Source organism: Leifsonia sp. Y862, from assembly GCF_057669585.1.
The window spans coordinates 1601382-1657546 of record NZ_JBYHFR010000001.1 but is presented as its reverse complement, the minus strand read 5'-3'; the positions used below and the strand labels follow the sequence as shown (position 1 = coordinate 1657546).

General features: G+C 65.2%; 53 protein-coding genes (1 of these 53 only partly in view). 33 read left to right on the top strand and 20 right to left on the bottom strand.

Going from position 1 to position 56165, the window contains the following annotated elements:
- Window positions 1–242: 242 nt before the first annotated feature.
- Complete coding sequence (locus AC25Z0_RS07785; RefSeq protein ID WP_488132800.1) at window positions 243–1727, top strand: HNH endonuclease signature motif containing protein; 1485 nt, start codon at window positions 243–245, stop codon at window positions 1725–1727.
- An 82-nt stretch (window positions 1728–1809) separates the two neighbouring features.
- On the opposite strand, the gene AC25Z0_RS07780 is transcribed toward AC25Z0_RS07785, so the two are convergent.
- Window positions 1810–3225, bottom strand: coding sequence for an MFS transporter (locus AC25Z0_RS07780; protein WP_488132799.1), 1416 nt, complete (start codon window positions 3223–3225; stop codon window positions 1810–1812).
- 199 nt (window positions 3226–3424) lie between these two features.
- Here AC25Z0_RS07780 and AC25Z0_RS07775 point away from each other — a divergent pair, with 199 nt between their 5' ends.
- Complete coding sequence (locus tag AC25Z0_RS07775) at window positions 3425–3766, top strand: hypothetical protein (protein WP_488132798.1); 342 nt, start codon at window positions 3425–3427, stop codon at window positions 3764–3766.
- An 85-nt stretch (window positions 3767–3851) separates the two neighbouring features.
- Here AC25Z0_RS07775 and AC25Z0_RS07770 read toward each other — a convergent pair whose 3' ends face one another.
- From AC25Z0_RS07770 to AC25Z0_RS07755, 4 genes are all read right to left on the bottom strand, one after another.
- The gene (locus AC25Z0_RS07770) at window positions 3852–4394 is read right to left on the bottom strand and encodes a dihydrofolate reductase family protein (RefSeq protein ID WP_488132797.1); all 543 of its coding nucleotides are present in this window, start codon (window positions 4392–4394) and stop codon (window positions 3852–3854) included.
- Window positions 4395–4454: 60 nt separating this feature from the next.
- Window positions 4455–4952 carry an N-acetyltransferase family protein gene (locus AC25Z0_RS07765; protein ID WP_488121348.1) on the bottom strand — a complete coding sequence of 166 codons (498 nt, stop codon included), beginning with the start codon at window positions 4950–4952 and terminating at the stop codon, window positions 4455–4457.
- A 137-nt stretch (window positions 4953–5089) separates the two neighbouring features.
- Window positions 5090–5650, bottom strand: a complete 561-nt coding sequence (locus tag AC25Z0_RS07760) for a dihydrofolate reductase family protein (protein WP_488132796.1) — start codon at window positions 5648–5650, stop codon at window positions 5090–5092.
- Window positions 5651–5718: 68 nt separating this feature from the next.
- Window positions 5719–6489, bottom strand: coding sequence for a potassium channel family protein (locus AC25Z0_RS07755; protein WP_488132795.1), 771 nt, complete (start codon window positions 6487–6489; stop codon window positions 5719–5721).
- A gap of 319 nt (window positions 6490–6808) precedes the next feature.
- Here AC25Z0_RS07755 and AC25Z0_RS07750 point away from each other — a divergent pair, with 319 nt between their 5' ends.
- The 4 genes from AC25Z0_RS07750 (at window position 6809) to AC25Z0_RS07735 (ending at window position 10727) form a co-directional block, all read left to right on the top strand.
- Window positions 6809–7567: a hypothetical protein gene (locus tag AC25Z0_RS07750; RefSeq protein ID WP_488132794.1), complete on the top strand. Its 759-nt coding sequence runs from the start codon at window positions 6809–6811 to the stop codon at window positions 7565–7567.
- Window positions 7491–8351 (top strand): DUF7507 domain-containing protein, encoded by an 861-nt coding sequence (locus tag AC25Z0_RS07745; RefSeq protein WP_488133125.1) that lies wholly within the window; start codon window positions 7491–7493, stop codon window positions 8349–8351. The genes AC25Z0_RS07750 and AC25Z0_RS07745 overlap by 77 nt, the downstream gene beginning before the upstream one ends.
- Before the next feature lie 94 nt (window positions 8352–8445).
- Window positions 8446–8991 (top strand): PadR family transcriptional regulator, encoded by a 546-nt coding sequence (locus AC25Z0_RS07740; RefSeq protein WP_488121352.1) that lies wholly within the window; start codon window positions 8446–8448, stop codon window positions 8989–8991.
- 38 nt (window positions 8992–9029) lie between these two features.
- The gene (locus tag AC25Z0_RS07735; protein WP_488132793.1) at window positions 9030–10727 is read left to right on the top strand and encodes an ABC1 kinase family protein; all 1698 of its coding nucleotides are present in this window, start codon (window positions 9030–9032) and stop codon (window positions 10725–10727) included.
- Between the two features lie 45 nt (window positions 10728–10772).
- Here the strand turns inward: AC25Z0_RS07735 and AC25Z0_RS07730 are convergent, their stop codons facing one another.
- A complete protein-coding gene (locus tag AC25Z0_RS07730) occupies window positions 10773–11732 on the bottom strand; it encodes a LacI family DNA-binding transcriptional regulator (protein WP_488121354.1) in 960 nt (319 codons plus the stop codon).
- A gap of 124 nt (window positions 11733–11856) precedes the next feature.
- Here AC25Z0_RS07730 and AC25Z0_RS07725 point away from each other — a divergent pair, with 124 nt between their 5' ends.
- The 7 genes from AC25Z0_RS07725 to AC25Z0_RS07695 are packed head-to-tail and all read left to right on the top strand — an operon-like array spanning window position 11857 to window position 23404.
- A complete protein-coding gene (locus tag AC25Z0_RS07725) occupies window positions 11857–14301 on the top strand; it encodes a glycoside hydrolase family 2 TIM barrel-domain containing protein (RefSeq protein WP_488121355.1) in 2445 nt (814 codons plus the stop codon).
- 49 nt (window positions 14302–14350) lie between these two features.
- Window positions 14351–15673 (top strand): MFS transporter, encoded by a 1323-nt coding sequence (locus AC25Z0_RS07720; protein WP_488121356.1) that lies wholly within the window; start codon window positions 14351–14353, stop codon window positions 15671–15673.
- Between the two features lie 9 nt (window positions 15674–15682).
- A complete protein-coding gene (locus tag AC25Z0_RS07715; RefSeq protein ID WP_488121357.1) occupies window positions 15683–17959 on the top strand; it encodes a glycoside hydrolase family 3 N-terminal domain-containing protein in 2277 nt (758 codons plus the stop codon).
- A 2-nt stretch (window positions 17960–17961) separates the two neighbouring features.
- The gene (locus AC25Z0_RS07710; RefSeq protein ID WP_488132792.1) at window positions 17962–20487 is read left to right on the top strand and encodes an alpha-L-rhamnosidase; all 2526 of its coding nucleotides are present in this window, start codon (window positions 17962–17964) and stop codon (window positions 20485–20487) included.
- A gap of 3 nt (window positions 20488–20490) precedes the next feature.
- Window positions 20491–21732 (top strand): glycoside hydrolase family 1 protein, encoded by a 1242-nt coding sequence (locus AC25Z0_RS07705; RefSeq protein ID WP_488132791.1) that lies wholly within the window; start codon window positions 20491–20493, stop codon window positions 21730–21732.
- Complete coding sequence (locus AC25Z0_RS07700) at window positions 21729–22808, top strand: family 43 glycosylhydrolase (protein WP_488132790.1); 1080 nt, start codon at window positions 21729–21731, stop codon at window positions 22806–22808. Before AC25Z0_RS07705 ends, AC25Z0_RS07700 begins: the two co-directional genes overlap by 4 nt.
- Window positions 22805–23404 carry a GDSL-type esterase/lipase family protein gene (locus tag AC25Z0_RS07695; RefSeq protein WP_488132789.1) on the top strand — a complete coding sequence of 200 codons (600 nt, stop codon included), beginning with the start codon at window positions 22805–22807 and terminating at the stop codon, window positions 23402–23404. The genes AC25Z0_RS07700 and AC25Z0_RS07695 overlap by 4 nt, the downstream gene beginning before the upstream one ends.
- Before the next feature lie 129 nt (window positions 23405–23533).
- Here the strand turns inward: AC25Z0_RS07695 and AC25Z0_RS07690 are convergent, their stop codons facing one another.
- Together AC25Z0_RS07690 and AC25Z0_RS07685 are read right to left on the bottom strand one after the other, a co-directional pair.
- Window positions 23534–24973, bottom strand: a complete 1440-nt coding sequence (locus AC25Z0_RS07690) for an MATE family efflux transporter (RefSeq protein WP_488132788.1) — start codon at window positions 24971–24973, stop codon at window positions 23534–23536.
- Between the two features lie 100 nt (window positions 24974–25073).
- On the bottom strand, window positions 25074–25517 hold the full coding sequence (locus tag AC25Z0_RS07685) for a MarR family winged helix-turn-helix transcriptional regulator (RefSeq protein WP_488132787.1): 444 nt from the start codon (window positions 25515–25517) through the stop codon (window positions 25074–25076).
- Window positions 25518–25661: 144 nt separating this feature from the next.
- On the opposite strand from AC25Z0_RS07685, the gene AC25Z0_RS07680 reads away from it, so the two are divergent.
- The 4 genes from AC25Z0_RS07680 (at window position 25662) to AC25Z0_RS07665 (ending at window position 29925) form a co-directional block, all read left to right on the top strand.
- Window positions 25662–27353, top strand: coding sequence for an MFS transporter (locus AC25Z0_RS07680; protein ID WP_488132786.1), 1692 nt, complete (start codon window positions 25662–25664; stop codon window positions 27351–27353).
- A gap of 105 nt (window positions 27354–27458) precedes the next feature.
- Entirely contained in the window at window positions 27459–28118 is a 660-nt protein-coding gene (locus tag AC25Z0_RS07675; protein WP_488132785.1) for a DUF2652 domain-containing protein, read from the top strand.
- 113 nt (window positions 28119–28231) lie between these two features.
- On the top strand, window positions 28232–28834 hold the full coding sequence (locus AC25Z0_RS07670) for a DUF1349 domain-containing protein (RefSeq protein WP_488132784.1): 603 nt from the start codon (window positions 28232–28234) through the stop codon (window positions 28832–28834).
- A 95-nt stretch (window positions 28835–28929) separates the two neighbouring features.
- Window positions 28930–29925 carry an NADP-dependent oxidoreductase gene (locus tag AC25Z0_RS07665; protein WP_488132783.1) on the top strand — a complete coding sequence of 332 codons (996 nt, stop codon included), beginning with the start codon at window positions 28930–28932 and terminating at the stop codon, window positions 29923–29925.
- Window positions 29926–29935: 10 nt separating this feature from the next.
- Here the strand turns inward: AC25Z0_RS07665 and AC25Z0_RS07660 are convergent, their stop codons facing one another.
- On the bottom strand, window positions 29936–30433 hold the full coding sequence (locus AC25Z0_RS07660; protein ID WP_488132782.1) for a DUF427 domain-containing protein: 498 nt from the start codon (window positions 30431–30433) through the stop codon (window positions 29936–29938).
- Window positions 30434–30442: 9 nt separating this feature from the next.
- Complete coding sequence (locus AC25Z0_RS07655; RefSeq protein WP_488132781.1) at window positions 30443–30565, bottom strand: hypothetical protein; 123 nt, start codon at window positions 30563–30565, stop codon at window positions 30443–30445.
- A 122-nt stretch (window positions 30566–30687) separates the two neighbouring features.
- Between AC25Z0_RS07655 and AC25Z0_RS07650 the strand changes: the two genes are divergently transcribed.
- On the top strand, window positions 30688–31095 hold the full coding sequence (locus tag AC25Z0_RS07650; RefSeq protein WP_488121370.1) for a (R)-mandelonitrile lyase: 408 nt from the start codon (window positions 30688–30690) through the stop codon (window positions 31093–31095).
- 199 nt (window positions 31096–31294) lie between these two features.
- On the opposite strand, the gene AC25Z0_RS07645 is transcribed toward AC25Z0_RS07650, so the two are convergent.
- The 3 genes from AC25Z0_RS07645 to pdxR are packed head-to-tail and all read right to left on the bottom strand — an operon-like array spanning window position 31295 to window position 34207.
- A complete protein-coding gene (locus AC25Z0_RS07645; protein ID WP_488132780.1) occupies window positions 31295–32230 on the bottom strand; it encodes a haloalkane dehalogenase in 936 nt (311 codons plus the stop codon).
- Complete coding sequence (locus AC25Z0_RS07640) at window positions 32202–32675, bottom strand: MarR family winged helix-turn-helix transcriptional regulator (RefSeq protein WP_488121372.1); 474 nt, start codon at window positions 32673–32675, stop codon at window positions 32202–32204. Before AC25Z0_RS07640 ends, AC25Z0_RS07645 begins: the two co-directional genes overlap by 29 nt.
- 35 nt (window positions 32676–32710) lie before the next feature.
- Entirely contained in the window at window positions 32711–34207 is a 1497-nt protein-coding gene (pdxR, locus tag AC25Z0_RS07635; RefSeq protein WP_488132779.1) for a MocR-like pyridoxine biosynthesis transcription factor PdxR, read from the bottom strand.
- A gap of 48 nt (window positions 34208–34255) precedes the next feature.
- Between pdxR and AC25Z0_RS07630 the strand changes: the two genes are divergently transcribed.
- From AC25Z0_RS07630 to AC25Z0_RS07610, 5 genes are all read left to right on the top strand, one after another.
- A complete protein-coding gene (locus tag AC25Z0_RS07630) occupies window positions 34256–34747 on the top strand; it encodes a carboxymuconolactone decarboxylase family protein (RefSeq protein ID WP_488121374.1) in 492 nt (163 codons plus the stop codon).
- A gap of 65 nt (window positions 34748–34812) precedes the next feature.
- On the top strand, window positions 34813–35727 hold the full coding sequence (locus tag AC25Z0_RS07625; protein ID WP_488132778.1) for a helix-turn-helix domain-containing protein: 915 nt from the start codon (window positions 34813–34815) through the stop codon (window positions 35725–35727).
- A gap of 276 nt (window positions 35728–36003) precedes the next feature.
- On the top strand, window positions 36004–36837 hold the full coding sequence (locus AC25Z0_RS07620; RefSeq protein WP_488133124.1) for an ABC transporter ATP-binding protein: 834 nt from the start codon (window positions 36004–36006) through the stop codon (window positions 36835–36837).
- Window positions 36834–37892 carry an iron-siderophore ABC transporter substrate-binding protein gene (locus AC25Z0_RS07615; RefSeq protein ID WP_488132777.1) on the top strand — a complete coding sequence of 353 codons (1059 nt, stop codon included), beginning with the start codon at window positions 36834–36836 and terminating at the stop codon, window positions 37890–37892. The genes AC25Z0_RS07620 and AC25Z0_RS07615 overlap by 4 nt, the downstream gene beginning before the upstream one ends.
- Window positions 37889–40006 carry an iron ABC transporter permease gene (locus AC25Z0_RS07610; RefSeq protein WP_488132776.1) on the top strand — a complete coding sequence of 706 codons (2118 nt, stop codon included), beginning with the start codon at window positions 37889–37891 and terminating at the stop codon, window positions 40004–40006. The genes AC25Z0_RS07615 and AC25Z0_RS07610 overlap by 4 nt, the downstream gene beginning before the upstream one ends.
- 16 nt (window positions 40007–40022) lie before the next feature.
- On the opposite strand, the gene AC25Z0_RS07605 is transcribed toward AC25Z0_RS07610, so the two are convergent.
- Window positions 40023–40778, bottom strand: coding sequence for an alpha/beta fold hydrolase (locus AC25Z0_RS07605; RefSeq protein WP_488132775.1), 756 nt, complete (start codon window positions 40776–40778; stop codon window positions 40023–40025).
- Window positions 40779–40858: 80 nt separating this feature from the next.
- Window positions 40859–41989 carry an aminopeptidase P family protein gene (locus AC25Z0_RS07600; RefSeq protein ID WP_488132774.1) on the bottom strand — a complete coding sequence of 377 codons (1131 nt, stop codon included), beginning with the start codon at window positions 41987–41989 and terminating at the stop codon, window positions 40859–40861.
- A 113-nt stretch (window positions 41990–42102) separates the two neighbouring features.
- Here AC25Z0_RS07600 and AC25Z0_RS07595 point away from each other — a divergent pair, with 113 nt between their 5' ends.
- A complete protein-coding gene (locus tag AC25Z0_RS07595; RefSeq protein ID WP_488132773.1) occupies window positions 42103–42702 on the top strand; it encodes a dihydrofolate reductase family protein in 600 nt (199 codons plus the stop codon).
- 217 nt (window positions 42703–42919) lie between these two features.
- Here the strand turns inward: AC25Z0_RS07595 and AC25Z0_RS07590 are convergent, their stop codons facing one another.
- Both AC25Z0_RS07590 and AC25Z0_RS07585 read right to left on the bottom strand, forming a co-directional pair.
- On the bottom strand, window positions 42920–43780 hold the full coding sequence (locus tag AC25Z0_RS07590) for a TspO/MBR family protein (protein ID WP_488132772.1): 861 nt from the start codon (window positions 43778–43780) through the stop codon (window positions 42920–42922).
- 45 nt (window positions 43781–43825) lie between these two features.
- A complete protein-coding gene (locus AC25Z0_RS07585) occupies window positions 43826–44524 on the bottom strand; it encodes a DNA alkylation repair protein (protein ID WP_488133123.1) in 699 nt (232 codons plus the stop codon).
- Between the two features lie 113 nt (window positions 44525–44637).
- Here AC25Z0_RS07585 and AC25Z0_RS07580 point away from each other — a divergent pair, with 113 nt between their 5' ends.
- A complete protein-coding gene (locus AC25Z0_RS07580; RefSeq protein WP_488132771.1) occupies window positions 44638–45138 on the top strand; it encodes a nitroreductase/quinone reductase family protein in 501 nt (166 codons plus the stop codon).
- Here AC25Z0_RS07580 and AC25Z0_RS07575 read toward each other — a convergent pair.
- From AC25Z0_RS07575 to AC25Z0_RS07565, 3 genes are read right to left on the bottom strand one after another with little or no spacing between them, the layout of a single operon-like run.
- Window positions 45135–45623 (bottom strand): SRPBCC family protein, encoded by a 489-nt coding sequence (locus tag AC25Z0_RS07575; RefSeq protein WP_488132770.1) that lies wholly within the window; start codon window positions 45621–45623, stop codon window positions 45135–45137. The genes AC25Z0_RS07580 and AC25Z0_RS07575 overlap by 4 nt on opposite strands.
- The gene (locus AC25Z0_RS07570) at window positions 45620–45964 is read right to left on the bottom strand and encodes an ArsR/SmtB family transcription factor (RefSeq protein ID WP_488121384.1); all 345 of its coding nucleotides are present in this window, start codon (window positions 45962–45964) and stop codon (window positions 45620–45622) included. Before AC25Z0_RS07570 ends, AC25Z0_RS07575 begins: the two co-directional genes overlap by 4 nt.
- A 60-nt stretch (window positions 45965–46024) precedes the next feature.
- Complete coding sequence (locus AC25Z0_RS07565; protein ID WP_488132769.1) at window positions 46025–47371, bottom strand: hypothetical protein; 1347 nt, start codon at window positions 47369–47371, stop codon at window positions 46025–46027.
- A 211-nt stretch (window positions 47372–47582) separates the two neighbouring features.
- Here AC25Z0_RS07565 and AC25Z0_RS07560 point away from each other — a divergent pair, with 211 nt between their 5' ends.
- From AC25Z0_RS07560 to AC25Z0_RS07525, 8 genes are all read left to right on the top strand, one after another.
- Window positions 47583–48899 carry an extracellular solute-binding protein gene (locus AC25Z0_RS07560; RefSeq protein WP_488132768.1) on the top strand — a complete coding sequence of 439 codons (1317 nt, stop codon included), beginning with the start codon at window positions 47583–47585 and terminating at the stop codon, window positions 48897–48899.
- Between the two features lie 117 nt (window positions 48900–49016).
- Entirely contained in the window at window positions 49017–49940 is a 924-nt protein-coding gene (locus AC25Z0_RS07555) for a carbohydrate ABC transporter permease (protein WP_488132767.1), read from the top strand.
- Window positions 49940–50815, top strand: a complete 876-nt coding sequence (locus tag AC25Z0_RS07550; RefSeq protein WP_488132766.1) for a carbohydrate ABC transporter permease — start codon at window positions 49940–49942, stop codon at window positions 50813–50815. The genes AC25Z0_RS07555 and AC25Z0_RS07550 overlap by 1 nt, the downstream gene beginning before the upstream one ends.
- Window positions 50816–50817: 2 nt before the next feature.
- Window positions 50818–52503: a beta-N-acetylhexosaminidase gene (locus tag AC25Z0_RS07545; protein ID WP_488132765.1), complete on the top strand. Its 1686-nt coding sequence runs from the start codon at window positions 50818–50820 to the stop codon at window positions 52501–52503.
- Window positions 52504–52562: 59 nt separating this feature from the next.
- Complete coding sequence (locus AC25Z0_RS07540; protein ID WP_488132764.1) at window positions 52563–53729, top strand: ROK family protein; 1167 nt, start codon at window positions 52563–52565, stop codon at window positions 53727–53729.
- A 295-nt stretch (window positions 53730–54024) separates the two neighbouring features.
- The gene (locus AC25Z0_RS07535) at window positions 54025–55134 is read left to right on the top strand and encodes an alcohol dehydrogenase catalytic domain-containing protein (RefSeq protein WP_488132763.1); all 1110 of its coding nucleotides are present in this window, start codon (window positions 54025–54027) and stop codon (window positions 55132–55134) included.
- A gap of 22 nt (window positions 55135–55156) precedes the next feature.
- Window positions 55157–55906 carry an SDR family oxidoreductase gene (locus AC25Z0_RS07530; protein ID WP_488132762.1) on the top strand — a complete coding sequence of 250 codons (750 nt, stop codon included), beginning with the start codon at window positions 55157–55159 and terminating at the stop codon, window positions 55904–55906.
- Window positions 55903–56165 carry the 5' portion of a MaoC family dehydratase gene (locus AC25Z0_RS07525; protein ID WP_488132761.1) on the top strand. It continues 217 nt past the right edge of the window, so the window shows 263 of its 480 coding nt (coding positions 1–263); it begins with the start codon at window positions 55903–55905; its stop codon lies off the right edge, out of view. Before AC25Z0_RS07530 ends, AC25Z0_RS07525 begins: the two co-directional genes overlap by 4 nt.

The following is a 56165-nucleotide window of genomic DNA, read 5'->3' as shown; positions in this document are numbered from 1 at the left end:
GGCGGACCTCGCGATTTCAGCTGGGCGCGCGAAAACGCGCCTGGCGCGCGATTAACCGCGCGCCCAGCGGGAAAACGCGCGCCCAGAATTCGGCGCGGTGGCAGAACGCTTATCTCGCTCGGGTCTCGGGGCGGGTCGCGGCGTCGCCACCTCAGAGCATCACCCGAACATACTTACGATTAATCTCTAGATACGGCTGAGAAAAGCTCGCCTTTCAGTTCTAACGCTGGTAGTATTGAGGCATGCTCACAGTTGAGGAATCCCGCACAGTCAAGGACATGCTGCAGGATTTCACGGCGGAGTTTTCGGAGGCCAAGCCCTGCGCCACGGTGCGCGTCGACAGTGATGATGACCTAGTCGAACGTGCCATCCAGGCCGAGCAGGCCGGGCGACTCATCGACGCGTACCGGGTGTCGTTGGCTGCCGAGATTGAGGAGCGGTCGCGGAAGACGTTGGAGGTCTCGGAGCGGCTGTCGTCCAAGCGCGGATGCCGCAGCGGCACCGAACTGTTGGAGCGGCTCACAGGCGTGTCAGCGAAGACCATCGCCAAGAGAGTCCGACTGGGTGGGCAGGTGCGTACCCAGTACGGGTTGGACGGGGCGGCGTTCCCGGCGAAGTTCCCCGCCGTGGCGGTGGGGTTGGCCAGTGGGCTGCTCGGTCGGGACAGCGCTGAGGCGATCATCACCGTGTTGGGACCGCTGCGCGGCCGGATCCCTGTCGACCAAATTCAGCTTGCCGAGGAAGCTCTGGTCGCTGCGGCGACGGGGCAGCCGATCGGGCCGGGCGACGAGGCCACGATCCCGGTGGCTGCGGATGCGACCTTGTTGCAGGCGCAGGTGTGGAGGGCGTTCATTGACCCGGATGGTCTGGAGCCCGATGAGAAGCGGGCGATGTTGAACCGTGGCTTCCGGCTCGGCACCGAGCGTGATGGTCTCATCCCCGTGTCGGGTGCGTTGATGCCGGAGACGGCCGCGAAGTTCCAACGCCTGATGGACGCCTACATGTCGCCCAGAACCGCGCAGGTCAAGTTTCTGACCGCGGAGGAGCGGGAGCAGCAGATCGACCAGGAGATCCTGGAGCGCGACGATCGCACGAAAGACCAACTACGCCACGACCTCGTCACGATGATTGTCGACACCGCCGCTCGGAGCGCCGAAGCACCCTCGATCGGCGGGGCCGCCCCGACCGTGCTGGTCAGTGTGCGGCAGGAAGACCTCCTCGCAGGCACGGGTGCCGGCCACATCGACGGACAGGTGGTACCGGTTTCAATGCTGACCGTGGAGCAGATGGCGTGTGCCGGGGGAGTGCAACCGGTGACGATCAATGCGAAGGGCAAGATCATCGAACTGGGAGTCACCGACCGGTGCTTCTCCGGCCAGCAGCGCCGGGCGATCACCCTCCGCGACGGCGGCTGCGTCATCCCCGGTTGCCAGAGCCCGGCCGCGTGGGCGGAAATCCACCACGTGATCCCCGCTGCGCTCGGTGGGCCCACCGAGGTGGGTAACGGCGTGACCCTGTGTTGGTTCCATCACCGCACGATTCACCGGTCGGGGTGGCAGATCCGGATGGTCGACGGCGTCCCGCAGGTGAAAGCCCCGATCTGGATGGACGGCCACCAACGCTGGCATGTGGCGACGAAGTCACCGACCCGGATGGCAGACCAACTCGCCGATAGACGCGATCAACGCGATCAACGCGATCAACGCGATCATCCGCGAACCGGCTGAAGCGGCTGAACCGGAGCGGCCAAGCAATACCGGCTGACTTGAACTGGTGCTCCCCGAGGGCTGGGATTGGCTCACCGGTCCTTCAATGCCGGAGCTGTGCCTCCGCTGTCGAATCCGGAGCGCTCTCAACCGGCACTGACTCGCCCTGATCGAGGTACTGCGCCGAGATACGGCGGTACGACTTCGTGAAGAACGCAGCGATAGCCGCGAGAACCATCACGATCCCCGCAATGAGGAACACGAGCGCGATGCCCCGCGCCTCGCCGTCTCCCAGGAGCCAGCCGAGGCTGGATTGTCCGGCATCCGAATTCATGAACGGGATGATGATGAACTCGGCGATCGGCGCGACGAGGAACGCGGTGATCGGCGCCGCCGCCGACTCAAACGCTGCAGCGAACCCGAACACCCGCCCCTGCTCGCGGAACGGCACCACCTTCTGGATGACAGTCTGCTCTGCCGCCTCGACGGCAGGGATAAGCGTCATGTAGAGCCAGATGCCCGCGGCGTACAGCCACCACCACTCGCGGATCGTAAACAGCGCTCCGAGTACGCCCATGAGGATGACGAGCAGCAGCATCGTGCGGATTGGGTTGCGTCCGAGCCCGAACTTCGCGATCAGCAGGCCGCCGATGATGAATCCGGTCGACGTGACACCAAGCACGATTCCCCACACTTCGACGGGGAACAGTTCGAGGCCGTATGGGTCCATGAGCGCCATGTAGACGCCGCCGATGAAGTTGTTGAACGTCGAGAAAATGATGAGTGCGAACAGCCCGGTCGCCGCCCTCACCGCCATGATGCTGCCGCGCAGGTCGATCAGCGGCCTCCGCTCACCATGTTGCTGCGGCTGTTCCTCTGGGATGCGCAGGAACAACAGGTGCACGAGGGCGGCCGCCGAAAGGGCGATGGCGATGAGGAGCGTCCACCCCATGCCCAGCAACCCGATCGCGAGTCCGCTGAAAACGCTCGTCACCATGAAGGCAAGCCCCTGCACCGTGCCAACGAGGCCGTTCGCGTTCGCGTGCCGCTCGGTGGGGATCAGCAGCGTGACGACCGTCGACAGCGCGATGTTGCGCATGTTCTCGATGACCGCCCCGAAGAGGATGATTCCGCTGAACAGCCAGAACAATGGCGCCCCGATGTTGAGCAGCGTGGACTCCGGAAACAGCAAATACACCCCACCGCCGATACTGAACGCGATCAGGGTGACCACGCCGGCGAACACCATCACGAGGTGCTTGCGATGTCGGTCCACGATCGTGCCGAACGCCATCGAGAACACGGCGACGAGCAGCATGTACGCGCCACCGATGATGCCGGTAGCGAGCACCGAGCGCGTCTCCAGGTAGACCCAGAAAGTGAGTGCGAACCAGAGGAAACTCGTCGTGACGTTGGCGACCGCCGTGTTCACAAGCACCTGCGCAAAGGTGCGCGCACCACCGGCTGGCGGTTCAGCGTGAGGCGGGGATGCGGCTGGTGCGTCGTTCGACGTGGCCATGTGATCGTCCTCCGTTGGTGCGCTCGGAATTGCCGTCGCGAGCTCGAACGTCCGCCGCCCGCATCGATAGCCCCAGGCAACCAGAGACCGCTGACATCATTGTATGGAGACACCGCGTATGGAGACACGGCGAACCCTGGCACGGCGTATCGGTGCAGGGCGCCGAGTGTCGAACCAACGGGTCAGATAGCATGGCCGCATGGGGGAGATACAAGACGAGCAGGGTGGCGGTGCCAGTGCAGGCCGCTCGCGTTGGGTGCGCATATTCATGGTCGTTCTCGGCGCCGTGGCGGCTGTCATCGGGCTTGTGCTTCTTCTCCTGCCCAGCGGACAAGCGAGCTTCGGCTGGTTCGCCTACTCGCAGCTCAGCGACACGACCTTCGTTCCGTCGGGCGAGCTGTTGACGCCCCAGCGTCAGATCGGGATCGTGTTGCTCGCTGTCGGGGTGGCATCGCTCTCATTCGGCGCCGGTTGGGCGCTCGGCCGACGCCACACTGCGGGCCAGCAGCAGCTGCCCGAGCAGGGCAGTCCGGACGCCTGAGCATTCCCGGCTTCGCCCGGAAGCAACCACCTCTCGACTGCGTCCACACTCACCTCCCGCGATGGGGCTTCGTCGCGAGCGACGCCTACTCGATGACGTGGTAGTCCAGAATCAGGTAGCCAGACGGTGAGATCACGCTTCGGATCGGCGCGAGACGAATCGGCGGCAGCCCGTCAAGCAGTTTCCGTCCGACGCCGGCGATCGTCGGCGCGATCACGAGCCTGAGTTCGTCGACCAGGCCGGCTGCCAGCAGCGTCTGCGCGACCGAGATACTGCCGTGCACGCCGATATCGCCGCCGGGCTGGCTCTTCAGGTCGCGCACGAAGCCGACCAGCTCACCGTCGATCGGCGTCGCATTGGCCCACTCTGGGTGGAGGGGAGCGGATGTCGCCACGTACTTCGGGACCGCGTTGATGAACGTCGCGAACGGCTCGATCTCGCTGCCAGGCCAGAACCCCACCCATTCGTCATAGCTGTGCCGGCCGAGGATGACGGCATCTTGCGTGGCAATCCAAGCGGCGCCGGCGGCATCCGCTTCGTCGTCCCATTCGGTGAAGAAGACATTGGGGGCCTCGGCGACGCCATCGAGGGACAGCAGCTCGCACACGACGACTTTTCTGGCGCTCATGGCCCCATCGTGCCCGGGGAACGTGCAAAGACAAGGGACAGACTGCGCGGAGAGGTTGCTCTACTCCGTGAGGCGGGTCATGCGGATCTCGCGCACACCGTCGTCAACTTTCACCGTTCCGTCGGGGGAGAAGCCGTTCTTTCGATAGAAGGCCTGCGCCCGAGGATTCGGATCACCGACCCACAGTGCCGCGTCCTCGTCTTCGTGGATGACGGCATCCAACAATTCCCTGCCAGCACCGCTGCCATGGTGCTCGTTGAGCACGTATAACACGTGTAGCTGCTTCGACCAGGGCTCGTGATCGACGGGGCCAGACATCGCGATTCCGATCAGCGATCCGTTGTGCTCGGCCACGGCGATTCGATTCGCCGCCCACCGCTCGTCTGTCAGCGCACCGGTCCAGAATCGGCTGCGATTCGGTTGAATCACCGGGTCGTCCAGAACGGCATCCGTCATCAGATTGTCACGGTAGGTCTCTCGCCACGACTGGACATGAACTTCGGCCATCGCCTTGGCATCTGCTGGCTGCGCAGGACGGACGGAAAACTCGACACTCATGCCACCAAGTTTAGGGAACGCAGGGAACGTGGGCGGCACTGTCGCGAGCTGCCTGCCTGCCTCGAGAGCTGCTGGCTGCGGCTCATGGCAGCGGATATGACGTGGACGTTGGCCTCATTCAGGCGCGGGCGGCGGTATCAGTCCGACTCGTCGCGGGCGCGTTCGTAGCGTTCGAAGATCACGGGCCCGAACGTTCTGGTCTCGACCAGGTCGAGTCGAAGATCTGTGGTGACCGGCGGCAGGAAGGGCATGCCGCCGCCAACGACGATCGGGTGGCGGAACATGCGCAGATCGTCGATGAGCCCGAGCTCGATCGCTTGCGCGGCCAGGTTTGCGCCGCCAACCGAGACGTCCTTGTCGGTCGCATTGAGCGCCGCAGCAACTTCCTCGGCCAGAGGCGCCGTGGCGAGCCGAGCGTTGCCCTGGACGCTGTCGAGCGTGCGGCTGAAGACAACCTTCGGGAGAGCGCACCATGCGTCGGCGAAAGCGGCGTGGAGTTCTGTGTCGCGCAGCGACGGATCCGTTTCCCACACCAGCATGGCCTCGTACAGCCGGCGGCCGCACAGATAACTGCCGAGTTCGCGGGTCTGCTCGAGGTGGAACCGAAACTGCTCCTCGCTCGGTTCTGTCCAGCTGAATGCGCCCTCGCGGTCGGTGATGAAGCCGTCCACAGAGACGTGCATCGAGTAGATCAGCATGGCGTCACGCTACAGCGTCGATCAGGATCGTGACAATGTCCCCAGCTGCACGGACGCTGACTCGGCCATCACGCCTCCCGATCGGGCTCAACCGGTGGATGCGCTGGGCGATTCGACTCTCCAGTGATCGGTTGGTCAGTGTCGGGGGGATCAGCGGCGAGCTGTTCGGTCTCGTACGCGTGTTGCTCGTGCGCGTGCTTGATGCGCTCGTTCAGCAACGACACGATGGTGGCGCTGGCCGTGCCGATGATTGCAACACCGCCGGCCATCAACACGACCGCCAGCATCCTGCCGACCACGGTGACGGGAGCAAAGTCACCGTAACCGACGGTTGCCACGGTGACGAATGCCCACCAGATTGCCTCCCCGAATGTGCGGATTGTCGCGTCGGGGGCACCGCGCTCGGCCGCGAGCACACCGAGCGAGATTACGTAGACGAACAGCGCCGTGTAGGCCAAGGCCGTGACGACCACCCGTGAGCGGATCGAGTCGCCGCTCGCATTACTGAACCAGCGGATGCGCGGCAGATATTGCAGCAGCTGGAACGGCCGCACCCACGGAATCACCACCGAAACAGTGTCCACAGAGTGTTTCCGCATGAACTCGAACCGGTGGCCGTGCGGGGTGAGCCACATCCGTACGACGAAGTCAATGATGTACGCCGCCCACACGACGCCGAGCGCAATGGTCACGATTACGCGCCACACCATACCCAGCTGGGGCGCGAGGATGAGCAGGGAATAGCCGAACAGGAAGAACGCCGAACTGATCAGCAAGGGAGTCTGGGTCTTGTTCTCCCACTGTTGCCGTCGCGACGCATCCTCAGCGTTGGGTGCCACAACATCACCTCCAAACGGTGATCTGCGCTCTCGGCCGCTCGCCGCGAAATCGTCAGTCTGGATCATGCCCGGCATCGGCCGGCACCTCAGCGCAGACAACTCAGCGCAGGCACCTCAGCGCAGACAACTCAGCGCAGAGCCGTGCTGGCCTTCTTCAACGCCATCGTCAGCTTTATCCTGCTGACCTGTGTTGGCAACACGTCTGTGCCGACGCATTCGACATCGTGATCGACGAGTCGTGTCTCGGGCTCTGTCGTGCTGGCGCGGCAATGTAGCCCGCAGGGTGTCCGTTACTCATGCATGCGCATACCATGTGCGCATGACGCGAAGTCATGAGGGTCGGGGTGCTGGGGTGTGGCGCGCGAGCGTCGTGGCCGGGACGCTGCTGCTGTTCGCCGCAATCGCTCTCGGCGGCGCGTCCATCGCCAATGCCCAGGCTACCGGTCCGATACTCGTCGATGAGGACTTCACCGGCTCAACCGTGATTGCCGACTTCGAAGGATACGGCAGCGCCTGTCTGACCGGCGCACCAGCTGTGGCGTCCCTCCCTGTGGGCGCCCACGCACTCACCGGATGCTTCAACACGCCGGTCGGTCCCGTCCCACCGGCCGGGGGAGCACCCGACGGCTTCCTGCAACTTACCGACGCGTCCACCGATCAGTCTGGAGCCGTCCTCTACGCGCAACCATTGCCAGCGACCAGCGGGATGGAGATCAGCTTCGAGCAGTGGCAGTACGGCGGCACCCAGACTCCCGCCCCGGCTGACGGCATATCTTTCTTCCTTGTTGACGGAGCAACAACCCTGGACGCGCCTGGCGCATTCGGTGGCAGCCTTGGGTACGCGCAGAAGCTCCCCGACAACAACCCGGCGAACACCTTGATCCCTGGTGTGAACGGCGGCTACCGCGGCATCCACTGGGGGGTTCACCGACGTGCACCTCATCCGCACTGTCCGCGTCCAGGCTCTCGACCCGCTGCCGCAGCTGGATCTCATCAAGCAGGTGGACGCATCCGCTCTGCCTCCGGAGCCGATCCTTGCGGGGCAGACCATCCCGTACCAGTTTGTCGTCACCAATAGCGGTGGGTCTGCACTGATGGATGTCGCTGTCACCGACCCCTTGGTTCCCGTGATCGCATGCCCGTCTCCCGATCTGATCATTGGGCAGACGATCACGTGCGTTGGCGACTATGTGGTCACCGCAGCCGACGTCGTACGCGGGTACGTCCCGAACACGGCAATCGCGGAAGGCACGGGGCCAGCGGGAGTCATCGCCTCGCCGCCATCGTCGGTTGATGTGCCGCTGGGAGGCACCATCACTCTGGCGTTGCAGAAGAACGTCGACTCCACAGTCACCTACAACGTCGGCGAGAGCGTGGCTTACGAATATGTGGTCACCAACACCGGCTCTACCGCCATTACCGGCATTGACGTACGAGACGACCATCTCACCGGCATCACCTGCGACAGCGATACGCTCCCAGCCTCTGGAACGCCCGGAAACAGCACTGTCTGCCGCGGCAACTACGTGGTGACCGACAGCGACGCGACAGCGGGAACGGTGACGAACATCGCCGTCGCTTCCGGCAACGGTGGCTCCGTCGAATCGCCGCCAGCGGATGCCACGATCATGGTGGCAGCAACGACCCCGACTCCGACTCCGCCGGCAACCCCGACGGCGGCACCCGCCCCGACTTCGTCAGCAGGACCCGCAGCGCCGGCGGGGTCGACCGGGTCAGGCAGGCTGCCCGCCACGGGTGCTGACAGCAGCGGCGCGTTGCGCGTGGGAAGCCTCTTCGTGCTCGCGGGGTTCGGGTTCGTTCTTGCCGCGAGACGGCCACGGAGCGCCCGCAAGCCCGACTAGCAGCGACGCGCGAGAATGTGCGGAGTGCCCCTATCGCACCGTCACATCGCGACATATCGTTAAGTATCGTTCGCGGTTCACGGAGGAGGTCATCATGGGTAATTCGTTCCCGACCGGCGCGTTTGGAGCCGGCAATCCTCGGGAGGGCGTGTGGCAGATGATGGAGCAGCTGCGCTCAACATTCGAGAAGCGCGCGGGCTCCCGCATGGGCCGCGGTGATGTGCGCGCGGCGGTGCTGGCGCTGCTCGCCGAGCAGCCGATGCATGGCTACCAGATCATTCGCGAGATCGAGGAGCGGAGCGGCGGCAGCTGGAAGCCCAGCGCCGGTTCGGTCTATCCGACACTGCAGCTCCTGGCTGACGAGGGGCTCATCAAAGCGGAGGAGTCGAACGGTCGCAAGACGTACGCACTGACCGAGGCAGGCCGCGAAGAGGCCTCTGCGACCGGCGCGTCGGCGCCGTGGGAGACCGCGGGAGCGGATGGCGCCCCCGAGTTCACCGCGCTGCCGAAAGCGGGTATTGAGCTCGCCCAGGCGGCGGCGCAGGTGAATCGAACCGGATCTCCGCAACAGATTCGAGAGGCTGTGACGGTGCTCGACGAAGCGCGTCGTCGGCTCTACTCAATCCTCGCTCAGGAGTGACGCGGGTGGTGTCGGGTCGTCGAGGCCCCGGGGAATCGATGCCCGGCGCTGGAGACACCCGCGCCCGCTACCGCCGCATCCTGCGGTTCGCCGGATGGAATCTGGCGCAGACGTGGTGGTACGAGCTGTTCCTTCCGCGCATCGGACTCGCGAAGATCGCGGAGCGCACCAGAGACAAACGGATGCTGCGCTTCGCCCAGCGCTTCCACCTGCTCGCGGTCGACCTCGGCGGGCTGATGATCAAGGTCGGCCAGTTCCTGTCGTCGCGGCTCGACATCCTGCCGCCCGTGATCACGAGCGAGCTCGAGGGGCTGCAGGACGAGGTGCCGCCGGTGCCGTTCCCGGCCATCCGCGCGCTCGCCGAGGTGGAGTTGGGCGTGCCGTTCGAGCGCGCGTTCACCGCGGTCGACGAGGAACCGGTTGCTGCGGCATCCCTCGGTCAGGCCCACCGCGCACAGCTTGGCCCCGTTGATGCCGCTGAGACTGGCTTGGACGGAGTGGTGATCAAGGTGCAGCGACCAGGTATCGACGAGATCGTGGACGTCGACCTGGCGGCATTGCGCAAAGTGGGCGGATGGCTCAGCCATGTGCGGCTGGTATCCGACCGTGTCGATATGCCAGCCCTCGTTGAGGAGTTCGCGCTGACGAGCCTGGAGGAGATCGACTACCTGCACGAGGCGATAAACTCCGAGCGCTTCGCGGCAGACTTCGCCGGTGACGACCGGGTGGCGGTGCCCGCCGTCGTCTGGGAGCGCACGACTCGACGCGTGCTCACCCTCGAAGACGTGACGGCGATCAAGATCACGGATGGCGCGGCCCTGCGCGCAGCGGGTATCGACCCGACCGAAGTGGCTCCGGTTTTCGCATCCGTGATGTTCGACCAGCTGTTCACCAACGGCTTCTTCCACGCCGACCCACATCCCGGCAATATATTCGTCACCCCGGTGGGCCCTGTCACCCCGGCCGCCGGCGAGTCCGGCGGGCGGCCGTGGAAGCTGACGTTCATCGACTTCGGCATGATGGGCGAAGTGTCCACCGGCACACGCACGGGCCTCCGAAAACTGCTCATTGCGGCTGCCTCGCGCGACGGCAAAGGTCTGGTGGATGCCATCCGTGACGTCGGCGTGTTGCTGCCTTCCGCCGAGACGACAGAGCTCGAACGAGCGATGGTTCAGCTCTTCGCCCGGTTTGGCGGCATGGGCTTCGCCGAGCTGCGCGACGTTGATCCGCGCGAGTTCCGCGACTTCGCCGAGCAGTTCGGCGAGGTGGTTCGCTCGCTCCCGTTCCAGCTGCCCGAGAATTTCCTGCTCATCATCCGGGCGATGTCGCTGACCTCAGGGGTCTGCAGCGCCCTCGATCCCCAGTTCAATCTGTGGGACTCCATCGAGCCGTACGCGGCGCAGCTCCTGCGCGACGAGCGGGGGAACGTGGTGACGGATGTCGCACAGCAGGCGCTTGAGATAGCCGGCGTTGCGTGGCGCCTGCCGAAACGGCTCGACGCGCTCGTCACCCGGATCGAGGACGGCTCCGTTGCGGTAACGAACCCACGCCTTGAGCGCCGCGTCGCACGACTGGAGCGCATCGCGCGACGCTTGGTGGCGGCCGTGCTGTTCGGCGCACTGCTCGTCAGTGGTGCTGTGCTTCGTGCCGACGATGTGGTGCTCGGCACGGTGCTGATGTTCGGGTCGATCCTTCCACTGCTGGTTGTGCTGTTCGCGGGGCGCCGCGACGGCTGAGCACGGTGACGGCTGATCACGGCGACGGTGTATTGGCAGTTAGGGCTAGGTGGTCTTCCGCTGCACGAGCGCGAAATGCGCGTCGGCATGCTGTCGGCCAGGCACGGATTCCCCGATGCCGATCAAGGCCGCAGTTATGAGGTTGTAGGCCGCGGCCTTCAAGTCGTAGCCAACGGTCGAGAGCGGTGGGATCGTCACGGCTGAGAGGGGAGTGTTGTCCATGCCGATGATGCCCAGATCACCGGGGACCGTCCAGCCGCGAGTGGTCGCCGCAGACAGCAGAGTGGTGGCAACGTCGTCGTTGTAGCAGACGACCCCGATGCCGGGCAGGGCCAGGTGGTCAACCGCATCGAGGGCGTCGTTCAGGTCTATGCCGAGACGAATGATCGTGGGCTCCGGGAGGCCGCTATCCGCAGAGGCACGCCGCACGCCCTCTTCCCTGCTCTCGCCGAAGGGGTCTTGCCTGGCATCCTGCAGGTGGGCAAAAGCCAAACGGGTGTATCCGCGGTCGATGAGGTGATGCGCCTGCAGGGCGCCGATCTGAACGTTGGGGTCGTCACGTTGGCCAGACGATGTAGGGTCAAACGCTTTCACGCCGCGGCTGATGAGCAGGTCACGTTCCGCGGGGGAGAAAGGGGTGAGTGAGATCACTGCCCTGGGCTTCATGCCGGTGATCACGCGATCCAGGGGCGCGGTCGTATCCGTTGACAGGTGCAACAGCAGAGTGAGCCCGCGCGACGCGAGTTCTTCGGTGGCGGCCTGGAAGATGTCCTGCAGATTGCCGCCGAATGTGGTGTTCGGGATCACCGCGATCACGATGTCGCTTGAGCCCTTGGCCAGCGTCCGGGCTGCGGCCGACGGCTGGTACTCGAGCTGGGCGGCGGCCTGCGTGACGCGTTCCCTGGTCTCGCTGGCGAAGCGCTCGCCGCGGCCATTGAGAATCTGGCTCACGGTGGCGCGCGAGACGCCGGCAAGCCTGGCCACATCTTCGCTGGTCGCGATCATTGGTCCAGCATATAGCGATCGTTGACGAACAGTTGACGCGCGTTACTAAATGTGGTTACCTACCCAAGTAACGCGCGATACCAGCTCGCGGAATCCTCACAATGACGTACAGGAGCTCGACCGAATGACCCGCGATATCTTCAACACCGGCTGGAGCTTCCGGCCCAAGGTGACCGCTTTCATGGAACTGGCTGGCTCGACCGCGTCGGCCTGGCGCGATGTGGTTCTGCCGCACGATGCCCTGATCGGGACCGAACGTCGAGCGGATGTCGCCAGAGGCGAGACCAGCGGGTACTTCGTGGGCGGAGCATTCGAGTACAAGAAGACATTCCATGCAGGCGAGGAGCTGCGCGGCAGGCAGGTGCTGCTTGAGTTCGATGGCGTCTACCGCGATGCGGCCATCTTCGTGAACGGCAACCTGGCCGGGCAGCGTGCATTCGGATACTCACGCTTCTTCGTTCAGATCGACCCCTATCTGCAGTTCGGTGCCGACAACGAGATCCGCGTTGAGTGCCGCACGCACCTCGACAGCCGTTGGTATGCCGGTGCCGGCATCTACCGTGACGTGCACCTCATCGTGAAGAACCCCATACACATCGCGACTGACGGCGTGATGGTGACAACCCCCGACATTGAGACGGACCGCGCCGTCGTCGAGGTCGCCGTCGAGGTCGAGAACTCAAGTGCCGAGACCTCAACGCTCGTGCTCGCCGCGACGGTGCGCGGAGCGGATGCCACAGCAGTGGCCAGCGCGACCTCGCCCATCACACTCCTCCCGCACACCCGCGGCACCGTTCGCTTGCGCAGCTACGTCGAAGGCCCCGTCCTCTGGAGCGTCGAGACCCCGTACCTGTACTCGGTAGACCTGGAACTCCGGGCCGGCGACGCGGTGGTCGACGAGCAGTCGGTCGCGTTCGGCATCCGCTCACTGCAATTGGATCCGCAGAAGGGCCTCCGTATCAACGGTGAGGTCGTCAAACTGCGGGGAGCGTGCATCCACTCCGACAACGGTCCGCTGGGCGCTGTCTCGATGCGTGCGGCAGAGGAGCGCAGAGTCGCCATTCTCAAAGAGGCGGGCTTCAATGCGATCCGCAGCGCGCACAACCCGATGAGCGCGGCGCTGCTTGACGCCTGCGACAGGCTCGGGATGCTCGTGATGGACGAGACCTTCGACATGTGGACGTCGAGCAAGAGCGACTTCGACTACGCCTTCGATTTTCCAGAGTGGTGGGAACGCGACGTTGAGGCGATGGTCGCCCGCGACATCAACCACCCGAGCGTGATCTTCTACTCGATCGGCAACGAGATCCCGGAGACGGGCAGCCCGATCGGCTCGACCTGGGGCCGCAAGCTTGCCGAGAAGGTGCGTTCCCTTGACCCGACTCGCTACGTCACGAACGGCATCAACGGGTTCGTCTCGATGCTCGACACGATCATCCCGCAGATGCAGGCGAGGCGGGATACCGCGGCCGCTGCCCCCGAGGGTGGGGTCAACACGATGATGGCCGGCTTCGGCCAGATGATGAGCCACATCCAGACCTCGCAGGCGGCCAGCGAGCGCACCGAGGAATCGTACGCCGTGCTCGACGTCGCCGGAATGAACTACGCGGACGCGCGCTACGAGCTCGACCGCGACCTCTTCCCAGAGCGCATCATCGTGGGCACAGAGACCTGGCCGACGTCGATCGTGGGCAACTGGGCGCTGGTCGAGGCCAACGGACACGTCATCGGTGACTTCACCTGGACCGGCTGGGACTACCTCGGCGAGACCGGCATCGGGGCCACCCGCTACGTCGATCAGGCGACCGACGGAGCTTCATCGTTCTCCGGGGGATTCCCTGAGCTCACCGCGTGGTGTGGCGACATCGACATCATCGGTCATCGCCGTCCCGTCTCCTACTTTCGGGAGATCGTCTTCGGCCTACGTTCGGACCCGTACATTGCGGTGAACCCGCCGGCCAACCACGGTCGGCAGATCGCCGTCTCCACGCCGTGGGCCTGGGGCGACGCGACGCCGAGCTGGAGTTGGACCGGCTTCGAGGGCCACCCGGTCACGGTCGACGTCTACAGCGACGCCGACGAAGTCGAGCTGCTGCAGGGCGGCGTCTCGCTGGGTCGCAAGGCCATCGAGGGTTTCCGAGTGGCATTCGACACGGTCTATGCGCCGGGCGAGCTGACGGCCGTCGGCTATGTAGCGGATGCCGAGACGGGACGCATCCGTATTCAGAGCGCCGCGGCATCCGTTGCACTGCAGGCGTCTGTCGCGCGCACCCAGCTTCGCCTCGATGGCACCGACCTCGGCTTCATCGAGCTCTGCCTCACCGACGGAGCGGATGTGGTGCGAAGCGATGTCGATCGGCTCGTCACCATCACGGTCGAAGGGCCAGCCACGCTGGCTGCGTTCGGCAGTGGAAACCCGGTCACCACCGAGAGCTTCACCGCCGCATCGCACACCACATTCAACGGTCGGGTGCTCGCCATTGTGCGCCCGACCGGAGCAGGTGACATCACGGTGACGGCAGTCGCCGACGGATGCCCGCCCGCAATCACCACCCTCAGCGCCCGCTGAGGCAGCACACACCAGCACACACCTGCATCACTGACAAAGGAGTCACGACATGACAAACAATGAAACACCCGCCACCAACGTGGCGGGCCTGATCACCGACGATGCCCTGAGCCGTTCAGACGTGGTGCGCACTCCGGTGAGCGCCGGCTACATCTGGTTGCTCATCCTGGCGACCGTCGGTGGATTCGCGGCGCTGGTTGCCCCCATCGGCCTCTCCCTTTCGCTCCGGGTGCAGGAGCTCGCGCCAGACAATGTAGAGGTCCTCGGATACGTCATCGGAATCGCGGCGGCGGTGACGGCTGTCCTCGGCCCCTTGACGGGGATGTGGAGCGACCGCACTCGGAGTCGATTCGGCCGTCGACGTCCTTTTGCATTCTTCGGCGCGATCATCGGAGTGCTGGGCCTGGCCTTTATCGCGGGTGCGCCCACTATCCCGCTCCTGCTCGTCGGCTGGATCATCACAGCGATCGGCTGGAATACAGCACTGAACGTCCTGCTGCTTTCGCAGGCCGACCGGTTGCCAGAAGAGCAGCGCGGTAAGGTCGCCGGACTCAGTGGTGTCGCTCAGATGATCGCATCCGTGCTGGGCGTCGGACTCGCCAGCGCCTTCATCGGCAATAACTTTCTCGTGTTTCTGGTGCCCGGAGCACTCGGCCTGATTCTCTTCCTCCTGTTCGTGCTCTTGGTAAAGGAGCCGAGCAGCCTCGACCGAGTTATTGAGCAGAAACTCGGCTTCCGCAAGATCCTCGGCAACATGGTTTTCAACCCGCGGAAGCACCCGGACTTTGCCTGGAATTGGCTCGGCCGACTCCTCTTCAACTTCGGTGTGACGTTTGCCACGACCTTCACGACGCTGTTCTTCGCCTCGCGCTTGTCGGCAGGCGGACAGGTGGCAGACATCGGTGGTCTCATCACGATTCTTGCGCTGCTGGGCGTAGTTGCGACAGCTGGCGGCGCGGTCCTCGGGGGTTTTCTATCCGACAAGCTCAAGCGCCGCCGCATCTTCGTTCTTCTTGCCGGGATCGCCTTCACCGTGGGCGCCATCATTATGGCGACCGGTGGATCGGTCACCGTGGTGCTGATCACTGGTTCGCTTGTCACGAGCCTGGGGCTGGGAGTCTTCTCGGCAGTCGACCAGGCAATCGTGCTGGACGTGCTTCCCGATCGGGATGTTGAAGCAGGTCGGTTCATTGGCATCAACCAATATGCGACCTCGATTGCGCAGGCGGTGGCCCCCATCATTGCGGTTCCACTTCTCCTGATCGGGGTGGCAGGCAGCGACAAGAACTACGCACTGGTGCTCCTGGTGGCAGCAGCGTGCACCCTCGTCGGTGGCACTCTGGTGATGGTCTTCGTCCGCGGCTCCAAGTAGGGAATCAACATGACTAACCTCCCCTATCGTGATGCCTCTCTCCCCGTTGAGGCCCGAGTAAGCGATCTTCTCTCACGGCTCTCACTGCAGGAAAAGGCCGGCCAGTTGAGCCAGTACTTCTACTTCGGTGGGTTGGGCGAGGTTCCGGCCGATCTCGACGTTGCCTCGCTGCCGCCGGAGCAGCAGGCATTCGTCCGGCAGCCACAGATGGTCGAAGCCGCCATCAGTGCGGGGGGAGCGGGCTCGGTGCTGTTCGTCATGAAAGCAGCGCAGGCCAACCGTCTTCAGAAAATGGCGGTCGATGGCACGGCCCACGGCATCCCGCTGATTTTCGGGTTCGACGTTATCCATGGGCTTCGCACCATCTTCCCTGTGCCTATTGCGCAGGCGGCGTCCTGGGACCCGGCGGCGATCGAGGCAGCACAGTCGGTCGCCGCCAGGGAAGCACGAGCGGTGGGAATCCACTGGACGTTCGCGCCCATGGTCGACATTGCTCGCGATCCCCGCTGGGGCCGCATCATTGAGGGCGCAGGCGAGGACCCGTATCTGGGTTCCGTCGTCGCAGCGGCACATGTTCGAGGTTTCCAGGGCGACCTTGGTGCCGAGCGGGTGTTTGCAGGACCAAAGCACTTCGCCGGCTACGGGGCAGCACGGGGCGGTCGTGATTATGACGACGCGGAAGTGTCTGACTCGGAGTTGCGCAATGTGTACTTGCCGCCATTCCAAGCGGCAATCGACGCAGGGGCAGCCAACATCATGAGTGCCTATATGGACCTCAACGGGGTGCCGGCGAGCGGCAACTCCTGGCTGCTGGGCGATGTGCTTCGAGATGAACTCGGTTTCGAGGGCTTTGTCGTGTCCGATGCCAACGCTGTGAAATCTCTCGAGACCCAGCACTTCGCTGCCTCGCCGATGGATGCGGCAGCTCGTGCGGTGTCCTCAGGCCTCGACATGGAGATGTGCATGTTCGATCCGGCATACGCAACCATCCCCGATGCTGTCCGAGAGGGCATGGTCGACGAGGAGACCATCGACACGGCGGTGCGTCGCGTGCTGACTGCGAAATTCGAGCTCGGCCTGTTTGAAAACCCCTATGTGAGCGAGGATGCGTCGGCTCCCGTGCTCGACGACCCCGCGCACCGTGATCTGGCGCGGGTGACCGCCGAGCGCACGGCAGTGCTGTTGAAGAACGATGGCACGCTGCCCCTCAGTCCGGTCGGGCTCGGCTCGATCGCGGTGATCGGTCAGTTGGCGGACAGTAAGCGAGACACCCTCGGGCCCTGGGTATTCGGCCACAACACGGAGGAGACCGTCAGCATCACGGAGGGCATTCGCGCTCGAGTCGGTGAGGGCATTCGGATCGACCACGCGCCGGGGGCCGGGATTCCGGCGCGACTCTTCGCGTCGATGTTTGACCGTCAGGATCCGACCGTCGTGAACACTCCCGCTGACTATGACGACGACGCCGAGATTGCCGCGGCCGTGACGCTCGCGGCATCCGCTGACGTGGCTGTGGTGGTCGTGGGCGAGCGGCAGAACCAGATCGGGGAGAACGCGTCACGCTCCAGCCTCGAGCTGCCTGGCCGGCAACTCGAGCAGCTGCAGCGCATCGTCGCGACCGGCACACCGGTCGTGGTGCTCGTGATGTCAGGGCGCCCGCTCGACCTGCGCTGGCCAGACGGGCACGTCCCGTCGATCCTGCAGGTCTGGTACCCGGGCACCCGCGGCGGCGACGCGGTTGCGGCGCTGCTCTTCGGCGACGTGTCGCCGGCCGGTCGGCTGCCCTTCACCTGGCCGCGCCACGTCGGCCAGGTGCCGATGATCTATTCGCACCTGCGTACCTTCCAACCCGAGCAGCAGGGCGAGCGCTACTGGGACGAGGAGTCGACCCCGCTCTACCCGTTCGGTCATGGCCTCAGCTACGCATCGTTCGAGTACGACAACCTTCGCCTTGCATCAGACGCCATCATGGTGGGCGAATCAACAACGGTATCCGTCGACGTCACCAATGCCTCCGACCGTGAGGCAGATGAGGTCGTGCAGCTCTACATCCACCAGCGGTTCGGCACGTCGTCACGCCCCGTGCGTGAGCTGAAGGGGTTCGAACGCATCACCCTGTCAGCCGGCGAGACCCGCACGGTCACCTTCAAGCTGGGGCCAGATCAACTCCGCTACTGGAGTGCGGCGACGCGATCCTGGCTGCAGGATCCGACGACCATCGACCTGTGGATCGGCGGCACGTCGGCTGCCGATCTTGCCGGCGCACTCACCATTCAGAAGGGTTGAAAATGCGGCCCGAGAACACCATCGGTTCGTCGAAAGGAATCATCGTGTCACCGTGGCTCGGATCGTTCATCAGTGCCAGCCAGCCGAGCAACGACGGCGATCCGGCCGCGTACTTCCGTCGTGAGTTCGACGTCGCTGCGACGGTGCGGCGTGCGACCCTCCACGTCACGGCGCTCGGTATCGTCGAGCCATACCTGAACGGGAGGCGTGTCGGCGACGAGGTGCTGGCCCCTGGGTGGACGTCGTACACGCACCGCGTGATGGTCTCAACGTATGACGTGACCGACGACATTGCGATCGGCCAGAACACTTTCGACGCGGTCGTCGGTGAGGGCTGGGCCGCGGGTGCTCTCACGTGGGAGAACCGGCGCCACAACTACACCGACCGCCCGGCGCTGTTCATGCAGCTTGAGCTTGAGTACGACGATCGCACCGACGTCATTGGCACGGGCGTGATTGGCGCGGACGAGCAGTTCCTGGTGGGATCGGGGCCCGTTCGCGCAAACGGCATCTACCCGGGTGAGACGTATGACGCGCGCATCGAGCCAGGGGAGTGGGCGCCCGCGCATCCGTTCGCGTGGGATCTCGACACACTCGAGGTGAACCCTGCACCATCGATCCGGCGGATCGAAGAACTGTCACCGGCCGCGATCACAACGAGCCCGTCCGGTGCGACCATCGTTGACTTCGGCCAGGTGCTCACGGGCTGGGTGCGGCTCACCGTCTCGGGAGAAGCCGGCCAGACGGTGACGCTGCGCCACGCAGAGATACTCACTCCCGGCGGCGAGCTGGAACGCGAGTCGAACCGCTCCGCTGAGGCGACCGACCGGTACACGCTGCGAGGCTGCGGCCCGGCGGGTGAGGCAACGGAGACCTGGGAGCCGGGATTCACCTTCCACGGCTTCCGCTACGTGCAGGTCGACGGCTGGCCAGGCGAACTTGCGCCCGATGCCCTGCGTGCGATCGTCGTGCACAGCGACATGGAGCGCACCGGGTGGTTCGAGACGTCCAATGACCTCGTGAACAAATTGCACGAGAACACGCTCTGGTCGATGCGCGGCAACTTCGTTGGGCTGCCCACCGACTGCGCCCAGCGCGACGAGCGCCTCGGCTGGACCGGCGACCTCAACGCATTCACCCCGACGGCAACGTACCTCTACGACGTGCGCGGCATGCTGGGCTCCTGGTTGAAGGATCTCGCTGCCGAACAGCTGGCGTCCGGCACGGTGCCCTGGTCGGTTCCCGACGTGCTGCCCACCCCGTCGTCGCCGACGGCGGTCTGGAGTGACGCTGCGATCAGCGTGCCGTTTGCTCTCTACGAGGAGTACGGCGATCTCGACATCCTGCGCGCCAGCTATGTCTCGATGACGTTGTTCATGCGGCAGGTCGAAGGGCTCCTCGACGCGGATGGGCTGTGGAGCAGCGGCTTTCAGTTCGGCGACTGGCTTGATCCGGATGCCCCCGCAGACAACCCTGCTGGGGGCAAGACCGATCGCTACCTCGTTGCCAGCGCCTACCTCTGCAAGACCACGAACGAGCTCGCGCAGGCAGCTGGATTGCTGGGTGAGCTCGATGACGCGGCACATTTCGCCCTGCTTCACGAGCGGGTTCGCGCCGCCTTCCGGCGCGAGTTCGTCAGTGAGTCTGGCCGCGTCGTGAACGAATCGGCGACGGCCTATGCCCTCACGATCATGTTCGACATCCTCGACGACGCCCAGCGTGCCAAGGCCGGCCAGCGCCTTGCCGAGATCGTCGAAGCGGCGCACTTCACGATCTCGACGGGTTTTGCCGGAACGCCGCTTGTCACCGACGCCCTCAGCTCGACAGGCCACCTCGACGTCGCGTACAAGCTGCTGCTGGAAGAGGGATGCCCGTCATTCCTGTATCCCGTGACGATGGGGGCAACCACCGTCTGGGAGCGCTGGGACTCAGTGCTGCCCGACGGCACCCTCAACGCGACGGGCATGACCTCGCTCAACCACTACGCCCTGGGCGCGGTCGCGAGCTGGCTGCACCGCGTCGTCGGTGGCCTGTCTCGCGCCGAGGCCGGCTGGCGACGGATGCTCGTTGCACCGCAACCGGGCGGCGGCCTGACCTCCGCTCGAACGGCACACATCACGCCGTTCGGCCGCGCCGCGGTGTCGTGGCGCGTCGACGCCGGCCAGATGCACCTCGACGTGACGGTGCCAGACGGCGCGGAAGCCACGGTCGTGCTGCCGCTGCACCCAGACGGGGCGCGCGAAGACGTGGGGGCTGGCACGCATTCCTGGAGTTATCCAGCGCCGGCCGGTTACGGCGAAGTGATCGTCTTCACGATGGACACCCTGATGAAAGACATCTCAGGGGATCCGGACGTCTGGCCTGCAGTTCTTACCGTCTTCAGGACATATTTCCCGGGGGTGCCGCTCGAAGCCGCCGGCTCTCACCTGGCCGCATTGCCACTCAGCGCCGTCGTCGGACGGCTGCCGGGGGCGGGGGCGGAACTCGACCGTGATCTGCGCGCGGCGCTCGCGATCCGAAAGGACTAACACATGGCCGTATTTCCGGATGGCTTCCTCTGGGGTGCGTCCTGCGCGCCGCACCAGAACGAGGGCAATAACGTCAACAGCGATATGTGGGCACTCGAACAGCTGCCCGGCTCGTCGTTTGTCGAGCGCAGCGGCGACGCGGTCGATTTCTACCACCGTTGGAAAGACGACATCGACCTGCTGAAGTCGCTCGGCCTCAACTCGTTCCGGTTTGGCATCGAGTGGGCGAGGATCGAGCCCACCCGCGGCAACTTCTCCGCCGCAGAGCTGGCACACTACCGGCGCATCATTGAGTACTGCCTCGCGCAGGGCATCGAGCCCGTCGTCACCCTTCATCACTTCTCCAGCCCGCTGTGGTTCGTGAAAGAGGGCGGCTGGAGCTCGCCAGAGGCCGTCGATCGCTTCGGTGAGTATGTCGATGCGGTGACCGCAATCCTCGACGGGGTGACGTGGGTGGCCACGATCAACGAGCCCAACATGTTCGCCGTGATGTATCAGATGTCGACACCGCTGCAGTATCCCGATCCGGCTGCCGTGCTTGAGCGGATGCGCGAAGCGATGTCGCCGGTGAACGGCGACGCCGGTATCAACTCGTTCTCGATGCCGGAGCCTAAGGACGACGCGGCCCGCACGATGGTGCTCGCGCACGAGCGCGCCCGCAGCATCCTGCGCTCGAAGACCTCTGTCAAGGTGGGCTGGACCATCGCCATTCAGAGCCTCGTCGCCCGCGACGGGTACGAAGACAAGCTGGAGTACTACGAACGAGTGTGGGAAGACACCTATCTTGAGGCATCCCGCGACGACGACTGGGTCGGGGTGCAGTCCTACACGAGCCAGCTCGTCGGCCCCAATGGGCTCGAAGGAGCCCCAGAGGGCGCTGAGCTGACGCAGACCGGCTGGGCATATCGCCCCGACGCTCTCGAGATTGCCGTTCGCCGGGCGGCAGCCGTCACGAGTGGCATCCCGATCATCGTGACGGAGAACGGCATCGCCACCGCCGACGACCAGCGCCGCATCGACCACACGGCCGTGGCACTCGCGGGCCTGGCGCACGCGATCGCTGACGGGATCGACGTGCGCGGCTACCTGCACTGGACCTTCATCGACAACTTCGAGTGGGTGCACGGCTTCGATGTCACGTTCGGGCTCGTCGCCGTGGATCGCACCACGTTCGCCCGAACCCCCAAGCCCAGCGCCTACTGGCTGGGCGACATCGCACAGAGCAATGGAGCAGACATCCTGTGAATGACTCGATTAGGCCAGGGCAGCCCTGGCTCGACACCGACGGCAACCGCATCCACGCCCACGGCGGCTCGCTGCATGCCGAAAACGGTACGTACTACTGGTACGGCGAGAACAAGGAAAACACGACGCCCGGCAGCGGCAACTGGCACTGGGGCGTGCGCGCTTACTCGTCGACCGACCTGTACAACTGGCAGGACCTCGGGCTGATCATCCCGCCGGTGCTTGACGACCCGTCATCGCCGCTGCACCCAGCCCAGAAGATGGACCGCCCGCACATCATCTTCAACGACGCGACCGGAAAGTACGTCTGCTGGCTCAAGGTGATGGGGGAGGGCTCGCACGACACTCAGGCCTCGACCGTGCTCGTCGCAGATTCGCTGCTCGGCCCCTATGAGATTGTGCGCACGGGTCTGACCCCGCTGGGCATGAGTGCTGGCGACTTCGACCTCGTCGTCGACCCGCAGACGAAGAAGGCGTACTACTACTTCGAGAAAGTGCACACCGACCTCATCGTCGCCGACCTCACCGATGACTACACCGACGTCACGGGCATCTACTCCAGCCACTTCCCGCACCCCTGCCCGCCGTTCACCCGGGAGGCGCCGGCCCACTTCGAGCGGGGCGGCACGCACTACCTGGTGACCTCAGGGTCGACCGGCTATTTCCCGAATTTCTCCGAATTCGCGAGTGCGCCCGACTACCACGGTCCATGGACGGTGCTCGGCGACGCGCATCCTGATGACTCCACCCGCACCTCGTTCCGCTCGCAGATCAGCAGTGTGTTCAAGCATCCGCTCAAGCAGGACCTGTACATCGCGCTCGCTGACCGCTGGTTGCCGCAGCTGCCGGATTCGATGCCGAACGTGTACGAGAGCGTCGCGGCGAGGGCGCGGGGAGAAGCGCTTCCCGACCGGGTTTCATCAGCGGATGACGCAGTGGACATGGCCGCGGTGATGGCGGCGGGCTCTGGGGAGAACACGGCTATCGCCGACTACGTCTGGCTTCCCATCAGCTTCGACGGCGACGTTCCGCGGATCGACTGGCTCGACGAGTGGCGGATCGAGGACTACGCGTGAGCTTCATCGAGCGCCGGTTCATGGACCCGCAGCGACGGATGAAAGCATCGCTCTTCGACGAGCTGTCACTGAGCGGCGGGGAGATTGTCTTCCTCGGTGACAGCATCACAGAGGGCGGTGCGTGGCACGAGTGGTTTCCCGGTCTACCGGTCGTCAACCGGGGAATCGGTGGCGACACCACCGATGGCGTGCTGGAGAGACTGGACTCCGCGATTGCGCGGCCGTCTCAGGTCTTCCTCCTGATCGGAACCAACGATCTCGCCTTCCGCCGACCGATGGACACCGTGCTCGCTAACCAGCGGGCCATCGTCGCAGCGATCGCCGCAAGCGGCGCCCAGCTGTACATCCAGAGCGTGTTGCCGCGCAAGAACGTCAAGAAGTATGGCCAGCGCATCGCGCAACTCAACCAGAACGCCGAGTCGTTGGCGAACGAATATGGAGCGAGCTACCTCGACCTCACTCCCACTTTTGAGGATGTCAAAGGTGAACTCCGGCAGGACTTCACCCGTGACGGCCTGCATCTCAATGGTGCTGGCTATCGAGCGTGGGTTGAGGTCTTGAGGCCCCTCGTCGCAAACGGTGGAGAGAACTCATGACAAACGCCCCCACCATTGGCTCCGCAGAAAGCTGGAGCGCCTCCTTCGTCAGGGCGAGTCACGCATAATCCAGCGGATGCCGTCGGCGAGCTTGTATCTGATCGACTGAGGTGCTCGCCGCGGCCGGAATCAGGCCGCGGTGAGCACCACTTCGGCGCGCTCCTGGCTGCCCTCGGCGAGACCGCGGTCGATCGCGCGACGGGACGCGAGCCACATCACGATTCCGGCGACGAGCACGGCGCCTTCGGTGATGGTCAGCGACCAGATGATGCCGGGCAGCCCGAACCACAGGTTGCCGAGGAGCACGACCGGGATGAACAGCACACCATGCGTCACCGACATCACGGTGGCAGCAAGCGCACGCCCCGTGGCCTGGAACAGCGACGTGATGATGCCCGTGAATCCGTTCGCGATCATGGCCACGAGTTGCGCCGTGAGGATCGTGACCCCGATCGCGAGAACCAACCGATCGGCCACGAAAGCCGAGAACAACTGCTCGCGGAAGACGAATGCCGTGGTCGAAAAGATCAGGACGATGCCGCCCACTGTGAAGACGGATGCGCGCAGCGCCGACCTGAGACGACTCCGGTCTCCTTTGCCGTACGAGTAGGCGAGCAGCGGCAGGATCCCGATCGTGACGCCCATCACGAGAAACTCCGGCACCTGAGCGATGCGGACCGCGATGCCCATTGCAGCGAGTGGACCATCGCCGTACGCGACAGCGAGGTTGTTGAGCACCAGTGTGGTGAGGATCATGAAGGCGGACTGGAGCAACTCGCTGATGCCGACGCCGAAAACGGGCTTCAGCACGGTGGGCGAGAGCGTGAACCAGCGTGGCGCGAGGCTCACGTGCTCGCTGTGCCGATGCAACCAGATGGCGAAGTAGACAATGACGACGAGGTTCGACAGGCCCATTGCCAGCGCAGCACCGGCAACTCCCCACCGCAACACGAGGATGAAGAGAATGTCGAAGACGATATTCGCGATAGTGGATGCGATGAGCCCAATCATCACCTGGCGCGCGGCGCCCTCTGCGCGCACGATCTGCTCGAGACAGAATGCTGCTGCGAGCACGGGAACGAAGGCGAGCATGACGGCCACGTAGGCGCTCGTTGCCGGCACGGCAGCGGCATCCGCTCCGAGCAACGACACGAGCGGGTGCAGTGCGAGCAATCCAACGCCGCTGAACACAGCTCCGGTGATAACCGCGCCCCAGACAGCGAATGACGAGACGTGCTTGATCTCGTTCGCCTTCGCGGGATCATGCTCCGCTGCGCCAAGTATTCGCGAGATGAGGGTGCCGCCGCCGACTCCGAATACGCCACCCACCGCCATAACGAGGGCGAGCACAGGCGTACCGAACATGATGGCGGCGAGCAGTGCGGTGTCGTGGAGCGAGCCGATGAAGCCACCATTGATGACGTTATAGACGGCGCCGACTATCATTGCGGCGGCCATCGGCACACAGAGGTGTACGAGAGCGCGGGCGATCGGCGCGGTGGAGAGATACCAGCGGTTGGTGCCGACCGCGTCGGCAACCACCGGGGATTCTGAATTCGTGATGCTCATGACTGCTCCCTTTTTAGGCAGGCTCGAGCGCGCGCCGACGGACGCCGGCACGGCGAGAGAAATGATGTTCTGGATGCGGGGAGTGCCCGCGCGTTCCCGGCTAGCGGGTCGGTTGCGGCAGTTCCGCGGTGATCTTCGTGAGGAGAGCGTGGAGGGTGTCCCGCTCGGTCTGGTTCAACGGGGCGAGGAGGGTTTGTTCGATGCCGGCCATCGCAGCGTCGAACCCAGAGATGAGCTCAATGCCGGCCGGTGTCGCATAGACACGTTTGCTGCGCACGTCGCTGCCATCCGTTCGGCGCTCGACGAGGCCGCGGCGCTCAAGCCCCTGCAGGAGGCTCGAGACGCTCGCCGCGCTGGTTCGGGTCATCTGCGCGATGTCGCGCTGGATCGCACCCGGGTTCTGGGCAAGATAGCCGAGCACGAAGCCCTGCTCATGGGTGAGTTCGCGCTCGCGGATCCAGTCTTCGCCAACCTTCCGCTGCGCCCACCCGATCCAGCGGAGCTGGTCGAGGGTGCTCGTGAGGGGTGTCTCCTGTGCGTCCATGGTTAGAACTCTAACCATTAGATATCTAACTGTCAACACATCTCGCAGAACAGCGGTACCTCATCCACCGCAACGCGTCTCTCAGCGCAGCTGGAAGTCGACGCGGCTCTCGCGGGAACCTCCTTTTTAGAGTTGAATCACCCCATGGGAGTTGACGGGCACCGGAGCAGGCTCAGCCAGGCCGCCGCTGCCTTCACGAGCAACGCACGCAACCCCAACCTTCGCCGGGCCCAGCTCAGTTTTCTCGGCGCCTGGACCGCAGAGTGGGCATTCACCGTGGCGCTCGGAATTGTTGCATACCGAGACGGCGGCGCGACAGCTCTCGGCCTGGTGGGCCTTCTCCGGATGCTGCCCTCCGCACTCCTCGCCCCACTGCTGTCGGCCATCGCCGACAGGGGACGCCGAGAGCGCGTGCTCATCCTGGTGTCCACCGTGCGTGGAGTCGCGACAGCTGCCGCTGCTGTGGTCGCGTTGATGGCGGGGCCAGCGATGGTGATCTACGCGCTCGCCGTGTTGTCAACGATCGCAGCCACGCTCTACCGCCCTGCGCACTCCGCGCTCCTTCCGTCGCTGTGCCGTACCGGGTATGAGCTCGCCAGCGCCAATGTGGTGCGGGGGCTGCTCGACTCCGCAGCCACACTCGTTGGCCCGCTGCTGGCCGCGGTGCTGCTCCAGTTCACCGGCGTTGGGGTCGTGTTCGCGGTCGCAGCAGCCGCCTCGTTCTGGTCTGCCGCCCTCTTGATGCGACTCACATACGACGCTCCACCGCGCCCGCCAGCACCGCGTCGCCCCAACTTGATGAGGGAGGCAGCGGATGGCGTGCGTGCGGTCACGCACAATCGTGGACTGACGCTCATCCTCAGTCTCGCCGCAGTGCAGTCCCTCACCAGGGGCGCGCTCACCGTGCTCTCCGTGGTGGTTGCAATCGAGCTGCTCGGCACCGGTGAGCCCGGCGTCGGCGCCCTGATGGCCGCGGTCGGGGTGGGCGCGGTTCTGGGGTCGCTCGCGGCATCACTCCTGGTGGGAACTGGTCGACTGGGCGCGTGGTTTGCCGTGGGGGTCGGCCTGTGGGGATTGCCGATCGCCCTGATCGGCGTCGTTCCGCAGCAGTCGGCGGCGCTGGCACTGCTGGCATTCGTCGGAGTCGGCAACGCGCTGATCGACGTCGCGGGGTTCACGCTGATCGGCAGGATGGCTCCTGACGAGGTGCTGGCACGCGTCTTCGGAGTGCTGGAGAGTCTGGTCACAGTGTGCATCGGACTCGGCGCTATCGCGGCGTCAGCGCTGGTGGAGTGGTTCGGGATTCAGGCTGCTCTCGTGATGATCGGGCTGGTGTGCCCGGTCTTCGCAGTGGCATCGTGGCGGCGGTTGCGAAGTCTCGACAGATCGGTGGGTGTCCGTGACCTGGAGGCTGGCCTGCTCCAACGGATCCCCATGTTCCGCACCTTGCCGCTACCCGCGGTCGAGCGGCTTGCCCGCGGCCTCGAACCCGTCACTCTGCCCGCAGGCCACGTGGTGTTCACGCAGGGCGACCTCGGCGACCGGTACTACCTGATCGAGTCTGGCGAGGTCGAGGTGGTGGGCGACGGACGGGTCGTTGCAACGCTTGGCCCCGGCGAAGGATTCGGCGAAATCGCCTTACTTCGCCGCACGCGCCGAACGGCCACCGTGGTGGCCAGAAGCGATCTCCGGCTGCAGGCGCTGGACTCTGACCGGTTCATCCCTGTCGTCCTCGGGTACACGCCAAGCGCTCAGCACGCCGCGGCATCCGTCACCGACATGCTGGATCGCTACGAACCCACAGACCCGACTGGAGAATTGCCGTCGTCACCGTGAGCAACCTCCACGCTTGAGCAACCCGGGTTCTAGTGGTATGCCTAGGGAATGGAGTCTGGGCGGGCTGTTCTGCTAATCGCAGATATCGGTGGTTACACCGACTACATGAGTTCCCATCGGCTGAGTCTCGCGCACGCCCAGGTCAACACCGCACGGATGCTCGACAAGATGATCGACGCGGCGCCCGGCTTCGACCTCATCGAGATCGAAGGCGACGCAGCCTTCCTCTCGCATCGGGCTGATCATCGAGAGCCGAACACCACCGTCACGGAGATCCTGCAGGTTGCCGTCGCCATGCACCGGGCGTTCCACCGTGAACGCCAGAACGTGGCGACGAACCTCTGCCCGTGCGGAGGCTGCAAAGAAGCGGGCAACCTGACGTTGAAGTTCGTGGCACACGTCGGCGATGTGGCCAGACAGACCATTCGGCAGCGGCACAAGCTCGTCGGGATCGACGTCATCCATGTGCATCGAATGCTGAAGAACCCGGTGACGATACCCGAGTACGTGCTGCTGTCCGATGAGCTCTACAACGCCGGTGAGCGTGTGCTGCCCGAATCCGTGCACGAGATCTCGCCGGAGCTCGAGGGAATCGGAACCGTGCGCGCGTACTTCGTCGACGTGGTGGACCTCGAGGGGTTGCTCCCTCCGCTGCCTGCGCCGTCCTGGCGTGGACGCCTCGGTCGAACGTTCGCGACAGCGGGACTTGGCATGCCGTACATGCTCGGCCTGCGACGTTCTCGTCGCGTTGCGTCCCCGCAGTAGCCCGCACACGGCAGCGATTCCGCACACGGCAGCGATTCCGCACACGGCAGCGACCGCACACACGCCAGCGCGGTTGCCGAGGCCAAACGGCTAGGTCCCGGTACTATCGCGCGGTGAACACTTTTCATCCCGCGCTGCCGCCCCTGCACTGGACGGGCGAAACTGGAATTGCCGCTGTCGATGCCGAACGAGGTGCACTCGAGCTCACGGCCGCCGCGGGCGTTGACTGGTCGAATGACGCCTTGGGTGGCGAAGGACAGCATCGGGCAACAGCGCTCGCGTTCGATGCGCCAGCCCAGTTCGCCCTCTCCGCACGCGTGACCATCGATCACGAACGGACGACGTTCGATGCCGGTGCCCTCGCCATCTGGGCGGACGCCGACCACTGGGCCAAGCTGTGCTTCGAATACTCCCCACAGGGCGAGCGGATGATCGTCAGCGTCGTCACCAACGGATACTCCGACGACTGCAACTCATCCGTTGTGTCAGCCAATTCCGCCTACCTGCGGGTGACTCGGACGGGAAGCGGATGGGCGTTCCACGACTCAGCCGACGGGAACACCTGGCGCTTCGTTCGGCTGTTCAGACTCGACACCGACACGCCCTTCTCAGTGGGATTCCTCTCCCAGGCGCCGTTCGGCGATCGATGTGTTGCCACGTTTGACCACATCACCCTGTCAGAGGAGATCGCGGCGGACTTCCGCGACGGTAGTTAGCTCCCGGGCGGTACGGGGCGACTCCTGCGCGGCGCAGGCCCACGTGGTCGACGTAGTGTGGATGCAGGGGAACGGGTACCGGAGAAGGAAAAGCTATGAGAGCCTTTGTCGTCACACGCTACAAAGGGCCGCTGCAGGAAGTTGACGTCCCAGAGCCCACGGTGGGGGAGCGGGACGTGCTCGTGCAGGTGCACGCCGCCGGCCTCAACCAGCTCGACGAGAAGATCCGGGCGGGCGAATTCAAGCAGATCCTGCCGTACACGTTGCCACTGATCCTTGGCCACGACGTCGCCGGAACCGTCATCCGCGTCGGCGCTCTCGTGCGCGGGTTCACACCCGGCGACGAGGTTTACGCCCGGCCCAACAAGGACCGCATCGGCACGCTTGCGGAGCGCATCGCCATCGCTGAAGCCGACGCGGCGCTCAAACCCCGGTCGCTCAGCATGGAGGAGGCCGGCGCGTTGCCTCTGGTGGCGCTCACCGCGTGGCAAGCCTTCGTCGTACGCGGCAAGGTGCAGGCCGGGCAGAAGGTACTCATCCACGCTGGCGCCGGCGGTGTGGGATCGATCGCCATCCAGCTCGCCAAGCACCTCGGCGCGACCGTGGCCACAACGGTGAGTTCTGCCAACGCGGACTTCGTGCGCGAGCTCGGCGCCGACATCGTCATCGACTACCGCAGCCAGGACTTCGAACAGCTGCTGAGCGGATATGACCTGGTGCTGGACAGTCTCGGCGGCGAGAACCTGGAGAAGTCTCTGCGGGTACTGCGGCCCGGCGGCAAGGTGATCGGGATTTCCGGACCTCCCGACCCGGCCTTCGCCCGTGAGCTCGGGCTGAACCCGATGCTTCGTCTGGCGATCACTGGCTTGAGCGCTGGCGTCCGTCGCCGAGCCAGGAAGCTGGGCGTGGTCTACGAGTTCATGTTCATGCACGCCAGTGGCGAGCAGTTGCGCCAGATCACTTCCCTCGTCGACAGCGGCGCACTGCGCCCCATCCTCGGGCGGGTTCTCCCGTTCGAACAGACGATCCAGGCATTTCAGGAACTGGACAAGGGCGGCATCCGCGGCAAGGTCGTTGTCAGCAATCCTTGAGCGTGGCGATTCACCAGCCCCACGTTCCGGATCCACCTTTGAACGGGCCAACGATCCGTGAGGTGATCCAGCCACCGTAGAAGTCACCCTCCTGGGCCGTGACTGTTTCCCCGTCCACCGTGCAGCGTTCCATAGCGCCCGGGTACACCGCGACTCGGTCGATGAGCTGCTCGTACCCCGGTGTCGGCTTCGGATAGAACCACGCCGCGCCGACGGCGCTTCCCACAGAGAGATAGTGCGCCTCGCCCTTGAACTCGCAGAAGGTTCGCCCCGGTGCCGGCTGCAGCACGCCCGGCGCGAACGCGCTCCGCGGCAGGTAATAGACCGGCGGATGGCTCGTCTCGAGCACGCGCACAACGTCGCTGGTGTCGACAATGCGCTGCCCATCGACATCGATCGTGACCCGCTGGTTCACCCGTTCGACGCGCGGCGGTCTTGGGTAGTCCCAAACTGATTCCTCGCCAGGTCCTGGCTCGATCCGACGATGCTGCTGACGCGTGGGATTCATGACATCAGGCTAAGTCGCGCGGCTGGATTTCAGCCTGATCTTGATCCAGTCTGGTTCAGCTCGCCGAGCCGCCGGTACAGCGGATGCCCCGGCCGCAACCCAGATGACCGAGTAGATGTCAGCTGCGCTCACCGCGGGTAGCGTGCTTCTTGGTCTCGGTCTTGCGGTGTCGATTGTCTGAATCGTTCCCGCTGAGCGCGCCCGCACTCGGCAGTCCAACCCAACCCGGCGCTCGCCGGAGAAGGAGCATCAACATGAGCACGCAGAAGCAACCCGTAACGCCCACGGTCAAGGGACCAGAGGACTGGTTCACCGGCGACGTCTACTTCAACTCCTACTACGCCGGCCAGGAACCGTCTCACGCCCGGCTCAACCTGGTGCGATTCACTCCCGGCGCGCATACGGCCTGGCACAAGCACGCGGTCGGCCAGACGCTGCACGTCACCGAAGGGTTGGGCTACGTGCAATCACGCGGCGAGGAGCTGATCGAACTGCACCCGGGGGACACCGTCTTCACGCCCGCCGGGGAGTGGCACTGGCACGGCGCGACCGCCGACAACTTCATGTGCCATCTCGCCCTCTGGGAAGCACCACTCGACAGCAGTGAGCCGGAAACCGTGTGGGGCGCCAAGCTCAGCGACACCGAGTACCCGACGAAGTAGGAGCGCGAGCCCCCGTTGATTGAGGAGCGAGCGCCAGCGAGTGTCTATTAGGTGGCGGTCGCTATTTAGCCCAGACTCGGCTGCGGGCCGAAATGGGCACTTGTGCATTTCACCATGTCGCGCAGCGGCGCCACTGCTATTGCCTGTCAGCCCGGTTGTATTGCCTGTCGATCCTGTTGCGAGTGGCCGAGTCGGGCCGTTATCGGTGTGCTGCGAACGCAGCGGCACGCAGTTCGTTGCGGTCCATCCAGGCTGAGACAGCCGCTGCGATCTCGCGGGCACGGTCTTCGCCCGCATGGTGGCCGGCAGTGCCGCAGTGCTCCGTCTCCAGATGCGAGATCGTTGCCTCGCACCATTCGGCAACACGTGGAGTGATGAGCAGGGTTGGTGAACCCTCGAAGGTGATCAAGAGCTTCGGAACGGAGGCGCTGGACGCCAGCCACTCGTCGTACGCCCGGATTCGCTCCACAACGTCGCTCGGTTCACCATCGATGGGCAGCAGTCGTGCCCACGCGAGCAGTGGACGTCGGCTCTCTCGGGTGCGGTAGGGCATGAGATATCGCTGCAGCACGTCGTCAGCGACCGGGGTGAGCACCCCGCCCGTGAACGCCTGGCGCACAAAGGTGTCGTGGTCGAGTATCAGGTCTTCGCCGGCTCCTGGTGTGCGGATCAGGGCGGTGCGCGCCCGCGACTGCTCCGAGACGTCGCTTCCGTCGATTGGCTTGATCACGCTCTCAAAGAACGCGATGCCGAGCACGCGATCCGGATGCCGGCGAGCCCAGTCCATGGCGAGGGCGCCTCCCCAGTCATGTCCGACGAGCACGACTCTGTCCAGCTCGAGAGCATCGAACCACGCATCCAGATAACGTGCCTGATCGTCGAAGCGGTATGAGATATTCGGCTTGCCGGAACGACCCATACCGATCAGGTCGGGTGCGAGGAGCCGGCCCGCACCGACATGGGGAAGGATGTCGCGCCACATGTACGACGAACTCGGGTTGCCGTGGAGGAAGACCACAGGCACTCCCTCGCCAGATTCCTGATAGTGGATGGTGGAGTCGAGTATGGATATCTCTGGCATCGTCAGGTCCTTCGCGTGAGTTCGGTCAGTGCGGATCGCTGAGTGGGGTGTCAAGCAGGGCAATGAGGTCGTTCGTGAATGCGAGGGACCGATCGCTCTTTCGTCCGCCGAGTGGCGCCATCAGCTGGTCAACGAGTTCTTCAACGGCCGCCATCGCCGGGCGCGCGACAGCACGACCGCTGTCGGTGAGTGCAATACGAACAGTGCGCGCGTCTTCGTGATCGCGGGTGCGTTCGACCAGGGCGTTGGCCTCAAGCGACCGCACGAGCCTGGAGAGGTAGAGCGCCTCGAGCCCAGCGCGATCGGCCAACTCGCGCTGGTTGGGACGAGGATCGTCGCTGCTGGTGCCGCCCTGCATCCCGTAGAGGGTCGAGAGCACGATGTACTGGGCGTGAGTGAGCCCTTGTGGCTCAAGCGCACGGTCAACGGCGACTCGCCACTTTCCCGCCACTTTCCAGAGCAGGTAGCCGGGAGTCGGCGCATAGTGTCGGTCATCCATGGAGATAGTGTACATAGACATAAAGTCTTTGGATACTAAATTCTCGGATTGTGCGACTCACCAGGTTGTGAGGACGAACCGGATGCTGAACCGGATGCTGAACCGGATGCTGAACCGGATGACGAAACGGATGCCGATGCGGCTCGAATCGCCTCGGCCGCCGTCGTGAGCGCGTCGTGATACCGGTGCTGTCGCGGTGCGCCGTATCCGATGACCATGGCGGGACGTCGAGTGTTGTGCCGTTCCGCCGGCAGGTACGTTGCCAGGCCCTCCAGGCGGAGGCCCCTGGCCGAGGCTTCTGCGGAGACCTGTTCTTCGTTGATCCCACTCGGGAGTTCAACGAGGCAGTGCAGTCCGGCGGACAGGCCCGTGACGTGTGCACCTGGGGCGAGCATCCCGATCGCCTCATCCACTGCCTCGCGACGCGCCTTGTACAGCGCACGCAGGCGTCTCAGATGCCTGTCGTAGTGGTGGCTGGTCATGAATTCGGCCAGTGCGAACTGGGTGACTGCGTCGGCGCCGCCGCCGAGGAGCCGGCGTTGCTCGATGAGTCGCGGCAGCAGCCAGTTGGGTGCCACGCCCCAGGCGAGGCCGAGGGCCGGCGCGAGACTCTTACTCGCTGTTCCGGCATAGAGCACGTGTTCGGGCGCTAAAGCCTGAAGCGCGCCGATGCTGCGTCTGTCATAGCGGAACTCGCCGTCATAATCGTCCTCGATGATGAGGCGATGTCCCGTTTCGGCCCAGCGCACGACCTCGACTCTCCGCTGCGGCGAGAGGGGGACGCCGGTCGGAAACTGGTGGGCAGCGGTCAGCAGCACGGCGTCAACCCCGAGAGCCTCGAGGTCGGACACGACAAGTCCGTGCTCGTCGACGGAAACGGGGACGACCTGCAGGCCGGCGGCGGCCAGGATCGCACGGTGCGTTTCGTGGCCATACTCCTCAACGGCGATCGAGTGTGCTCCGCGTGCCACGAGCGCGCGGCCGGTGAGGGCGAGAAGGTCCCCAAATCCACGGGTCACGACAACCGTCTCCGGGCTCACGATGGCTCCCCGCGTCCTGGCGAGGTAGTCGGCCAGAGGGTCGCGAAAAGAGCGCACTCCCTGCACCGGGGGATATCCGAGCTCGTCGGCGGCGACGGAGTTCAGCGCGCGGCGAGAGGCCGTCGCCCATTCCGCGCGCGGGAAGGACGATGCGTCGGGGATGCCGCCGCGCAGATCCAGTTCAGGCACTTTCGCCATGGCAGGCGGCTCAGGCGCGTCAGCGGATGTCGGGCGGGACGTTACCCAGGTGCCAGCACCCACTCGAGACTCCAGCCACCCCTCGGCAACCAGCTGCGCATACACACCGGCGACGCTGTTGCGCGCGATGCCCAGGTCGAGTGCGAGCGTGCGCGTTGCCGGCAGCCGAGTTCCTGCCATGAGTCGCCCGTCGTGGATTGCCGCCCGCAACTCCGTTTCCAATGATCGGACTCTGCCGGTCGATGCGACAGCGATATGGAGGTCCGTGCCCGAAATGGCCCACAATTCGCTCATAGAATCGGACCTTATCACCTGGCCAATCAACTCGTAGTGTCGGGTGCTATGACCACATCAGCAATGTTCGTTCCCATCCTTCAACGCCTGGACTTTGACGCGCTCGCGCCCGCGTTCTCACGCGCCGTCAGTGATCTCGACGATGCCTGCGTGACCGAATTGGATCGCGCAGGCATCGAGCCGTCGCTGCGCGAGCTGGTACGCCTGCGCGCTTCGCAAATCAACGGGTGCGCATACTGCGTCGACATGCACAGCAAGGCAGCAGCGAAGGAAGGCGTGACCCAGCAGCGTCTCCACGCCGTCGTGATCTGGCCTGATTCGGCGCTGTTCACCGCCAGGGAGCGCGCCGCCCTGCAGCTCACCGAGTCGGTCACCCGGCTCTCAGAGACCCACGTTCCCGAACACATTGTTGCCGACGCGCGTGACGTGTTCAGCGCAGAGGAGACCGCCGCTCTCGTGGCCCTCATCCTCACGATCAACCTCTGGAACGGCATCGGCGTCACGACGCGGTGCTGGACTCCCGCTCGCGACGGCGACTGAGCGGCGACTGAGCAGCGACTGAGCACCAGGGTCGGCCGCGCGCACGGCTCCCGTACACTCGTGGCATGGCCCTGTCAGTGCGTGATGATGTCGGTATCGGTATCGGTGTCGGCATCGGAGCCTGGCGGCGCGAGCCGAGCACGGTGATGCGTCAGGCCGCGATGCTGCCGGGGAACACGCCGGAGTCGTTCGTCATCATCGCCGAGTCCGAAGTGCCAGGGGCGCCGATGGAGTGGGAGCCTCACTCGCATCCGATGCACGAGTTGGTGTGGGTGCGCGGCGGTACGCTGACGGCGCGCGTGGATGATCGCATCTTCACCGTCTCTGAGGGGCACGGTCTGTGGTTGCCAGCTGGGCAGGTGCACGCCGGCCGGCTGACGGCGATGGTCGAGTTCTCCGATGCCTTCTTTGCCCCTGATCGCACTCCACTCGCGTTCGACGGTCCGACAGCCATTGCGATGACTCCGCTGCTGGAGTCGTTGCTGACGCATCTGGCCCGCACCGATCTCGACGCGAAGGCGAGAGCGCGAGCCGAATTGGTGGTGTTCGACGTGCTGGAGCCGTCTGAGCGACAGCTCGCACTCCAACTGCCCGGCGACGCCAGGATCGACGCGATTGCTGAGGCACTGCTGGCGGACCCAGCTAACAATCGCACCCTGGAGGAGTGGGCAGAGCTTCTGGGGCAGAGCGACCGCACGATCACGCGTGCGTTCCGCCGCTCCACCGGGCTGTCGTTCGTGCAGTGGCGGCGGGTGCTGCGCGTTCACCAGGCGCTGACACTGCTCGCGAGCGGATGCGATGTGCACGACACCTCCGAAATGCTCGGCTACGCGCAGCCCAGCACGTTCATCGCCGCATTTCGGAGAGTCATGGGCACTACGCCCGGCAATTTCACGGGAGCGCAGGCCCAGCAGCCGGCTCGGCAGCACACGCAGCAGCAGGCGCCCGAGGTGTCCGAAATGCCGTATCACGAGTCCTAAAATCGTGATTGCTGGCCTTGTGACGCGGCCAATATACTAACTAAGGCAAGGCAGTCCTAACTTCGCGCGTGTCGCGTGCGGCCGGGCTCGGATTCAGAGAATCTGGCGGTGTGGCTTGCCCGCTCGGCGTGTGCCACGCCCGTTTCCACTTCCTCACTGTCACCCAGGTTCCCCATGCTCACGACACACGCCCCGGACGCTGATCCGCGCGAATCGCACAGACCTCTGTCGCGGAACGTAGTGCCGGCGACCGCGCTGCGAGGCGAGAAGCTCGTGATGCGGTACGGCAAGGCCGCGGTCGTTCACGGCGTCTCGATAGCGCTCGAGCCCGGACGTGTGACCGCGCTGGTGGGACCGAACGGCAGCGGTAAGTCCACGTTGCTGCGTTCGCTTGCCCGGCTGCATCCGCTTGACACAGGGCACGTGACGCTCGGGGGGAGCCACGGGCAAGACGAGCGTTCGACGTCGTTGCTCACTGCGCGTCAGTTCGCCAGGGAGGTCACCCTGTTCTCGCAGTCACGGCCTGCACCGCAGGGCCTGACGGTGAGCGAGGTCGTTGCACTCGGACGCCATCCGCACCGGCGTGGATTCGCGGGGCTCTCCGCCCACGATCGCCGGGCGATCGACCACGCGATGAGCGCCACCGGGGTGCTGGACATGGCCAGCCGTTCCGTCGGCGAGCTCTCTGGCGGAGAAGTGCAGCGAGTGTGGCTCGCCGCCTGCGTTGCGCAAGAAACCGGCGTCGTGCTGCTGGATGAACCCACGAATCACCTGGATCTGCGGTACCAGATCGAGACGCTCGACCTGGTGCGCGATCTCGCCGAAGAGCACGGCGTCGCGGTCGGGATCGTGCTGCACGACCTCGATCAAGCCGCTCGTGTCGCGGACAGCCTGCTCATGATGGCCTCCGGTCGCATTCACGCCGCGGGGGACCCCATCGACGTCCTCACCGCGAAGAACATCCACGAGGTTTACGACATCCGTGTCGAGGTCAGCGTTGACCACCGCACCAATCGCCTCCGTATCGACCCCGTCGGGCGGCATCCTGCCCGGCGTTCACACGGAGTTTCTGCTCCGTCTCCCAGCACCACTCGAGAGGACCTTTCATGATCCGCGTCCGTACTTTCGCGCCTATCGCTGCGACGCTCGCTATTGCGTCGCTCGCCCTCACGGGCTGCGGCACCACGACCGTTGACGCGGCAAGCGATGGTGTGGCCTCGCCGACGTCGGAGAGCTGCGCCGCAGACACGACGACGACCTCGACGGGCCCGGTCTCCTTCACGGATGGCGTCGGTCGCCAGGTGGAGCTCGACAAGCCAGCGGAGCGCATCGCGGTTCTTGAGTGGCAGCAGATCGAGGATGCACTCACGCTGTGTGTCAGCCCCGTCGCCGTCTCGGACTCTGAGGGGTACAGCACGTATGTGAGCGCGGAGACGATTCCCGACGGCGTGACCGACATTGGCACGCGAGGCGAGCCCGACCTCGACACGCTCTACGCCACGAACCCCGACCTCATCATCGTGGAGGCGTTCAGCGCAGACGATGAGCTCATCACCCAGCTGGAGAAGCGCGGCGTACCCGTGCTCGCCACCCTCGGCGCCGATGGCGCAGACCCCATCGGAAACATGAAGACCGTCTTCCAGATGATCGGCGAGGCGACCGGTCGCACTGAGCGCGCCGACCAGGTGCTGCAGGAGTTCGACGCGTACCTCGCGGACGCGAAGGAACAGGTCGTGGCCGCAGCTCTGCCGACCTCCGAGTTCCTCTTCTTTGACGGCTGGATCGAGGGCGGCAACGTCACCATCCGCCCGTACGGCAAGGGCGCCTTGTTCACCGCGCTCGGCGAAGAGCTCGGGATGATGACGGCCTGGACCGACGAGATTGATGCGGCGTACGGCAGCGGCGGAGTTGACCCGGCATACGGGCTCGGACAGACCGACATTGAAGGACTCACGGCCGTCGGCACTGCGAACCTGTTCTACTCCAACGACGAAGAAGAAGGCAGCTACGTCACCGAACTGGAGAAGAGCCCCATCTGGACGGCACTTCCTGCCGTGCAGGAGGAACGCGCCTATGCATTCCCTGCAGGCGTCTGGGGTGCCGGCGGACCGCTCTCGTGCCAGCAGGCGATCGACGCATACGTCGATGCCCTTCTGAAGGGTTGATCACGCCTGAAGGGTTGAACACGGGGAGTCGCGTCGCATCCGCTGGGCAACCGGTAGATGACATCAGCTTCCGAAAAGGTGCGAGCGGGGCTGCCGTGCTGGCCGTCCTGCTCGTCGCCATCGCCCTGGTCGGGATCTGGCACCTGACGCAGGGCACCTCCGGTGTAGGGCTGGGGGAGCTGCGGCGTCTCTTCGCCGGGGCGACGGAAAACGTGAATGGTGTACCGGTCAGCGACGTGGTGACCGGCTCTCGCCTGCCGCGCCTGCTGGCCGGAATTGGAGTGGGCTTTGCGCTCGGCGTTGCCGGAGCACTGCTGCAGTCCATTACGAGGAACGTCCTCTCCTCGCCTGACACCCTCGCCGTCACGGCAGGGTCGTACTTCGCGCTCACGCTCGTCGCCGCGCTGGGACTCGCTGTGCCGCTGTGGGCATCGAGCGGTGTCGCCTTCGTGGGTGGCGTGGTTGCGGCAGCGCTCGTGCTGGGTCTCGTCGGGCGCGGAGCGGGGAGCGGAACGACGCGGCTGATCTTGGCCGGTTCGGCCACGGCGATGGCGTTGGACGCCGCGACCGCGATGCTGCTCATCCTGTTCAAGGAGAACACGACTGGCCTGTTCGCCTGGGGGAGCGGTTCGCTTGCCCAGCTGAACATTGACGCGTCTGTGCGTGCGGCTCCGGTCATCATCGTCGTACTGTGTGGGGCGCTGCTGCTCTGCCGGCGGCTCGATGTGCTCGGTCTCGGCGACGACGCCGCGTCATCCCTTGGCGTGCCGATCCGCTCGACTCGCATCCTGGCGGTGATCTGCGCCGTCGTGCTCACCAGCATCTCGGTGACACTGGCCGGGCCGATCGCCTTCGTCGGGCTCGGCGCGCCCGTGCTGGCCCGCCTGATCGCCACTCGGGTTCGTGCGCTTCACCGGCACTTGTTGTTCGTCCCCGTTTCCGGGTTGCTTGGCGCGCTGCTGATTTTGCTCGCAGACGCCACACTGCGTGCGATCCTCGGCGCGGAGGGAGCCGCCTCGATTCCCACGGGTGTGCCAACCGCCTTGCTTGGGGCGGTGGTGATCGTCATCCTGGCGCGACGCATCCGTGATTCTGGACCGATCAAACAGCCGCCGCAGGCGCGGGTCGGCATCCATTCGCGTCGCCGGTTCCTCATTGCCCTGGCCCTCGCTGCCGCACTGCTGCTCGTCGCGATCGTGGTCGGCTTGCTGGCGGGGAGCCTCTGGCTGCGCACAGGCGACATCGGGCTCTGGTTGCAGGGCGCCGCTCCCGACCTGATCGGTAGGGCGCTTGACGAGCGCACCCCGCGTGTCGCCGCAGCCGTGCTCGCCGGTGCTGCACTTGCGCTGGCTGGATGCGTCGTGCAGGGCACTGTGCGGAACCCTTTGGCCGAACCGGGAGTGCTCGGAATCTCAGCCGGCGCCGGTCTCGGGGCGGTGAGCGTCGTGACGTCCATGGGCGGCGGGCGCCCACTGCTCATCATCATGGCGGTTGTGATGGGCCTGGCCACCTTCGCACTGATCGCCCTGCTCGCGTGGCGGGGTGGTCTCCTACCCGACCGGTTCGTGCTCATCGGCATCGGCTGCGGATACGGCCTGAGCGCCCTCACGACCTTCCTGTTGCTCCGCGCCGACCCGTGGAACACGCCGCGCATTCTGACGTGGCTCTCCGGCACGACCTATGGGCGCACCCTTCCCGATGTGCTGCCGGTGGCAGTGGCCATGGTCATCGCTGTTCCGCTGCTGCTCGGGATGCGCCGCCAGCTGGACCTGCTCGCCATCGACGAGGACACCCCACGCATCCTCGGCGTGCGCCTTGAACGGACGCGTCTCACCCTGCTCGGGATCGCAGCGGTGCTCGCGGCGCTCAGCGTTGTCGCGATCGGTGCTGTCGGTTTCGTCGGCCTCGTCGCCCCGCACCTGGCCCGTGCCATGGTTGGCGCCAGACACGGCCGGCTCATCCCACTCTCGATGCTGCTCGGCGCGCTCCTGGTGTGCGTCGCGGACACGCTCGGCCGCACGCTCATCGCGCCGGCCCAGATTCCGGCCGGGCTGATGATCGCCCTGATTGGCGCGCCGTACTTCGTCTGGTTGCTTCGCCGGGCTCGCGAATAGGCGCACGAGACGAGCGTTACGCCAGGAACTCCCTGATGAGGGTGCTGACCAGTTCTGGTCGCTCTGCGATCAGGTTGTGCGTCGTTCCCGGCACGATGCACAACTGCGCGCCGGGAATGGATGCGGCGATGAGCAGGCTGTGGTCTGGCCGGATCGTGTCGCGGTCTCCCGACATCACGAGGGTGCGCGCCGTGATTTTCGCGAGGTCGGCCGGGTCGATGCTGGGTTCTGTCGTCCAGAGCCTGAACAGCTTGTCGAGCACGACGTCGGCGTGCTCAGGGCCGTCGGGAGACAGAGCCTCGTAGTGCATCCGCTCGACATCCGGCTTCGGTTCAGCGGATGCCGCGGCCGGCGCGATCGCGTCGAGGACAGGACCGTGGTCGCCCTCGGACTGCGTGAATGCCGACGGATCGAGATTCGCGCTGATGGCGACCAACGAACGGACGCGGTGCGGGTGTTCCAGCGCGAGCAGCAGGCCGATGATGGCGCCGTCGCTGTAGCCGATCACGTTGGCTGATTCGATGCCGTTGGCGTCGAGGTAGGCGAGGGTGTCTGCGACGCCGCGTTCGTAGTTGAACTCGGCATCGACATCCGCTGATCGGCCGTGGCCTGGGCGCTCGAAGGCGAACACCTCGTAGTGGGGGACGAGGACATCTGACTGCGCCCGCAAGTGCTCCACAGAGCAGAAGCCACCGTGCAGCAGGACGACGGGATCGCCTGTGCCATCGACCTCTGAGTACAGGTCAACGTCGTTGATCCGCAGGTATGTCATCCGCTCCACCCATTCCGTGGGGCCGCCCACAGCAGCCGCAACGGGAACACAGCTTATCGTCGTGCGTCCTGCGGGGCCGACTACTCGACGATGCGGAGGGCGTGGTCGGTGTTGTTGAGTCGCACACCACCGTTGTCGGTGACCGTTACGATGTCCTCGATGCGAACTCCGAAGCGCCCGGCGAGGTAGATTCCCGGTTCAATCGAGAAGCACATCCCCGGTCGGAGCAGCTGCTCCTCACCCTCGACCATGTATGGCGGCTCGTGGGTCGTCATACCGATTCCGTGGCCGGTGCGATGGATGAACTTCTCGCCGTACCCCGCCTCGGTGATCACAGCTCTGGCCACCCGGTCGATCTCCTGGCACTGCACTCCCGGAGCGACAGCCTCGAATGCCGCCTGCTGTGCACGTCTGACGACCTCATGGACCTCCTGCGCCTCGGCCGACGGCTCGCCGACGCACACTGTGCGGGTCGTGTCAGACCCGTAGCCATTCATCAGGCCGCCGAAGTCCAGCACGACCACGTCTCCTTGCTCAATCACCCGATCGCCCGCTTCGTGATGCGGGCTGGCACCGTTGGGGCCAGAGCCAACGATGGTGAAATCGACCTGCTCATGCCCGAACTCCCGCAAGAGCCTGGCCAGGTCTGCCGCCACCTCCGTCTCGCGCCGACCGGCGAACCGCACGTGTACGATCTCGCCGTATGTCGCGTCCGCAGCGGCGCCCGCCATGGCGAGGCGTTCGAGCTCGTTGGAGTCCTTGACCGCTCGCATCATCGGGAGGCTGTGCCCCAAAGCCTCGAAGAGGGTGCCGGGCAGCGCCGTCTGCAGGCCGAGCAGATGCATCGCCCACGCAGAGTCGGAGATCCCGAATCGCCCGTCCGGCTGCAGCAAGCGACGAGCCGCCTCATAGGGGTCTGTCCCATCGACCCAGTCGATGACCTGCACGCCGGTTGCTCCTTCGGCGGCTTCGGCATCGGGTCTCTCCAACACGGGCACAAGCAGCGTCGGGCGCGCGTTGGGAGCGAGGGCCAACATGGTCAGCCTCTCGGTGATGGCTGGGGGTTGGTAGCCGGTGAGCCACAACAGGTCGGGCCCAGGCGTCACGATGACGCCGTCAAGTCCCGCTTCACGCGCATCATCAACCAGCCGAGCCATCCGGTTTGCGTAATCGTCGCTGGTGAACGGGATGGGTTCCCATCGTGGCTTCATCGCGTGCCTCCTTGTGCTTATGACCTCTGTGCTGTTTACCTCTGTGCCGTTGACCTTTGTGCTGTTATCCCTCACGATCACACTGAGCCCGAGTTCAGGGAAGGAGAACAGATATGAGCTCCATTGTGGTGCAAATGTTCATGACACTCGACGGCGTCGCTCAGGCACCTGGCGGTTCGGAGGAAGACTTCGAACACGGCGGCTGGCAGGACAGGTACGTCGATGCAGGTGCCGAAGGCGACAACATCATCGCGGAATGGGAGAGCAAGACAGAGGCGTTGCTGCTCGGTCGTAAGACCTACGAGATCTGGGCCGGCGCCTGGGGAGTGTGGCCTGAGGACGCCGATGGCCTGACTGGGGAGTTGACCAGGAGATATAACCGCATCCCCAAATACGTCGCGTCACGCACGCTCACCGAGGTGGGCTGGCAGAACACGCACCTTCTCGGTCCCGACGTTCCGGCCGCCGTGGCGAAGTTGCGTGCCGAACCTGGCGGCGAGATCCGGGTGTGGGGGAGCACAGAGCTGATCAAAACGCTGGCCGAGCACGACCTGATCGACGAGTACCGTCTCGTCATCTACCCGATCGTGCTTGGCACCGGAAAGAAGCTGTTCTCCGACGGGTTCCCGCTCACCACGCTCGCCCTCGTCGAGAGCCGTGCGCTGGCCGCTGGCGTACTGGTCAATACCTATCGGCGTGTGGCAGCCAGCTGACACGGGGACGCCATCCCCAGTCAGTGAGGGCGACGCGTCAGTGAGGGTTGCGCAAGCCGCGGCCACCAGCGATTGCACAGGGAACAGCAGCGGCGAAGAGAAGTACTCCCACAAAACGGAGAGCTAGCACTTCTGCAAACATAAACAGCGAGAATCCCGCGACCCACAACACGACGGCGACGACCAGAAGCAGGATAGGTCGCAGACGTTTGGGCACCTAGCTGACCCTGCTCGCACCCAGCGGCATGGCATTGTCTGCGGGTCGGTAACCTGACCGCTGGGCAACGACGCGCGTGACAACCGCCGCGGCGAGCACGACAACGGCCGCCAATGCCGCGCTGATGCCGACGAGTTGTGATTCCGGCTCTCCGCTGAGTCGGGCGACGGCGAGCCAGCCCAGCCCCCAGGCCAACGCGATTGCCGGGGTGAGTCGCCCACGGCTCGCGATTGCCGTTGCAATACCGATGGCCGCGGCAACGATGACGACGATCACGCCCCATGCGTCTGGCTGGATGCCCCATCCGGTAAAGTCGAGCTCTGTCAGCCACGCCGTCACGTTCGCGGCGGTGGCGATCGTCACCCAGCCCAAGTACAAGCCGACGGTTCCATCGAGGATGATGGCCTCCGCGATGCCAGCTGCTCTGGACGTGACGCCCCGCGGTGTTCCCTGCAGCAGGGCGAATGTGGTTCCGAGGACCGCAAGCAAAACGATGATCGTCAGGACAGATAGCCCAACCCGGCCGAGTTGCACGCTCCCGATCCACGCCGCATTGAGCAGCATGGACAGGGCGATGAGGTACCCGACCTTGCGATGAACCTCGCGTGCTGCCTGGCCGGGGAACAGCTGCCACACGGCATAGGCAAGCAGCCCGAGATAGATCACCGACCAGATACTGAACGCTGGGCCAGCCGGTGCTATCAGGGTGGCGTCGGCCGCGAGTGCGCCACCCGCGGCATCCTGAATCGGTGTGCCTCCGAAGGCCCCAGAGCCGAACGTTGCGCCCGCGATCGCCAGCAACGCGAGAACGAAGACGATGGCTTGCCTGACTCGGTCAGTGGTCTGGGGCGAGGTAGTCATGGTGTCACGATACGGGAGCTGCGCTCGCGAGAACAGGCTCGCTTCCTACGCCCGCTGTCGCTTCACCATTTCGGTGATCCAGATGGGCGCGAACGGCGAGGTGCAGTTCGGGGGAGTCGGATAGTCCTTGAGCACCTCAAGGCGCTCGCCGATGTCGATGGCACGAGCGCGGCACTCTGCGTGCTCGATGCCGATCTGAGCCAGGCAATGGTTCATTGCCCACTGCAGGCGATCAGGGGCATCCGTCATCTCTGCTTCGATGGTGTCGAGCAGGCCTGGGAGATCGAGGCCTTCTGGCCGTTTCGCCACTCGTTCGGTGGTCAGCGCCCAGCCGGCGCTCGCGACCACGGGGTCTGGGTCGGCTAACCAGGCAAGGCGCAGCTCTTCAGCATGCGGATTCTTCTTCACCACGTAATTCACGAGCCAGTCCTGCACCTTGGGAGTGCGCGCCTGACGCAACATGGCGTCCAACTCACCCTGCTCGAATGCCTGCGGGCGGCAGATGAGAATCGCCAGCAGCCGCGCCGCGGTGTCGCCGGTGTCCCACAGCTCGCGCGCAAGCTCCTGCTGGGTCTTCAGCCGCTTGGCCACCGCGCGGAGCTTGCTGAGGTTCACTCCGTGGTCGTCACCGTGATTCGCGTTCACCTCGCGGGAGCGCGGGTCTTCAAGCGCGGCCAGTTCGGCCATCACCTCGGCCACCGTCAGCTGGGCCGCTGTCGTTCCATTCACCGTTGTCTCGTTCATCGTCGTCTGGGTCACCTCAGTCTCCGGCTCGTCGCGTGTCGGTTTCAGCCTAAGACGTGAGGTCTGCGCGCGCGGCTAAAGACGGGCAATGCAATAGATGGCAGCATGGCTTCATGCCGAGCATTCTTCACATCGTTCGATCTGTCGTAGCGCCGATCACCCACACGCGACTGTTTCGCCGGATCGCTCCGACGGTGCTGCCGATGCTGGAGCGTGTGGTCACCCGTCTCAGCGGGGGTCGGGTCCAGCTGAGCGGGCTGCTCGTGCCGTCGCTGGTGCTGCATTCGACCGGGGCGAAGTCGGGCGTCGTGCGCGATACCGAACTGATGTACACCCCGGACGGGCACGGCAGCGCGATAGTGGCTGGCAGCAGCTTCGGCCGCGAGCGGCATCCGTCGTGGACCTACAACCTGATCGCGCACCCGGATGCCGTCATCAGTGTTCGAGGTCGCCGCCTCAGCGTGCGCGCGACCCTCATCCCCGATGCCGAGCGTGATGACGTCTGGCGACGGATTGAACAGCAGTGGCCGGGGTATCGCTCGTACGAACGGCAGTCGGGGCGTAACGTTCGGCTGTTCCGATTGCGACCGGTGGCAGAGTTGCGGTCTGCCTAGGCACCCGGCTCGACGAGTTCGGCGAGCTGCCGAGTGACGGTGCCCCAGCCATCGTGGAAGCCAAGCTGTTCGTGCTTGTCGCGGTCGGCGACGTCGCGGTGCATTGCGGTGGCGGTGTATTCGGTGCCGTCCGGGTGAACCCGCATGGCAATGACGGCGGTGATGAATGACGCCTCGGCGGGCCGCCAGCCGGCGACAAGCGCGTCGGTGAAGACGATGCGCTCGAGATCGTCGACCGCGAGGAAGCATCCCGTGATGTGCGGGGCGAACCCGGTACCGTCCTGGCTGATCTCTGTGCGGAATGACCCGCCGGGGCGCAGGTCCATGTCCAGAACGCGGCAGACCTCTGGGGCCGGGACCCACCATTGTTCGAAGAGCGTCGGATCGGTCCACGCGTTCCACACGGCAGAGCGCGGAGCCCTGATGACGCGGGAAACGGTGAGGTCGAGTTCAGGATGAAGGGAAGTCAGATCGAGGGTGGTCATTCGAGTGTCTCCTTGTCGTGAATGGTGGTGACTAAATGTTCGAGTCGATCAGTGCGGCCCGACCAGATGCTCCGCTGTTCGCTGAGCCAGGTCTCGATCGCGCCGAATGACTCCGGTTCGAGTGTGCACATGCGCACGCGACCGGTCTTGCGAGTTCGTATCCAGCCCGCGGTCTCGAGGTAGCGGATGTGCTTCATGAATGAGGGCAACGCCATGTCGAACGGCTCCGCGAGTTCGCCGATACTCGCAGAGCCCCTGCCCAACCTGCCCAGCACGGCGCGCCGAGTGGGGTCAGCGAGGGCTTGGAACACGGCGTCAAGCTGCCCTGAATACTGAGCCATGCAGCTAAGTTATGCCGCGACGACACTGAGGTCAAGGGCTAAGTGTTGGGCGGATGTCGACTAGCTAGCCCGCGCGACGGTGACCGTGCGTCGGTGGTAGACGACGAAGGAGCCGGCGATGAGGAGCAGGATGCCGGCGCCAAGCGGGAGTGCCGGGTCGATTCCCGTCTCGGCCAGGGCGGCCGACACGGCGACGGGCGACGCGGCCGCTGCGGGGGCCGACACGACGATATCCAGACGCACGGTGCGTGGCGAACCGTCGGTTCCGGTGCCGACCGCCACGAGGCTGTGGTCGCCGGCGAACGAGTCAGGAATTCTGAACAGGGTGGCCGCTAGTCCGCTGGCGTCAGCGGTGATCGGCGCGATCGCAAGGGGGTCGGAATGGATGCCGATTGCGACATCCGTTCCTGGCGCGAAACCGGAGGCGATCAGCAGTAGGGCTCGGCCGGCGTCGGTCGCCACTGGCGCGGTGACAGCTGCGGAATCGCGGGCCGGGAGCGTCGCGGGTACAGCCGGCGGCGTTGCGGCGTCCGCGGCGCTATACGCCGCCTTGGCCTGTGTCACAGCGGCCAGGGCGGATGCCGCAGCCGCGGCCAGATCGGAGGCATTCTGCTGGGCCACGGAGGCTGCTGTCGCGGCGGCGGTTGCGATGGCGGCGGCGGTGGCCTCGGCATCACGTGCGGCGGTGGCTGCGATTTCTGCGACCAGCGCGGCCGCGGCCAGTCGGTCGGCAGTCGCTTGGAGTTCGGGGGACGGATTGGGATTTGCGGCGGCGTCCGTAGCGGCGGTCTGGGCTGCGTCGGCTGCAGCGCGAGCAGCACTGGCCTCGCCGGTCGCCGTCGTCGCCGCCTGCGTGGCCGTGGCCAGGGCGGCCTGGCTGCTGGACAATGCTGCACTCGCCGTAGTGGCATCGACCGCGGCGGCCTGTGCGAGTGCGCTGGCCGCATCAGCCTTCGCCTGCTCGGCCCTCACGCCTTCCCAACGCTTCATCTCTTCATCTGCGGCGGTTTGGACCGCCAACAGCGCGGACCATGACAGGAACGACGGGGTGCGACCGAACAGACTTTGGTAAATCTCCGTCCCGGCGTAGGTGGCATCGGTGCCCGCGTAGGTGGCCTCAAACGCCTGCTCGATGTCGACGATCCCGATCCCGGCCCCTGACAGAGCCAGTTGCCAGGTTGCGAGGGTGGCCGCATCCGCTGGCCTGTTGAAGTAAGCGACATACAAGGCTTGGACATGGTCCAGGTAGTCGGCGGCAACACCGGTGCGGAGTCCCGTGCTGGTGGCACTCGCGCGTTCCGCTGGGGCAGCCGAAGCCGGCGCCGTCACGAAGAGGCCGGTGGCGGCGGTGAGCGTGATCGTGGCGATGGCGGCAGCGAGCGTGCGGCGAGAGCGGCGTGAAGGCATCCGCTCAGTCTGGCAGCGAGGTAATTGTGCGCGCGGCCCCCCTTCGGGGAAGAGGGCGCTCAACTTGCAATCTCTTTAATAAGCCTGCATTCTTTATTAATTATCGTCTTCGCTATGAGAGAGAAGCCAGGCACGGTCGCCAACGATCGGGTGGTGCTGTCCTCCCACAGCTGAGAGCGTCACACGCATCACAGACAATGAGGAGTACACCATGCACTCGACAACTCGAGTGGTACCAGCAGTCGCGGTATCTGCCGCTCTCATGCTCGCGCTCGCCGGTTGCGGCAGCTCGACGGCAAGCAGCAGCGCTCCGGCATCCATCCCGGACACCGTGGACGCCGCAGGCGACAAAGTCACCGTTTGGGTGATGCAGGATGACTACAGCCAGGACACCCTGGATGCCATCAACAAGACTTTCACTGAGCGGACCGGCGCAGAAGCCGACGTCCAGATTCAGCAGTGGGACGGCATCACGACGAAGTTGTCGACGGCCCTCAGTACCAATAACCCGCCCGACGTCGTCGACATCGGAAACACCCAGGTCTCCAGCTACGCCGAGAACGGCGCGCTGATGGATGTCACGAAGTACCGCGACCAGCTCGAGCAGGGTCAGACCTGGCTTTACGGTCTGGTTGACCCGGCGACCGTTGACGGTTCGCTGTACGCGATCCCCGGCTTCGCTGGCGCACGCTCGGTGATCTACAACAAGGCGACGTGGGCCGCAGCCGGTATCACGACCCCTCCGACCACCTGGGACGAACTGACCGCGGACCTCGATGCGGTCAAGGCCGTGAACCCCGCCGCTGACTTCTCGTCGCTGTACCTTCCCGGTCAGCACTGGTACGTGGGCATGCAGTTCGTCTGGGATCAGGGTGGAGAGATCGCCGTCGACACCGACGGAACCTGGACCGGCGCGCTTGACAGTGCGAAGGCGCAGGATGCCCTGGCTGCCTGGAAGGAATTCCAGAACACCTACTCGGCCGCATCATCTCGCACGGTGAGCACCGACAGCCCCGAGCAGGAGCAGATCTTCGCCGACGGCAAGGCATCCGCCATCGTGGGTAGCAACGGCGCCGTCGATGTCATCCTGGGGGCCAACCCCAGCCTGACCGCCGACGACATCGGAACCTTCGCTCTGCCCGGCCAGTCCGGTAAGACCCAGCCCGTCATGCTCGGTGGCTCTGACTGGGGAATCGCAGCGAAGAGCTCCAACCAGGAACTCGCGCTCATCTGGACGCAGATCGCTGCGAGCCCTGACATCCAGAACGACTACGTCTTCGGCGTCAGCGGCTGGATCCCGAACAGCGCAGAGGGAATCGAAGCCGCGCAGTCGACGCTCAGCGATTCGAAGGTCGGATTCTTCCAGGCCGCACTGAATTCACGCGCAACGCCGGCCTCATCGGGCTGGTCAGCGATTGAAGGCAGCAACTCCCTGCAGGAGCTGTTCTCCTCGGTTGCCAGCGGCAGTGCCACGACGAAGGCCGCTGCCGCGACCTTCAACACCGCGGTCAACGCAGCACTCAAGTAACGCAGCACTCACGTAACGCAGCACGGAACTGAAGCACTGACGCAATACCTGTGGCCCGTCCGGCGCCCCCGCGCCTGACGGGCCACGCTCAATCAGCAAGACAGAAAGAGAGCACCGATGTCCGGCTCCAAACGCTCGGCGCGCGCATTCGCCGACCGGCGAAGTGTGGCGGCGCTGCTGCTCACTCCCGCTGGGATCGTGATCCTCGCGGTCACCATCGTTCCCATCGTGGTGATGGTCTTCACCTCCTTCACGAACTTCAACCAGCGCTCGCTCTTCACGGGCGCCTACGACATGGTCGGGCTCGACCAGTTCGAAGCGGTGCTCAGCAATCCTGAGTTCTGGGCGTCATTCGTGCGTACGATCCTCTTCACCGCCGCGCTCGTGCTCGGTTCTGTGCTGATCGGCGTCGGCATGTCGCACGTCCTTACCCGCATCAACGCAGCGCTGCGCACCATCGTCACGATCGTGCTGATCTTCGCCTGGGCAATGCCCAACGTCGCCGCCTCCCTGGTCTGGAACTGGTTGTTCCAGCCCGGCTATGGCGTCGTGAATTGGCTGCTCACCCAGGTGGGCATCTTTGGCGATATGACCGACACCGACTGGTCGGCTGACCCCTTCCACGCCTTCATCGCCATCTGGCTGCTCATCGTCTGGCAGGCCGTTCCCTTCATCGCCTTGACCGTCTACGCCGCAGAGACGCAGGTCTCGGCCGAATACATCGAAGCTGCAAAGCTCGATGGCGCCACCGACTCCCGGATCTACCGCTCGGTCACGTTGCCGTTCCTTCGCCCCACGATCATGCTCGTCACGATCCTGTCGACCATCTGGAACTTCAACATCTTCAACCAGATCTGGCTCGTCTCCCATGGCGGACCCAATGGCGCGACCGCCACGCTCGGGGTGTTCACCTACATCACCGCCTTCGTCAGCTTCGATATCGGTGGTGGATCGGCGATCGCCGTCATCACGACGATCCTGCTCGCTGTCGTGACCTCCTTCTACATCCGCAGCCTCGTGCGTTCCGGAGAGGACCTGTGATGACTAAACGCGCCACAAGCACACCAATGCCCACCCCCCGCACCCGCCGGTTCAAGAACATCAACTGGGGGTCGTCAACGATTGCCGTTGTCTTCTCCATCGTGTGGTTCTTCCCGACCTATTGGATGGTCAAGACCGCGTTCACGCCGCGCGCCGATGCGCTCAGCACGACGCCGTCGTTCCTGCCGGTGAACTTCACCTTGGACAACTTCGCCAACGCGATGCTGCAGTCGGGCTTCTTCACGAACCTGCGCAACTCGGTGATCGTCGTCCTGGCCGCCGTGCTCGTCGCGATCGTCGTCGGAATGCTCGCCGCCGCTGCGCTCTCTCGGTTCCGCTTCGGTGGTCGCCGCACGATCCTGGTCGCCATCCTCATCCTGCAGATGATCCCGCCGACGGCCCTGCTGGTGCCGCAGTTCCTCGTTTTCAACGCGACGGGCATGCTTGGCAACTACATCGGCCTCATCCTGGCGTACGTGTCACTCACGTTGCCCTTCGCCATCTGGGTGATGCGCGGCTTCTTCCTCGCGCTGCCCGCCGAGCTTGAAGAAGCGGCTCAGCTGGACGGTGCGTCGAGCTGGCAGGTGCTCACCCGCATCCTCTTCCCGCTCGTGCTTCCCGGTGTCATCGCGACGAGCGTGTTCACCTTCATCACGGCCTGGAACGACTACCTCATCGCCTACACGTTCATGCGTGACCAGACGATGTACACCCTGCCGGTCTGGCTGGCGTCCTTCAGCTCACCTGTGACCGGAACCGACATCAGCGGCCAGATGGCCGGATCGGTGCTGTTCTCACTGCCGGTCGTCGTGTTCTTCGTGCTGATGCAGCGCAAGCTCGTCTCCGGCATGTCAGCAGGGGCGGTGAAGGGATAGTCATGGCAATCACTCTGATTCCCCGTCCGCTTTTCGTCGAAGCCGGCTCCGGCGTCTGGCGCCCCACTGGCCAGGGTTCGGTGTCCGTCCATGCAGCGGATGCCGCGCTCCCGGCGTCTGTTCTGCTGCGCTCTCGGCTCTGGTCTGGACTGCGTCTTCACGCGAGCGACGGATCGGCGGACACCGCCGACATCCGCTTCACTCTCGACGAGTCGCTTGCGGAGGAGGCCTATCAGGTCACCGTCGACGACTCGGGTGTAGCCGTCGCTGCATCGAGCGCCGCCGGCTTCGTCGCCGCGACGCACACACTGCTGCAGCTCTCTAGTGACGACGTGTGGCGTTCCGGCGCCGCCGTGCCCCGTGCGCTGGAGATTGCGCACGTACGTATTGAAGACGCGCCTCGGTATGCCTGGCGCGGTCTGATGATCGACGTCGCCCGGCACTTCCTGCCGGTTCGCGAGCTGCGTCGCATCGTCGAGCTGATGGCGATGCACAAGCTCAACACGCTGCACCTGCACCTGACGGATGACCAGGGATGGCGCCTTGAAGTGCTGGCGTTCCCGCGGCTGACCGAGATTGCGTCGTGGCGCGCCTCGACACAAATTGGCGCCGACGATGCCACGGCGGGGGAGCTCGACCGGCCGCACGGCGGCTTCTATACGCAGGACGAACTGCGCGACCTGGTGGCGTTCGCCGCCGACCTCGGCGTGACGATCGTGCCGGAGATCGACGTTCCCGGGCATTCCCAGGCAGCTATCGCGGCCTACCCAGAACTCGGAATCAGTACATCGCCGGGCTTCCCGCCCGCGGTCTGGCCGCGATTCGGGGTGTCTGACTTCCCGCTGAACATGGAGCAGGCCACGGTCGACTTCTTCTGCACGGTGATTGACGAGTTGGTTGACATCTTCCCGTCGCGCGTCATCGGTCTCGGCGGTGACGAGTGCCCGTCTGCGCCGTGGGAAGCGGATGCCCGCTCAGTTGAGTTGGCCGCTGAGCGCGAGTTGTCGCATCCGCGTGAATTGCAGGCCTGGTTCCTCATGCAGCTCGACGCACGCCTGCAGTCACACAATCGTGAGCTGCTGGCCTGGGATGACCTGCTTGAGCACACTGCCAGACCGGATGCCGTTGTGCTGGGTTGGCGAGGCGAGGCCGGCGTTCGCGCCGCGTTGCGCGCCGGCCTTGAGGTCGTTGCCTGCCCCGACCACCTGGTCTATTTCGACTACCGCCAATCGGATGATCCCCGTGAGCCGGTTCCGGTGGGGGTCGTCGTGACGGCTACCGATGTCGCCCGGTTCGACCCGATGCCCGCTGGCGTCGAGGAAAGCGCTCGCGCGCTCATTCGGGGCGGACAGGGAAACCTGTGGGCGGAGCACCTTGATGGTCCGCGCAATCGTGACTACATGCTGTGGCCGCGGGCCTGCGGCCTCAGTGAAGCGCTGTGGGCTGGACCGGTCACCGACGACACCGAGTTCGAGGTGCGCTTGAACGCCCACCTCGGCCGGCTTGACGCGTTCGGTGTGGAGTACCGGCACGCGGACGGTCCGAAGCCGTGGCAGCAGCGTCCTGGCGTTCGTGGGCGGGAGCAGACCCTGGCCGAGCGCGAGGCTGTAGTCGCCGAGCTGACCCGTGCGTTTGACGCCGACGTTGACGCCGACGTTCAGGCTGACGCCGACGAGCCGGTGGCATGACGCATGAGCAGGTACCTCCCGTCCCGCACGCTACAGTGAGCGGGAGGGGAGGCCGGGGAGTGCGAGGAAACGACACACTGTCGCTGACGTCAGCAGAGCTGCGGGCAGTGCGGCGTACGCCGTCGCCGTTGCGGGCCGCCGTCGCTCAGGACGCCCGCGCCCACAATCTCTCACTCATTCTCGGCCTGCTCTACTCGAGCGGACCAATGACTCGGCCGCAACTTGCAGCCGCGACGAAACTGTCGCAACCCACCGTGACTGCTCTCGTGGCGGACCTCCTCGATGACGGCATGCTGCGCGACCTCGGCGTCGTGGCTGAAGCTCGCGTGGGCAAGCCCGCCGCGCAGGTGGAGATCGACGCCCTGGGCAACGCGGCAGTTGTCGTTGACCTGAGTGGCGGCCAGACCTTCACCGGATCGCTTGTGAACCTGCGAGGCGAGATCGTCGCGCGCACCAGCATCGAGGTGGGCGGCGCGACCGGCGACGCCGTGCTCGAGCTGGCCGTGCGCACAGTGAACGAACTCGTCGTCGCGACGTCGGCACGCGTGCGGGGGATCGGCATTGCATCTCCCGGACTCGTCGACGACGTCGGCAACATCCGCGTCTCCGACCGTCTCGGCCTGCGCGACATTGATGTGGCCAACGCGGTCTCGGCCGCGACAGGGCTCGGCGTCGTCGTCGGGAACGACGTGAATTGGATCGCCCTCGGCATCCGTCGGTTCAGGGACCGTGCAACTCGTGACTTGCTCGTCGTGACCATCGAGAACGGCGTTGGTGGTGCGGTGATCCTCGACGGCGACCTCGTCCCAGGCGAGCAATTCGCCGCGGGGGAGATCGGTCACGTCACCGTGGATCCGAACGGTGAGGAATGCGTCTGCGGACGCCGCGGCTGCCTGGAGCAGGTCACCGGAGCCTCGCACCTGCTGCACCGGATCGAGAGCAGCCCAGCCGGCGAACGGGACGCTCTCGTGTCGAGCGCTGGCACGATGCTCGGCGGCTTCCTCTCACCCGTGGTGAGCATGCTCAACATCACAGACGTCGCGCTGGTCGGCCCCTCTGGACTTGTCCAGGGGCTCTACGCGGATGCCGTACTCACGTCCATCCGCGAGCGTCTGTTACCCGCGCATGCCGAGAGCATCCGGGTGCAGGTATACGAGCAGGATCCAGACCTCGTGATCCTGGGTGGGGCGAGCGCCGTCATTCAGGCGCAGCTCGGCATCCGCTAGCTCGCTCCCCGTTGGTCGAGGAGGCTGTTTTCGGCCGTCTAATGGGCGAATGGCCTCGTGGATTTCACGTGGGCGCGCGGAAACGCGCCTGGCGCGCGATAAAGCACGCGCCTGGCGCGTTTTCGCGCGCCAGGATTTGGTTACCGTGAGTGAACCGCCATTCTCGGCCAGCACCAGGCTGCGCAGCGGCGGCCTCAGTATTCGCACTCGCCAACATACCGCGTAGTCGGTATGCTGGCCCTGCATCGGAAACGGATGCCGGGCTCACGCCCGTTCACCTCGACGAGGAGGTCACATGCAGATCATCGGCGCAGTGCTCGAGCGTTCGGGCGGGCCGACGCCGTTCGCCGTGTCCCGCCCGTTCACTGTGGGACCGATGGAGCTGGACCCTCCCGGTCACGGTGAGCTGCTCGTGCGGATAGAGGCCGCGGGGCTCTGCCACTCCGATCTCAGTGTCGTCGACGGCAACCGCGTGCGGCCGACCCCCATGCTGCTCGGGCACGAGGCCGCGGGAATAGTCGAGATGCTGGGCGAGGGCGTGGACGACGTCGCGATTGGAACGCGCGTCGTGATGACCTTCCTGCCCCGGTGCGGTGCCTGCCCGGAGTGTCTCACCGATGGCCGGCTGCCCTGCCGCGTCGGGAGTGCCGCGAACAACGTTGGCACGCTCGTGGGCGGCGGCATCCGCTTGCACCGTGATGGGCATGCCGTGCACCACCACCTGGGTGTCTCGGGTTTCGCAAGCCATGCCGTCGTCAGTCGTACGTCCGTGGTGCCGGTGGACGCTGATGTGCCGGCCGAGATCGCGGCGCTGCTCGGTTGCGCGGTGCTGACCGGCGGCGGCGCGGTGATCAACGCCGGACGTCCGACTCCCGGCTCGCGTGTCATTGTCGTCGGGCTGGGTGGCGTCGGCATGGCCGCGCTGCTTGTGGCTGCGGCGCTCGGCCACGAGGTCGTCGGCGTCGACGCCCTGCCGGCCAAGCTCGAGCTCGCCACTGAGCTCGGTGCGTCAGCGACCTTCGCACCGTCTGCCGCAACGGATGCCGCGTTGACGGCGCCGCTGGTGATTGAGGCGGCCGGCTCTGCCCGCGCCTTCGAGACCGCGCTTCTGCTCACGGCGCAAGGCGGCACAACGGTGACTGTTGGTCTGCCAGCTCCGGATGCCAGGGCGAGCATTGCGCCGCTCCTTCTGACTGCCCAGGCCAAGACAATCATCGGCAGCTATCTGGGCTCGGCCGTTCCGAGCCGCGATATCCCGCGCTATGTCGACCTCTGGCGCGCCGGTTTGTTGCCCCTCGAACGACTCGTTTCGGCACGCATTCGCCTCGACGAGATCGCGGAGGGAATGGACCGCCTCGCCACTGGCACGCAGTTGCGCCAACTCATCACCTTCGACAGACCGTAACTACAACGAAATGGACATCCGTATGACACGAACCGCCATCGTCACAGGAGCAGCCCGCGGCATCGGAGCCGCGACCGCCAGACGACTCGCCGTCGACGGCTACTCCGTCGCCGTTCTCGACCTCGACGCCGAACACTGCGCCGACACGGTTGCCGCGATCGAAGCGGAGGGCGGCAGCGCCATCGCTGTCGGCGCGAACGTCGCCGAAGCGGATGCCGTGGCTGCAGCGGTCGCGCGGGTCGCTGAAGAGCTCGGTGCCCCTACGGTCCTGGTGAACAATGCCGGGATCCTGCGCGACAATCTGCTGTTCAAGATGAGCGAAGACGACTGGGATGCCGTGCTCGGCGTGCACCTGCGTGGCGCGTTCCTGATGAGTAGAGCCGTGCAGGCGCATCAGGTTGCCGAGGGATGGGGTCGCATTGTGAACCTGTCAAGTACCTCGGCGCTCGGCAACCGCGGGCAGGCCAACTACGCAGCCGCGAAAGCCGGCATGCAGGGCTTCACGAAGACTCTCGCCTTCGAACTCGGCCGCTATGGCGTGACAGCGAATGCCGTGGCGCCCGGCTTCATTCAGACCGAGATGACCCGCGCGACCGCCGAACGCATGGGCGTCGCATTCGACGACTTCCTGGCTGGCGCGGCGAAGGAGATACCCGTTGGGCGGGTAGGTCAGCCGGACGACATCGCTGCGGCAATTTCATTCTTCTGCTCTGAGGAGGCGAGCTTCGTCTCCGGGCAGGTGCTGTACGTGGCAGGAGGGCCGAGAGCATGACCGCGACCCCGACCCTCACCATCTCCTCACCCGGTGCCCTCGCTGAGGCCATCGGGCAGTCAGCGACGGGGGAGTGGTTCCCCATTGATCAGGACCGCATCCAGGCGTTCGCCGACGCGACCGAAGACTGGCAGTGGATCCACCTGGATGCCGAACGCGCGGCATCCGGGCCATTTGGTGCCACGATCGCCCACGGCTACCTCACCCTCTCGCTCATTCCGCGACTCACCGCCGGACTCGTTGAGGTGGCCGGTGCGGC

Bases quoted from the DNA above. Each gene is read 5' to 3' on its own strand.
- AC25Z0_RS07785 (WP_488132800.1), top strand. From the start codon at position 243: ATGCTCACAGTTGAGGAATCCCGCACAGTCAAGGACATGCTGCAGGAT.
- AC25Z0_RS07780 (WP_488132799.1), bottom strand. From the start codon at position 3,225: ATGGCCACGTCGAACGACGCACCAGCCGCATCCCCGCCTCACGCTGAA.
- AC25Z0_RS07775 (WP_488132798.1), top strand. From the start codon at position 3,425: ATGGGGGAGATACAAGACGAGCAGGGTGGCGGTGCCAGTGCAGGCCGC.
- AC25Z0_RS07770 (WP_488132797.1), bottom strand. From the start codon at position 4,394: ATGAGCGCCAGAAAAGTCGTCGTGTGCGAGCTGCTGTCCCTCGATGGC.
- AC25Z0_RS07765 (WP_488121348.1), bottom strand. From the start codon at position 4,952: ATGAGTGTCGAGTTTTCCGTCCGTCCTGCGCAGCCAGCAGATGCCAAG.
- AC25Z0_RS07760 (WP_488132796.1), bottom strand. From the start codon at position 5,650: ATGCTGATCTACTCGATGCACGTCTCTGTGGACGGCTTCATCACCGAC.
- AC25Z0_RS07750 (WP_488132794.1), top strand. From the start codon at position 6,809: ATGACGCGAAGTCATGAGGGTCGGGGTGCTGGGGTGTGGCGCGCGAGC.
- AC25Z0_RS07740 (WP_488121352.1), top strand. From the start codon at position 8,446: ATGGGTAATTCGTTCCCGACCGGCGCGTTTGGAGCCGGCAATCCTCGG.
- AC25Z0_RS07735 (WP_488132793.1), top strand. From the start codon at position 9,030: ATGCCCGGCGCTGGAGACACCCGCGCCCGCTACCGCCGCATCCTGCGG.
- AC25Z0_RS07730 (WP_488121354.1), bottom strand. From the start codon at position 11,732: ATGATCGCGACCAGCGAAGATGTGGCCAGGCTTGCCGGCGTCTCGCGC.
- AC25Z0_RS07725 (WP_488121355.1), top strand. From the start codon at position 11,857: ATGACCCGCGATATCTTCAACACCGGCTGGAGCTTCCGGCCCAAGGTG.
- AC25Z0_RS07720 (WP_488121356.1), top strand. From the start codon at position 14,351: ATGACAAACAATGAAACACCCGCCACCAACGTGGCGGGCCTGATCACC.
- AC25Z0_RS07715 (WP_488121357.1), top strand. From the start codon at position 15,683: ATGACTAACCTCCCCTATCGTGATGCCTCTCTCCCCGTTGAGGCCCGA.
- AC25Z0_RS07710 (WP_488132792.1), top strand. From the start codon at position 17,962: ATGCGGCCCGAGAACACCATCGGTTCGTCGAAAGGAATCATCGTGTCA.
- AC25Z0_RS07705 (WP_488132791.1), top strand. From the start codon at position 20,491: ATGGCCGTATTTCCGGATGGCTTCCTCTGGGGTGCGTCCTGCGCGCCG.
- AC25Z0_RS07690 (WP_488132788.1), bottom strand. From the start codon at position 24,973: ATGAGCATCACGAATTCAGAATCCCCGGTGGTTGCCGACGCGGTCGGC.
- AC25Z0_RS07685 (WP_488132787.1), bottom strand. From the start codon at position 25,517: ATGGACGCACAGGAGACACCCCTCACGAGCACCCTCGACCAGCTCCGC.
- AC25Z0_RS07680 (WP_488132786.1), top strand. From the start codon at position 25,662: ATGGGAGTTGACGGGCACCGGAGCAGGCTCAGCCAGGCCGCCGCTGCC.
- AC25Z0_RS07675 (WP_488132785.1), top strand. From the start codon at position 27,459: ATGAGTTCCCATCGGCTGAGTCTCGCGCACGCCCAGGTCAACACCGCA.
- AC25Z0_RS07665 (WP_488132783.1), top strand. From the start codon at position 28,930: ATGAGAGCCTTTGTCGTCACACGCTACAAAGGGCCGCTGCAGGAAGTT.
- AC25Z0_RS07660 (WP_488132782.1), bottom strand. From the start codon at position 30,433: ATGAATCCCACGCGTCAGCAGCATCGTCGGATCGAGCCAGGACCTGGC.
- AC25Z0_RS07650 (WP_488121370.1), top strand. From the start codon at position 30,688: ATGAGCACGCAGAAGCAACCCGTAACGCCCACGGTCAAGGGACCAGAG.
- AC25Z0_RS07640 (WP_488121372.1), bottom strand. From the start codon at position 32,675: ATGGATGACCGACACTATGCGCCGACTCCCGGCTACCTGCTCTGGAAA.
- pdxR (WP_488132779.1), bottom strand. From the start codon at position 34,207: ATGAGCGAATTGTGGGCCATTTCGGGCACGGACCTCCATATCGCTGTC.
- AC25Z0_RS07630 (WP_488121374.1), top strand. From the start codon at position 34,256: ATGACCACATCAGCAATGTTCGTTCCCATCCTTCAACGCCTGGACTTT.
- AC25Z0_RS07625 (WP_488132778.1), top strand. From the start codon at position 34,813: ATGGCCCTGTCAGTGCGTGATGATGTCGGTATCGGTATCGGTGTCGGC.
- AC25Z0_RS07620 (WP_488133124.1), top strand. From the start codon at position 36,004: ATGCGGTACGGCAAGGCCGCGGTCGTTCACGGCGTCTCGATAGCGCTC.
- AC25Z0_RS07615 (WP_488132777.1), top strand. From the start codon at position 36,834: ATGATCCGCGTCCGTACTTTCGCGCCTATCGCTGCGACGCTCGCTATT.
- AC25Z0_RS07605 (WP_488132775.1), bottom strand. From the start codon at position 40,778: ATGACATACCTGCGGATCAACGACGTTGACCTGTACTCAGAGGTCGAT.
- AC25Z0_RS07600 (WP_488132774.1), bottom strand. From the start codon at position 41,989: ATGAAGCCACGATGGGAACCCATCCCGTTCACCAGCGACGATTACGCA.
- AC25Z0_RS07595 (WP_488132773.1), top strand. From the start codon at position 42,103: ATGAGCTCCATTGTGGTGCAAATGTTCATGACACTCGACGGCGTCGCT.
- AC25Z0_RS07590 (WP_488132772.1), bottom strand. From the start codon at position 43,780: ATGACTACCTCGCCCCAGACCACTGACCGAGTCAGGCAAGCCATCGTC.
- AC25Z0_RS07585 (WP_488133123.1), bottom strand. From the start codon at position 44,524: ATGAACGAGACAACGGTGAATGGAACGACAGCGGCCCAGCTGACGGTG.
- AC25Z0_RS07580 (WP_488132771.1), top strand. From the start codon at position 44,638: ATGCCGAGCATTCTTCACATCGTTCGATCTGTCGTAGCGCCGATCACC.
- AC25Z0_RS07575 (WP_488132770.1), bottom strand. From the start codon at position 45,623: ATGACCACCCTCGATCTGACTTCCCTTCATCCTGAACTCGACCTCACC.
- AC25Z0_RS07570 (WP_488121384.1), bottom strand. From the start codon at position 45,964: ATGGCTCAGTATTCAGGGCAGCTTGACGCCGTGTTCCAAGCCCTCGCT.
- AC25Z0_RS07565 (WP_488132769.1), bottom strand. From the start codon at position 47,371: ATGCCTTCACGCCGCTCTCGCCGCACGCTCGCTGCCGCCATCGCCACG.
- AC25Z0_RS07560 (WP_488132768.1), top strand. From the start codon at position 47,583: ATGCACTCGACAACTCGAGTGGTACCAGCAGTCGCGGTATCTGCCGCT.
- AC25Z0_RS07555 (WP_488132767.1), top strand. From the start codon at position 49,017: ATGTCCGGCTCCAAACGCTCGGCGCGCGCATTCGCCGACCGGCGAAGT.
- AC25Z0_RS07550 (WP_488132766.1), top strand. From the start codon at position 49,940: ATGACTAAACGCGCCACAAGCACACCAATGCCCACCCCCCGCACCCGC.
- AC25Z0_RS07545 (WP_488132765.1), top strand. From the start codon at position 50,818: ATGGCAATCACTCTGATTCCCCGTCCGCTTTTCGTCGAAGCCGGCTCC.
- AC25Z0_RS07535 (WP_488132763.1), top strand. From the start codon at position 54,025: ATGCAGATCATCGGCGCAGTGCTCGAGCGTTCGGGCGGGCCGACGCCG.
- AC25Z0_RS07530 (WP_488132762.1), top strand. From the start codon at position 55,157: ATGACACGAACCGCCATCGTCACAGGAGCAGCCCGCGGCATCGGAGCC.